General features: G+C 48.1%; 57 protein-coding genes, 2 tRNA genes and 1 pseudogene (1 of these 60 running past the window's edge). 28 read left to right on the top strand and 32 right to left on the bottom strand.

Features of this window, described 5'->3' with window-relative positions; all coding sequences use genetic code 11:
- Positions 1-172: 172 nt before the first annotated feature.
- Positions 173-274, bottom strand: coding sequence for a hypothetical protein (locus EIZ37_RS26775; RefSeq protein ID WP_407921159.1), 102 nt, complete (start codon positions 272-274; stop codon positions 173-175).
- 19 nt (positions 275-293) lie between these two features.
- A complete protein-coding gene (locus EIZ37_RS26770) occupies positions 294-524 on the bottom strand; it encodes a recombinase family protein (protein WP_407921157.1) in 231 nt (76 codons plus the stop codon).
- On the opposite strand from EIZ37_RS26770, the pseudogene EIZ37_RS26765 reads away from it, so the two are divergent.
- Positions 505-627: pseudogene (locus EIZ37_RS26765) on the top strand (site-specific integrase); the annotation flags it as partial. The gene EIZ37_RS26770 and the pseudogene EIZ37_RS26765 sit on opposite strands and share 20 nt — an antisense overlap.
- Before the next feature lie 427 nt (positions 628-1,054).
- Here the strand turns inward: EIZ37_RS26765 and EIZ37_RS19800 are convergent.
- Genes EIZ37_RS19800 through EIZ37_RS19785 form a run of 4 tightly spaced genes read right to left on the bottom strand, consistent with a single transcriptional unit; the run spans position 1,055 to position 9,970 of the window.
- Positions 1,055-4,108, bottom strand: a complete 3,054-nt coding sequence (locus EIZ37_RS19800; protein ID WP_134686500.1) for a type III restriction-modification system endonuclease — start codon at positions 4,106-4,108, stop codon at positions 1,055-1,057.
- 15 nt (positions 4,109-4,123) lie between these two features.
- Complete coding sequence (locus EIZ37_RS19795) at positions 4,124-6,046, bottom strand: site-specific DNA-methyltransferase (protein WP_134686499.1); 1,923 nt, start codon at positions 6,044-6,046, stop codon at positions 4,124-4,126.
- A gap of 13 nt (positions 6,047-6,059) precedes the next feature.
- Positions 6,060-6,716, bottom strand: a complete 657-nt coding sequence (locus EIZ37_RS19790; protein ID WP_134686498.1) for a DUF4391 domain-containing protein — start codon at positions 6,714-6,716, stop codon at positions 6,060-6,062.
- Positions 6,716-9,970 carry a helicase-related protein gene (locus EIZ37_RS19785; protein WP_134686497.1) on the bottom strand — a complete coding sequence of 1,085 codons (3,255 nt, stop codon included), beginning with the start codon at positions 9,968-9,970 and terminating at the stop codon, positions 6,716-6,718. Before EIZ37_RS19785 ends, EIZ37_RS19790 begins: the two co-directional genes overlap by 1 nt.
- 914 nt (positions 9,971-10,884) lie before the next feature.
- Here EIZ37_RS19785 and EIZ37_RS19780 point away from each other — a divergent pair.
- The 5 genes from EIZ37_RS19780 (at position 10,885) to EIZ37_RS19755 (ending at position 13,544) form a co-directional block, all read left to right on the top strand.
- Positions 10,885-11,379 (top strand): antirestriction protein ArdA, encoded by a 495-nt coding sequence (locus EIZ37_RS19780; protein ID WP_134686496.1) that lies wholly within the window; start codon positions 10,885-10,887, stop codon positions 11,377-11,379.
- Between the two features lie 353 nt (positions 11,380-11,732).
- Complete coding sequence (locus tag EIZ37_RS19770) at positions 11,733-11,948, top strand: hypothetical protein (protein ID WP_134686495.1); 216 nt, start codon at positions 11,733-11,735, stop codon at positions 11,946-11,948.
- A 62-nt stretch (positions 11,949-12,010) separates the two neighbouring features.
- On the top strand, positions 12,011-12,193 hold the full coding sequence (locus tag EIZ37_RS19765) for a hypothetical protein (RefSeq protein ID WP_134686494.1): 183 nt from the start codon (positions 12,011-12,013) through the stop codon (positions 12,191-12,193).
- A gap of 107 nt (positions 12,194-12,300) precedes the next feature.
- The gene (gene radC, locus EIZ37_RS19760; RefSeq protein WP_134686493.1) at positions 12,301-12,915 is read left to right on the top strand and encodes a RadC family protein; all 615 of its coding nucleotides are present in this window, start codon (positions 12,301-12,303) and stop codon (positions 12,913-12,915) included.
- A gap of 20 nt (positions 12,916-12,935) precedes the next feature.
- A complete protein-coding gene (locus tag EIZ37_RS19755; RefSeq protein ID WP_134686492.1) occupies positions 12,936-13,544 on the top strand; it encodes a JAB domain-containing protein in 609 nt (202 codons plus the stop codon).
- Between the two features lie 81 nt (positions 13,545-13,625).
- Here EIZ37_RS19755 and EIZ37_RS19750 read toward each other — a convergent pair whose 3' ends face one another.
- Positions 13,626-14,678: a phage/plasmid replication domain-containing protein gene (locus EIZ37_RS19750; protein WP_167569034.1), complete on the bottom strand. Its 1,053-nt coding sequence runs from the start codon at positions 14,676-14,678 to the stop codon at positions 13,626-13,628.
- Positions 14,679-14,889: 211 nt separating this feature from the next.
- Here EIZ37_RS19750 and EIZ37_RS19745 point away from each other — a divergent pair, with 211 nt between their 5' ends.
- The 3 genes from EIZ37_RS19745 (at position 14,890) to EIZ37_RS19735 (ending at position 17,233) form a co-directional block, all read left to right on the top strand.
- On the top strand, positions 14,890-15,720 hold the full coding sequence (locus EIZ37_RS19745; protein WP_134686490.1) for a helix-turn-helix domain-containing protein: 831 nt from the start codon (positions 14,890-14,892) through the stop codon (positions 15,718-15,720).
- A gap of 3 nt (positions 15,721-15,723) precedes the next feature.
- Complete coding sequence (locus tag EIZ37_RS19740; protein ID WP_134686489.1) at positions 15,724-15,927, top strand: helix-turn-helix domain-containing protein; 204 nt, start codon at positions 15,724-15,726, stop codon at positions 15,925-15,927.
- Positions 15,928-16,045: 118 nt separating this feature from the next.
- The gene (locus tag EIZ37_RS19735; protein ID WP_134686488.1) at positions 16,046-17,233 is read left to right on the top strand and encodes a site-specific integrase; all 1,188 of its coding nucleotides are present in this window, start codon (positions 16,046-16,048) and stop codon (positions 17,231-17,233) included.
- 276 nt (positions 17,234-17,509) lie between these two features.
- Here the strand turns inward: EIZ37_RS19735 and EIZ37_RS19730 are convergent.
- The 3 genes from EIZ37_RS19730 to EIZ37_RS19720 form a co-directional block, all read right to left on the bottom strand.
- Positions 17,510-17,585, bottom strand: a tRNA-Val gene (locus tag EIZ37_RS19730).
- A gap of 50 nt (positions 17,586-17,635) precedes the next feature.
- Positions 17,636-17,712 (bottom strand) — tRNA-Ile (locus EIZ37_RS19725).
- A gap of 242 nt (positions 17,713-17,954) precedes the next feature.
- Positions 17,955-18,479, bottom strand: coding sequence for a phosphatidylglycerophosphatase A family protein (locus tag EIZ37_RS19720; protein ID WP_134686504.1), 525 nt, complete (start codon positions 18,477-18,479; stop codon positions 17,955-17,957).
- Positions 18,480-18,687: 208 nt separating this feature from the next.
- Here EIZ37_RS19720 and EIZ37_RS19715 point away from each other — a divergent pair, with 208 nt between their 5' ends.
- Positions 18,688-19,416, top strand: a complete 729-nt coding sequence (locus EIZ37_RS19715; protein WP_235828113.1) for an alpha/beta hydrolase — start codon at positions 18,688-18,690, stop codon at positions 19,414-19,416.
- Positions 19,417-19,434: 18 nt separating this feature from the next.
- Here the strand turns inward: EIZ37_RS19715 and EIZ37_RS26090 are convergent, their stop codons facing one another.
- On the bottom strand, positions 19,435-19,581 hold the full coding sequence (locus EIZ37_RS26090) for a hypothetical protein (RefSeq protein WP_167569031.1): 147 nt from the start codon (positions 19,579-19,581) through the stop codon (positions 19,435-19,437).
- A 150-nt stretch (positions 19,582-19,731) separates the two neighbouring features.
- Between EIZ37_RS26090 and EIZ37_RS19710 the strand changes: the two genes are divergently transcribed.
- Together EIZ37_RS19710 and EIZ37_RS19705 are read left to right on the top strand one after the other, a co-directional pair.
- The gene (locus EIZ37_RS19710) at positions 19,732-20,241 is read left to right on the top strand and encodes a 2'-5' RNA ligase family protein (RefSeq protein ID WP_134686486.1); all 510 of its coding nucleotides are present in this window, start codon (positions 19,732-19,734) and stop codon (positions 20,239-20,241) included.
- A gap of 76 nt (positions 20,242-20,317) precedes the next feature.
- A complete protein-coding gene (locus EIZ37_RS19705; protein WP_134686485.1) occupies positions 20,318-20,770 on the top strand; it encodes a GNAT family N-acetyltransferase in 453 nt (150 codons plus the stop codon).
- Between the two features lie 119 nt (positions 20,771-20,889).
- Here EIZ37_RS19705 and EIZ37_RS19700 read toward each other — a convergent pair whose 3' ends face one another.
- On the bottom strand, positions 20,890-21,735 hold the full coding sequence (locus EIZ37_RS19700; protein WP_134686484.1) for a PHP domain-containing protein: 846 nt from the start codon (positions 21,733-21,735) through the stop codon (positions 20,890-20,892).
- A 93-nt stretch (positions 21,736-21,828) separates the two neighbouring features.
- Here EIZ37_RS19700 and EIZ37_RS19695 point away from each other — a divergent pair, with 93 nt between their 5' ends.
- On the top strand, positions 21,829-22,191 hold the full coding sequence (locus EIZ37_RS19695; protein ID WP_134686483.1) for a hypothetical protein: 363 nt from the start codon (positions 21,829-21,831) through the stop codon (positions 22,189-22,191).
- Here EIZ37_RS19695 and EIZ37_RS19690 read toward each other — a convergent pair.
- The gene (locus tag EIZ37_RS19690) at positions 22,188-23,096 is read right to left on the bottom strand and encodes an MBL fold metallo-hydrolase (RefSeq protein WP_235828112.1); all 909 of its coding nucleotides are present in this window, start codon (positions 23,094-23,096) and stop codon (positions 22,188-22,190) included. The two genes, EIZ37_RS19695 and EIZ37_RS19690, sit on opposite strands and share 4 nt — an antisense overlap.
- Before the next feature lie 58 nt (positions 23,097-23,154).
- Positions 23,155-23,763: a YitT family protein gene (locus tag EIZ37_RS19685; protein WP_235828110.1), complete on the bottom strand. Its 609-nt coding sequence runs from the start codon at positions 23,761-23,763 to the stop codon at positions 23,155-23,157.
- Between the two features lie 293 nt (positions 23,764-24,056).
- On the opposite strand from EIZ37_RS19685, the gene EIZ37_RS19680 reads away from it, so the two are divergent.
- Positions 24,057-25,412 (top strand): hemolysin family protein, encoded by a 1,356-nt coding sequence (locus EIZ37_RS19680; RefSeq protein ID WP_407921156.1) that lies wholly within the window; start codon positions 24,057-24,059, stop codon positions 25,410-25,412.
- 204 nt (positions 25,413-25,616) lie between these two features.
- Positions 25,617-27,914, top strand: a complete 2,298-nt coding sequence (locus tag EIZ37_RS19675; protein WP_134686480.1) for a UvrD-helicase domain-containing protein — start codon at positions 25,617-25,619, stop codon at positions 27,912-27,914.
- Positions 27,915-28,077: 163 nt separating this feature from the next.
- On the opposite strand, the gene fabI is transcribed toward EIZ37_RS19675, so the two are convergent.
- The 3 genes from fabI to EIZ37_RS19660 all read right to left on the bottom strand — a co-directional run bounded on the left by fabI (position 28,078) and on the right by EIZ37_RS19660 (position 29,950).
- The gene (gene fabI, locus EIZ37_RS19670) at positions 28,078-28,854 is read right to left on the bottom strand and encodes an enoyl-ACP reductase FabI (protein ID WP_134686479.1); all 777 of its coding nucleotides are present in this window, start codon (positions 28,852-28,854) and stop codon (positions 28,078-28,080) included.
- Positions 28,855-28,968: 114 nt separating this feature from the next.
- Positions 28,969-29,148, bottom strand: coding sequence for a hypothetical protein (locus EIZ37_RS19665; RefSeq protein ID WP_134686478.1), 180 nt, complete (start codon positions 29,146-29,148; stop codon positions 28,969-28,971).
- A gap of 64 nt (positions 29,149-29,212) precedes the next feature.
- Positions 29,213-29,950, bottom strand: a complete 738-nt coding sequence (locus EIZ37_RS19660) for a ZIP family metal transporter (RefSeq protein WP_235828108.1) — start codon at positions 29,948-29,950, stop codon at positions 29,213-29,215.
- A gap of 283 nt (positions 29,951-30,233) precedes the next feature.
- Between EIZ37_RS19660 and EIZ37_RS19655 the strand changes: the two genes are divergently transcribed.
- The 10 genes from EIZ37_RS19655 (at position 30,234) to EIZ37_RS19610 (ending at position 39,515) form a co-directional block, all read left to right on the top strand.
- Positions 30,234-30,857, top strand: coding sequence for a MerR family transcriptional regulator (locus EIZ37_RS19655; RefSeq protein ID WP_134686477.1), 624 nt, complete (start codon positions 30,234-30,236; stop codon positions 30,855-30,857).
- A 90-nt stretch (positions 30,858-30,947) separates the two neighbouring features.
- Entirely contained in the window at positions 30,948-32,036 is a 1,089-nt protein-coding gene (locus EIZ37_RS19650) for an HD-GYP domain-containing protein (protein WP_134686476.1), read from the top strand.
- A gap of 113 nt (positions 32,037-32,149) precedes the next feature.
- A complete protein-coding gene (coaA, locus tag EIZ37_RS19645) occupies positions 32,150-33,100 on the top strand; it encodes a type I pantothenate kinase (protein ID WP_134686475.1) in 951 nt (316 codons plus the stop codon).
- 74 nt (positions 33,101-33,174) lie between these two features.
- A complete protein-coding gene (locus tag EIZ37_RS19640) occupies positions 33,175-33,696 on the top strand; it encodes an ADP-heptose synthase (RefSeq protein ID WP_134686474.1) in 522 nt (173 codons plus the stop codon).
- Between the two features lie 813 nt (positions 33,697-34,509).
- The gene (locus tag EIZ37_RS19635) at positions 34,510-35,565 is read left to right on the top strand and encodes a DUF4855 domain-containing protein (RefSeq protein ID WP_134686473.1); all 1,056 of its coding nucleotides are present in this window, start codon (positions 34,510-34,512) and stop codon (positions 35,563-35,565) included.
- A 127-nt stretch (positions 35,566-35,692) separates the two neighbouring features.
- A complete protein-coding gene (pdxR, locus tag EIZ37_RS19630) occupies positions 35,693-37,114 on the top strand; it encodes a MocR-like pyridoxine biosynthesis transcription factor PdxR (protein ID WP_134686472.1) in 1,422 nt (473 codons plus the stop codon).
- Entirely contained in the window at positions 37,111-37,845 is a 735-nt protein-coding gene (locus EIZ37_RS19625) for an AzlC family ABC transporter permease (protein ID WP_134686471.1), read from the top strand. The genes pdxR and EIZ37_RS19625 overlap by 4 nt, the downstream gene beginning before the upstream one ends.
- A complete protein-coding gene (locus tag EIZ37_RS19620) occupies positions 37,842-38,156 on the top strand; it encodes an AzlD domain-containing protein (protein ID WP_134686470.1) in 315 nt (104 codons plus the stop codon). The genes EIZ37_RS19625 and EIZ37_RS19620 overlap by 4 nt, the downstream gene beginning before the upstream one ends.
- A 40-nt stretch (positions 38,157-38,196) precedes the next feature.
- Complete coding sequence (locus EIZ37_RS19615) at positions 38,197-38,949, top strand: SAM-dependent methyltransferase (RefSeq protein WP_134686469.1); 753 nt, start codon at positions 38,197-38,199, stop codon at positions 38,947-38,949.
- A 98-nt stretch (positions 38,950-39,047) separates the two neighbouring features.
- On the top strand, positions 39,048-39,515 hold the full coding sequence (locus tag EIZ37_RS19610) for a chemotaxis protein CheW (protein WP_134686468.1): 468 nt from the start codon (positions 39,048-39,050) through the stop codon (positions 39,513-39,515).
- A gap of 81 nt (positions 39,516-39,596) precedes the next feature.
- On the opposite strand, the gene EIZ37_RS19605 is transcribed toward EIZ37_RS19610, so the two are convergent.
- From EIZ37_RS19605 to nirB, 13 genes are all read right to left on the bottom strand, one after another.
- A complete protein-coding gene (locus EIZ37_RS19605) occupies positions 39,597-40,364 on the bottom strand; it encodes a MerR family transcriptional regulator (protein WP_134686467.1) in 768 nt (255 codons plus the stop codon).
- Positions 40,365-40,722: 358 nt separating this feature from the next.
- Complete coding sequence (locus EIZ37_RS19600; protein WP_134686466.1) at positions 40,723-41,010, bottom strand: hypothetical protein; 288 nt, start codon at positions 41,008-41,010, stop codon at positions 40,723-40,725.
- 98 nt (positions 41,011-41,108) lie between these two features.
- Complete coding sequence (locus EIZ37_RS19595) at positions 41,109-41,777, bottom strand: hypothetical protein (protein ID WP_134686465.1); 669 nt, start codon at positions 41,775-41,777, stop codon at positions 41,109-41,111.
- A 116-nt stretch (positions 41,778-41,893) separates the two neighbouring features.
- The gene (thpR, locus tag EIZ37_RS19590) at positions 41,894-42,475 is read right to left on the bottom strand and encodes an RNA 2',3'-cyclic phosphodiesterase (RefSeq protein ID WP_134686464.1); all 582 of its coding nucleotides are present in this window, start codon (positions 42,473-42,475) and stop codon (positions 41,894-41,896) included.
- 113 nt (positions 42,476-42,588) lie between these two features.
- Complete coding sequence (locus tag EIZ37_RS19585; RefSeq protein ID WP_134686463.1) at positions 42,589-43,077, bottom strand: hypothetical protein; 489 nt, start codon at positions 43,075-43,077, stop codon at positions 42,589-42,591.
- A gap of 122 nt (positions 43,078-43,199) precedes the next feature.
- Positions 43,200-44,249, bottom strand: a complete 1,050-nt coding sequence (locus tag EIZ37_RS19580) for a hypothetical protein (protein ID WP_134686462.1) — start codon at positions 44,247-44,249, stop codon at positions 43,200-43,202.
- Complete coding sequence (surE, locus tag EIZ37_RS19575; protein WP_134686461.1) at positions 44,246-45,034, bottom strand: 5'/3'-nucleotidase SurE; 789 nt, start codon at positions 45,032-45,034, stop codon at positions 44,246-44,248. The genes EIZ37_RS19580 and surE overlap by 4 nt, the downstream gene beginning before the upstream one ends.
- A gap of 115 nt (positions 45,035-45,149) precedes the next feature.
- Complete coding sequence (locus EIZ37_RS19570) at positions 45,150-46,112, bottom strand: S8 family peptidase (RefSeq protein WP_134686460.1); 963 nt, start codon at positions 46,110-46,112, stop codon at positions 45,150-45,152.
- Between the two features lie 75 nt (positions 46,113-46,187).
- A complete protein-coding gene (locus tag EIZ37_RS19565) occupies positions 46,188-46,610 on the bottom strand; it encodes a tellurite resistance TerB family protein (protein WP_134686459.1) in 423 nt (140 codons plus the stop codon).
- A gap of 94 nt (positions 46,611-46,704) precedes the next feature.
- The gene (locus EIZ37_RS19560; RefSeq protein WP_134686458.1) at positions 46,705-47,739 is read right to left on the bottom strand and encodes an FUSC family protein; all 1,035 of its coding nucleotides are present in this window, start codon (positions 47,737-47,739) and stop codon (positions 46,705-46,707) included.
- Positions 47,740-47,872: 133 nt separating this feature from the next.
- On the bottom strand, positions 47,873-49,183 hold the full coding sequence (locus EIZ37_RS19555; RefSeq protein WP_134686501.1) for a hemolysin family protein: 1,311 nt from the start codon (positions 49,181-49,183) through the stop codon (positions 47,873-47,875).
- Positions 49,184-49,324: 141 nt separating this feature from the next.
- Positions 49,325-49,678: a nitrite reductase (NAD(P)H) small subunit gene (locus tag EIZ37_RS19550; protein WP_328591369.1), complete on the bottom strand. Its 354-nt coding sequence runs from the start codon at positions 49,676-49,678 to the stop codon at positions 49,325-49,327.
- 26 nt (positions 49,679-49,704) lie between these two features.
- Complete coding sequence (nirB, locus tag EIZ37_RS19545; protein WP_134686457.1) at positions 49,705-52,146, bottom strand: nitrite reductase large subunit NirB; 2,442 nt, start codon at positions 52,144-52,146, stop codon at positions 49,705-49,707.
- 477 nt (positions 52,147-52,623) lie between these two features.
- Between nirB and EIZ37_RS19540 the strand changes: the two genes are divergently transcribed.
- The 3 genes from EIZ37_RS19540 to EIZ37_RS19530 all read left to right on the top strand — a co-directional run bounded on the left by EIZ37_RS19540 (position 52,624) and on the right by EIZ37_RS19530 (position 56,290).
- Positions 52,624-54,306 (top strand): DNA repair helicase XPB, encoded by a 1,683-nt coding sequence (locus EIZ37_RS19540; protein ID WP_134686456.1) that lies wholly within the window; start codon positions 52,624-52,626, stop codon positions 54,304-54,306.
- A gap of 60 nt (positions 54,307-54,366) precedes the next feature.
- Entirely contained in the window at positions 54,367-54,936 is a 570-nt protein-coding gene (locus EIZ37_RS19535) for an RNA polymerase sigma factor (RefSeq protein ID WP_134686455.1), read from the top strand.
- A gap of 109 nt (positions 54,937-55,045) precedes the next feature.
- Positions 55,046-56,290: a hypothetical protein gene (locus tag EIZ37_RS19530; RefSeq protein WP_134686454.1), complete on the top strand. Its 1,245-nt coding sequence runs from the start codon at positions 55,046-55,048 to the stop codon at positions 56,288-56,290.
- A 68-nt stretch (positions 56,291-56,358) separates the two neighbouring features.
- Here EIZ37_RS19530 and EIZ37_RS19525 read toward each other — a convergent pair whose 3' ends face one another.
- Positions 56,359-57,342: an ABC transporter permease subunit gene (locus tag EIZ37_RS19525; protein WP_407921158.1), complete on the bottom strand. Its 984-nt coding sequence runs from the start codon at positions 57,340-57,342 to the stop codon at positions 56,359-56,361.
- On the bottom strand, positions 57,335-57,496 hold the end of the coding sequence (locus EIZ37_RS19520) for an ABC transporter ATP-binding protein (protein ID WP_134686452.1). 780 nt of this gene lie beyond the right edge of the window; only the last 162 of its 942 coding nucleotides appear in the window; the start codon falls outside the window, past its right edge; its stop codon occupies positions 57,335-57,337. Before EIZ37_RS19520 ends, EIZ37_RS19525 begins: the two co-directional genes overlap by 8 nt.

The following is a 57,496-nucleotide window of genomic DNA, read 5'->3' as shown; positions in this document are numbered from 1 at the left end:
TTCAATTGATGATTTTGAGGAATTTTAGATTGATGTTGACACTAGGGAGAAGATACGAGCTGGAAGTGGCCATACGAGCTTGGGCCTCAGGGGCATTTTTTCCTTTTTTCAAATCAGAAGCATACCCCTAATTATATCCAACAAAAAAACCCTTTGCATTAAGCATTGGGCTTTACTTCAATCCCCTTGCTGCTAACTCACGATACAAAGAGGATTTACCTACATGCGTTATTGCTTCAATCTGTTTAACGGTCTTATCACCAGCTAAATACAGTTCTATAGCGTGGTTAATGCTAGGGTTTATTATTGGTATATTGCTTTGCTCTACCCATATACTTACCCTTCTGCTTTGCTATCTGTACGCCTTCCTTTTGACGTTGCTTTGTTAAGTCTCTTTCTAACTGAGCAACACCAGCCATCACAGTACGCAAAAACTCAGAGTATGGATTATTAGAGGATGTATCAAGCCATGTATCCTTTAATGATTTAATTGAAGCACCTTTACGGTTGGGACATGCCACCATCAAAATTACACTTGATACTTACACACACGTTTTACCGAGTCTACAAAAAGATGTTGCTGAAGAGTTTAGGAGGAGTTTTTTCAAGTCAATAGTTAATGAATAGTTTTGCCACCCACTCATTAAATATGCCACCCAAAAACGTATCCCACCCATTTGCCACCCAAATCGTAGAAATTGGAGGATATGGGCTGTGGCTAATCAGAGCATAAAATAACAAAAACCCTTATGGGGTAAGGGCTTTCACGTTAACTATTATGGTGATCCGGACTGGGTTCGAACCAGCGACCCCCACCCTGTCAAGTTTGACGGGTGTATAAACCGTAGTATCCTGAGATAACCGGAATTCCATGTATATCAAGGGTTTTCGGCTTCTCTTCCTGATTGTGTGAACTATTGTTACCTTTAGTTTTTTAGAGTTCGTGACCAATCTGTGACCAAGGTTTTTTATGTTCATCTGGTTTTTCTCTGTTGAATTAAACACTTATATCAAACCCCATTGATGGATGAGATCATGGGGTTTGATCATATTATTATGCCTTCACAATCTCTAGTAATTTTTCATAGTTATTGACAACATCATATTTAAGGTCTCCTTTATTAAGCTTAGCAAAATGTTTCCTTGCACACTCAATCTTAGCCTTCTCAACCTCACGTAACTCCATCGAGTCCATTGAACCTTTTGTCTCGGCAATAAAGTAAATGTGCTTCACTTGACCTTCTTTGAACACAATGGCCCAGTCCGGATTGTAGTTACCTACTGGAGTGGGGATAAAGAAGCCACGTGGAAGCTTAGCGTAAATTTGAACTTCCTGACTAGCATCCAATTCTTTTGCGAAAGCCCGTTCAATTTTGGAATCAGTAACGACATAATCGTATATGTGCTTTTCTACCGCAATCGTATTCTGACCCAGTTGCCCTTTTAATGTGTTCTTTGTAAACACATCTGTATGGAACGTATCATTAATGACATCATAGGTAATTGATTCGATGATCGTTGTCGCCTTTTGTTCATTAATCAGTTTCGAAGCACGTATAATGAACTCTTCAGGATTTTTTTGATACTGCAAAAAAGTGGCCTGTTTGATTCCCTTTAGGATGGCGACAATCGTTTTGCGTGTGAGTTTTGTTTCATCCATCAATTTCCCGATAAGGTCATACTTGATTTTTGATGACGCAGACCCTTGTATACTCTCCATTTGTGTATCACGAACAACAAAGGCCTCTCCTTGCATTAGATGACCTCTAGACTGAATATCAACCATCTCTCCATGCTTAATGGCATAGCTTATGGATGGGACATGCAGGTTTAAATCGAGTGAACTAACACATTTTTGGATTAGTTCGTTAGAATCAAACTGGACAGTGTACACCGTCTTCTTGTTGATTCGTTCCCATAATTCCTTGAACTCCTGTTTATGGAAGTTGTTGTTTACTGTAATTGATGGAATGTTGCGTTCACGTTCATTATCCATCATGTCTGATTTGCCTTCGACGTAAATTGATTTGACCAGCTCAACAAGTGATTCCTGATGAGTATTAAGTTCTTCTGGCAACTTTATGTTCTGTTGTTCCACCGCAGTAAAATATTCATCAGTCAAGTTAAATTGATCATCGACATAGCCATTCCGAATAAATGTAAACTGCAATTTATTTGCTAGCTTATCGTCAATTTTCAACTGCTCGCCTCTGTCATTCGTTAGTACCTTGTCCATGAAGAAATCGACATCGGCCTTACGAGGTCGATCAGACAATGTAGAAGCGATTTCGTTTTGAAGTTGCTTAGCAAACTGTTCATAAGATTCACTAGCTATGACAGTCAATGAATTGATCTCATGTACATCAATGCCTGGAATGCTTGAGTCCATTCGATCGCCATTTTGATTTACACATAAACGCAGACCACGCCCGACTTCTTGCCGTTTTTTGATCGTGGAGTCGCTATGTTTCAGCGTACAAATCTGGAATACATTCGGGTTATCCCAACCCTCTTTTAACGCTGAGTGAGAGAAAATAAATCGTGTAGGTTCCTCAAAGCTAAGCAGACGTTCTTTATCTCGCATTATCAAATCATAGGCATCAGCATCGTCTGAATCCGTTTCTCTTGCAGATACCTTTGGATCTACCAACCGATTAGTCTTCTTGTCTATGGAGAAGTATCCTTTATGCGTATCCTGCACTTGAATTCTATTAAGATATTGAATATACGGATCTTCCTTAAACAAAGATAGATATTCATTCAAAATAGCCATATATTCCTCTTGGAACATATCAGCGTATATTCCATTTTCCCCATCGTTATCTTTGTTATATTGACGATATCTAGCAACCTCATCAATAAAGAATAGTGAAAGTACCTTGATCCCTTTATGGAAAAGTACCCTCTCCTTCTCAAAATGAGATTTTATTGTCTCTCTGATCTGTATGCGTCGGAAGTGGAGTTCACTTACATCGCCTTGTACATCTCCAGCGTACAACGTAACACCATTAATAAAGCTGATGGTATTGTTTTGACCATTGATCTCTGATACCTTGTAACCTTTATATTGCTCAAGTTGGCCGGAAAGTTGGTACAGATCGTCACCTGTTCGGATTTTTTGCGATCTCTTGCTCAAACCAGATTTTGAGCGGATTTCAAATTCCAATCTGGCCACCGGAGCGTGTTTGTCGCTAACATCGATTCCTTCGAGATAAATATAGCTTTCAGAGCCTGTTGTCCCTTTTACAGATATACCTTTGACGCTGATTTTTTTGACCAGCTTCATGTTGTATGCATCTAGAGCATCTAGTCTATATACCTTGTTATAATCTTCACGATGTGTTGCAGAATAACGTAGCGTGAGCAAAGGTTTAAATAGCTTGAGGGATTCCTTTGTTTTCTTACCTTCAACCGATTGAGGCTCATCGATAATTAGGATCGGATTCGTACTTGCGATTACATCAATCGGTCTGCGTGAGTTGAAATCGTCAAGCTCCATATAGATACGTCTTGCATCCTGACCCCTTGCATTAAATGCCTGAGAGTTAATAATCATGACGTTTATTCCTGCGTCACTTGCAAACTTCTCAATGTGATGCAATTGCTTTGAGTTATAGACAAAATAGCGAGCCTTTGAGCCGTACTCCGACATGAAGTGGTCTTCTGTGATTTGAAATGTTTTTAGTACACCTTCTCTAATAGCAATAGAAGGAACAACGATAATGAACTTGCTCCAGCCGTACTTTTTATAGAGTTCAAACATTGTTCGAATGTAGGTGTAAGTTTTTCCGGTACCTGTTTCCATTTCAACCGTCAAGTTGTACTTACCTTCAAGTCGCTCTGACAGCTTGAGTCCGTTCCGTCTTTGTATCGATTGAATGTTCTCAATTACTTCTTGATCGAGTAGTTTAATGGGATTGTTCTTAAAACCATACTCGGAATCGGAACCGTAATTCGGAACAGTCAAATCTCCTACTGTTTCAACCTTCTGTCTTCTGCCCTTATCCAAAGTAAAGCGTGAAGACTCATTTGGCTGTCCATGAAAAACGTCCACAATGCTTTTTACAGCATCCAATTGAAATTGCTGGTGTTTGAATTTTATCCTCATGATTGCTCACCTACCTTACAGCACTTGGATTTCTGTGCTCGGGGAGAGCATTTTAAACAGTTCTTCAACATTGATACGGGCAGAATCGTCAGAGAAAGCACTGTCACGGAATACTACACGCAACGGTTTTTCCTCAGCGATCTTCTTTATGAGAGATTCAGATACATCCTCATCGAAACATGCAATCAAAGAGTTACCAGCTACACAGTAAATCGTTTTACCTTCGATCTGTTTTGATTCCATAGGTAGAGATAATTCTAGCCCAGTTTCCAACATGACTTGGATAAGCAAATCTTCTCCAGTTCGATCTTCTTTAATATTCGATGTCAAATCTTCAAGATTCATCTGCCCCAGTTCGTCCGGTGTGTAATACACATCCTTCATGTTACTAGAATCCACACGGTATACCCTGAAACCATAATCAATATCGGCCCCTGTTTCTTCTTTTATTTTCTTTGCGGCACGGCGGATACGTTCTTTGCCGATTTCGCATATAGTCTTATACCCTGCTTTATTTGCTTCTGAATTGGCATTAGTTTCCTCAGGAAGTTGTACCATCATATATTTACGCTTTCCGCCATCCTCAGCATTAAGTTGCATTACTGCATGGGCAGATGTCGCAGAACCTGAATAGAAATCGAGAATAATATCATCGTTTTTTGTTGCTTGGGACAATATATATTTTATTAGCCCTAATGGTTTTGGATTCTGAAATATATTTCTTCCAAACAATTGCTTAAATGCTAATGTACCTGAATCGCTAGAGAATTCATTTCCTAACCAGAACGATTTAGGTTTGACAGTCTTAATATTATCCCCGTCATTCATATAATCTTTCTGAAATATATCGTATTCATTTCTTCCAGAAACTAGACGTGCTGTAAGCAAATCCATATTTTTTTCTGCTGTATCTTTTCCCCATCTCCATCGGCCATCTGAACCATCAGAGAGTTTTGGTAAAATTTCAATACACTCTTCTGACGTTTTACTCAAACTAATAGTGTCAGAATTACTGTCGTAATAAAACGGATAGTACATCTGTGGTCTATCTTCTCTTCTGGAGCTATCCCCTCTCTTTCGTAATCCTTGAAGTCGATACCTCCCTTTTTCATCCTCTAATTTGTATTCTTCAAGATATTCTTCCGGCAAAGGTACACCGTAAGTTTCAAAATTTCCTTTTTGATATATTAATAAGGACTCATGCGCAGTTGCTATATATTTCTCATCACTTCTGCCTTTGAGATTATTAACAACTGCTACATTTGCAATGAAGTTTTTTTCTCCAAATATCTCATTACATATCTTCGACAAATTAGTTACTTCGTTATCATCTATACTTATAAAAATTACTCCATCTTCCTTCAACAAATTTCTAGCGATCTTCAACCTTGAATACATCATGGTCAACCAGTCACTATGGAAACGACCGTTTGACTCTGTATTTAGAAAAAGTCGATTATTTTCATTGTCTATCTGGCCAGACTCTTCAAGGTATTCTTCTAGTGGCTCTTTGAAGTCATCTTTATAGATGAAATCCTTGCCAGTATTATAGGGAGGGTCAATATAAATACACTTTATTTTATTTAGATACGATTCCTGCAACAGTTTCAAAACTTCGAGATTGTCACCTTCAATGTAAATGTTTTGTGTATTATCCCAGTCAACACTATCATTTTTGATAGGTCGAAGGGTTTTTTCAATTGGAGTATTAGCATTAAGAATTGCTTCTTTCTTACCCGGCCATGTCAGTTGATATCTTTCTTTTTCCCCTTCTACAAGAACATCAGACAATTCTTGTTTCAATAAATCAAAATCGATTGCTCTTGTAATTTTTCCGTTTTCATCTCTTGCCTCTGTAATTACATTGGGGAAAAATACAGCAATTTTATCTATATTTTCTTGTGTTAGATCTTTTGATCTCATTGATAGTTTATTCATGGTTTTCCTCCCATTAGTATTCAAGAAGGTGGTTCAGTTCTTTCCGTTTGCGTTGTAATTCCATATTCAGATCCACTTTACGGTTAAACTGTTTCTCACTGCGAATTTTTGCCTCTAGCCGTTGACACTCCAAAGACAACTTATTTATTTGTTCTTGGCGTTCTAGAATAGCTGTAAGCTCCATTTCCGGCTTCGCCTTAGTTTGGAGTAGGTTACGGATGATGTTCTCGTAAACGGCCTTTAAATCAAACCCTTGAATTACCTCAAATCGAAAATCATCTACTGGTTGCCATTCAGATTCATAATAAGAACGTATCACAGAACGATTATCATCTACCTGATTCCGCTCCTTATAGGCAATAGCAAGCTTAACCTGCTCATCAAATAACAAGACATGCAATATTGGATATGGTATAGCCTTATCAATATTCCGTAATAACTCGTTTGAATAAACCTTTTCCTTTAGATGGATTTCAAAGACCTGAAGCTCTTCAATATCCTCTTTCGGTTCCAAGCGAATTGTTTCTTTGGACAGCTTATGTTTCCATATAACGGACTCAACTTGGTTAGTGAACAACTCTTTCAGATGATGATTTGCTTGTAATTTCTCATAGAACTTGTTTTTAGGAATTTTTCGATTTACCAACGTACTTGATGGCAAATTAAACATCAATCAATCACCTGCTTAATCACAACAAAAGTTATCAGTTCGAAATCTTCCAATCCCTTGATCGTATCGATTAATGCAGAAGTGCCTCCCGAACTGAACAAGCTATCCAAATCACTTTCTTCCTTGACTAATACAATAGAGCGAATCGTTTCTTCTAGCAACATGGAGTAATGATCCATCTTTTTGCCGTCCTTGGTTTCCTGATTAAAACTGCGGCACGCTTCCATTATCGGCTCAGATTGACCTCTGCAAAGTGATCGGAGGATATCCAGTGTTTTCTTAACATCCATGTGATTCGAAATGACTTCACTCTCTTCGCTCATATATACCAGATAGAAAGGATGAAGTCGGTTCTGCTGGTTGGGATTTATTTCTTCATTCAAGTTACGAAGAACAAAGATGACACCGGGTTTTACACCCTTGTCCTCATCTGCGGACACGACAGTATGAAGTCCGCTTGGAACGGTATCCATCTCGCCATTTTCCTTTACATAATTCACGAGATCCATTCTGAAATCATTGAGACCAAGATCAGTGATAGAAACGCCTGTATTCATATCATCTAGATCCACAACTTCCTCCTGTAATCGGTGAAGTTGCTGTTTTCGGTACTCCAAATCGCTGGATTGGTTAAACAATACGTTGTCATCGCCTGTCGCAGTCATATCCATGATGACCATGCGATTCTCAACTCTTTGCTTCAATTGAATATACTCATCAAGTGTCATGTTCGGCCAGAAGTTCACCAACTGAATCGACTTATTCTTCGAGCCGATACGGTCAATACGTCCAAATCGTTGGATAATGCGAACAGGATTCCAGTGGATGTCGTAGTTGATAAGATAATCACTATCCTGCAAGTTCTGTCCCTCGGAAATACAATCGGAAGCAATTAGCAAATCAATTTCACCTTTTACATCAGGCATTGTCAGATGCTTTTCTTTCGAGCGAGGCGAAAAACAAGTCAACAAGGTATGAATGTCATTCCTTAGTCCAGCAGTATTCTTGTTTTCGTCACTACCGACGATTTTAGCAGTATCAATATTGTATTTTGCTTTCATATATTCAGACAGATGGGTATATAAATACGCCGCAGTATCCGTGAATGCACTAAAAATGATGACTTTACGATTGCCTGGATTTATCGGGTTCTTAATCTTATTGTCAATAATTTGTTTAAGGGCATTGAGCTTCTCATCATGTTCTGGTGTTACTTTCTGCATTTCTTGCAATAGGGAATACAGAATATCCCTGTCACTAGTCAAATCTTCTTTCCAGCGTAGAATATCCATATCGGACAGATTAATTTTAATCGTATCTCCGATGCTGAATTCATCATCCAACCAGTCATTATCGTCTAAATTGGTTTCTTCGATTTCTGTGTATCCAATAGAGTCAGACTTCCCATTGCATTCAAAGGATTCAATGCGATCAAGGGTTTGATTGAGTTTAAACAGGATCTTGGAAAGCGTCAACCTGAATGATTCTACGGAGCTCTCCAATCGCTTGAGTAGATTGACCCGCATGAGCAATTGCAAGCTTCCCTCTCGATCCATCTGTTTGAAACTACCAGTTCCACCTTTTACACTCGTATCATAAATCTCTTCGTAAAACCGTAATCTGCTCGGTTGAATGTATTTGAATGGTGCATAAATACCAAGGTTGATTCTGGACAATTCTAAGAAGATGTCGTTATACCCAATCACATCGCTTCTATCGGTCAGATTACAATATTCAGAGATAGGTTGTAACCGTTTTGGAAACTCACCAATTTCCTCCGCTTTGTAATATTTCTGTATATGTTTTCTTGATCGAGCAATGGTCAGACTATCCAGCAATTCAAAGAAATCAAAATCCAGCATGGCAAGTAGGGTTTCCGTAGTACGTTCGGTAACCTCCAACTTAGACCATTGGTTAAATGCCGACTGAGCACGCTTGAAGATATCATTAATACCTCGTTCTGTACCGAGCTTCTTATTGATTTCATCTGCGTTACCTTCATATGCAAGAGCAAGCTGGTTCCGTAGATCCATAAACTTGTTATTGACTGGGGTTGCAGATAGCATCAATACTCTCGTTTTGACGCCGCTTTTTAATACTTTCCGCATGAGCATCTGGTATCTATTTTCTTTATCCTTCTTAGCTTCATTATTACGGAAGTTGTGCGACTCATCGATAACGAGTAAATCATAGTTACCCCAATTTAGACGATCAAGAGGGATATCGTTGGATTTACCTCTCTCACGGGAAATATCCGTATGATAAAGAACATCGTATCTCAATCGGTCAGCATACAGGATGTTGTTTGTCACATTTTGTTTGTAGGTCAGCCAGTTATCCCCGAGCTTCTTAGGACAGAGTACCAGCACAGACTTATTTCGAAGCTCATAGTATTTGATTATACCTAGGGCAGTGAATGTTTTTCCAAGACCAACACTATCTGCAAGGATACAACCATTGTATTTCTCCAGTTTATTGATTGCACCGATTACTGCATCTTTTTGGAAGTGGTACAAACGATTCCAAATCACTGTCTCCTTGAAACCCGTTGCTTCATTTGGAAATATATCCTCACTAATATCTGATAGAAATTCATTAAAGATATTGTAGAGAATGACGTAGTATATGAATTCAGGTGAGTTTTCTTTGTATACAGACGAGATATGCTCTGCTACTTGCCCCGTCACATCTTCCAATTTGCTTTTATCGTTCCATAGCTGATCAAACAGATCAAAATACATTTTGGTAAACGGGGCCTCGTTGAACTTGTTTACCATTTTGGACAATGCATTCCCTTTCTCGTAGCCAAGATCGACAGTTGTAAAACCATCAATAGGCATATAAGAAATCTCTTCATCAGCAGATCTTACATTAATCAATCCTTGCATTGAGCCAGAAGTTCGGTTGGATTTGAAGGTAACTTTCTTCCTAATCCAATCACTGCATTCCTTAGCGATTGCTTTAAGTGTCATCTCGTTTTTGAGTCGTATTTCAAATTCCGTTCCGTACAAGCTTTTTTCTCGATTGAGTTTTGGAATAAAGAACTCTCGTTTTTCTTTCTTAACGCTATCAGCAATAAAAGTCGGAGAAGTAAAGATGAACCGGACTTCTTCTACCTGATTTAACTCTTTTAATAACGCTTCATAAGCATAGATAGAAAAACAGGATGCCGCTATTGACACCTTTGTTCCTTTTTTGAGCGTATGCTTTAAATCCTCACCGAGAAGCTTTTCGATGTTATTGATTATTTCCATGATCCACCCCTGGCTCGCCTATTTGTTCAGTCAATTTAACGTTCCCAACGGTAAATTATCATTATCATAAAGCCATTGCGATATTTTCAACAGGTTTACTTCTATATTTGAACCTGTTATTCCTCTTTGACATGGGTATTTGGTCTGATAAGATGAACTCATATTTGAACTGAAACTGCAAGTTGGACTTCTAAGCTAACAAAAATCTTCGAATAGACCATATCCCGCCTATCGGCGTGTAAACTGAGTAGTTATACTCTATTGGGCGTTATTTTCCTTTTTTTATTTGTTTCTCTTCCGGCTCCTCAAGCAATCGTGAAAAAAAGAAGGCAAATCAGCATAGTACTCAAAAACTGATTCGATTACGCATTGCTGGGTACGAACCTACTTATATTACCGAGGAAAATGCAAAATTGTAACACTGCAACTGAAACAGATTTAATTTTAGAAACTATCCTTAACCCATGAAATTTCTGTTGCTTATTGAAGTGCACAAGGATTTGTTGATTGGTCTGACGATGGATGAACCCAATTTGATTCTTAGGAACGCAAAGAACATCTTTGTACTCCCCATTAGCTCACATAAAAATCCGTTGTAAAACACCATATAGTGTAAAAAACTGCATATATTTTCTGGAGGCTCCACCCATCAAATATGAAAAGGGGGCCTTCCGTTTCATGCCCCACCGGGTTCCATATTGACTGTGGTCTACTGTTTGAAGGTAGATTGCAGTCTTTTTTTGTTTCTTCACATGCATGACAGCGAATATAGGAAGGTGAGAGGCTTCCAATACAGAAGGGAGGTGTTTTCAGATCAGCCTAAGCATTATTGTTACGAATGAAATAGCTGTTTCCGTGTATGGTTGTCGTCATTCATTGGCTTAAACTAATCACCTAAATCGAAGGGAATCTGTATGAAAGTAAAACTCTATGTTGCAAACCTGGCGAAGTACAATGAGGGAAAACTTGCAGGTGAATGGCTGACACTGCCATTGAGCAATGAAGAAATCGCAGAACAAATACAAGCAATACTAGGGGATGATAAGGAATACGCCATCCATGATTACGAAGCACCATTTCGCATAAACGAGTATGACAATGTGTATTCAATCAACGAAACTGCCGCTGTCATGGCTCGCTACGATAGCAGAATCGTTATTGCCTTGTGTGAATGCATGGACAATGTTGGCGAGGTTGTCCGTCTGTTGGAGAACGGTGATTACAGCGTGTATTTGAACGTGGATAATTTATGCGATGTTGCGGCAGAAATGGTTGACGAAGGTTATTTCGGTTCCGTTCCCCCATCTCTAAGCCAGTACATTGATTATGAAAAGATTGCAAGAGATTTGAAGTTCGACGGATGGTACATGCATTATGAATTGCAAGTTGCTGTACGCCCACATTCATAAGCTAAGATAATAAATTTGCTCAAGGTATTTGTGTGATCGAATATTTACAACCTACCCTGCTTGAATCAAAGTGGGTTATTTGTCGTTGTCATTTTAGTAAACATACCGTGTGATTCTGGATCAATGAAAGGAGGTGAATCGACCATGAGAGAGTTGTTAATATCCCTGGAATTAAAACATGCTGATTTGCTAGTCCGTGAACGGATGTTAAGAAATAGCAATATCAGCCACCCATTCAATGAACGTAATCTGAGGCAGATACAACGCAAAATCAGTACATTGGAAACAGATCGACATGATTGACGTTCTACAATCCGTTGAGAATGAAATCAAAAAGAGAAGGAGTGCTGAAGATGCAACAGAACAAAACGGTTCTATCAGATGAGTTGGTAATATTGTTGAATCGTCTGGCACTCAATGGGGATATTCGTATGGCAGGTCACGTACTCTATGCTTACTTCATTCGCTTTTGGAAGATTGACGATACTGCTCGCTTCTACGTTTCCAAGTATTTTGAGAAGCATTATCCTAAGCAGTTGCATCCGCAAATAAGTAAGCAAGTGAAATAAGCCTTTCTACACCTGAACGGATGTAGGAGGGCTTTTTTATGGCATGAAGGGAGGTGTATTTGATGAAGAAACGTATCGGGCTTGAGGAAAAGAGGATGTGGCTTTTAGCGACTGTTAGACAGCTACGATATGTGAAAAGACATACCAATGCTACATCCAGGCTGTATGTCCGTACACTAGCAAAGTTGGCAATGATTGAACTGAAGATTGAACATATAGAAAAACAAAAAGAGGTGCGTCCATAAAGGATCACACCAGAAAGGTAACGTTGATTTTATTGTATCGAATTGTACTTAACGACACAAGGAGGGCCTACCGCTCTCCTTATTTCATTTTTATGGAGGAATCAATCATGAACGATAGATTTGAATACAAGTCAACGCTTGCAACCATCTTTGCCCAAGTTCTCAGTGAAAAACCAGATAGCCTTACGATCAATACCTTGTTGACCAGATTCCCAACCTTGCATGACCTGCTGGATGCGACGGAAGAAGAACTACAATCCGTACACGGCATTGGCACTGTCAAAGCACAGCAAATCATATCTGCACTGGATTTGGCTCGTTGTATCAGCACAAAGATGTCTCGCCCATCTATTGTCCGGTCTGCAAGAGATATTTTTGAGCATCTCAAAATAGAGATGCAATATCTTCCCAAAGAGTATTTTGTTGTCGTTGGATTAAGTAGCAAAATGCGTATTCTCTTCAAGGAAGTTACCGCTATCGGATCACTGGATGCGGCAATAGTCCATCCAAGGGAGGTTTTCCGCCCAATGTTGAAGAGGAATGCAGATGCAGTTGCCCTCGTCCACAACCATCCATCTGGCGATTCCACTCCATCCCGAGAAGATATAGAAATAACCCGGCGACTGAAGCAGGCAGGTGAGATTCTGGGGATCAGGGTTGTCGATCACATTGTTGTCGGATTCGAGACATACTGCTCATTAGCCGAACAAGGCTATCTATAACATATAGGAGGTAGATAACTATGAGAAAGCAACCTTTCACGGGCAAGTCGCTCCATCATCACATTCTAAAAGAAGCTCAGCTTGTAGATACCTTGGATACTCTGATGACGACGGTTACACATCCTCAACAACTTACTGACCTCACCGAAGAAGATATACAACGTATCGCAGGCAATGACGCTACTGCGACGAAACAATTGCGTGCTACCCTGCAATTGGCTCATCTGTTTGCTGTTCCGCAAAGACGGCCACATTTTACTGTTCGTCTCCCCAAGGATGTTGTCCGGTATTGCCGGGAGAACATTACAAGTTGCGGCGAGAGAAACACGTTCCTGATCGGGTTAAATACCAAGAACATGATCACGACAACAGAGTGTATCCCCGAAGAGACGATGCAGAGCCTTACCACCTATCAGCGTGCCGTATTCCGTCATCTGGTCATCCATAAGTGTGCATCAGGTATCTTGGTACACCGGTATGATGATGGTGATATCCATCCGAGCCAGGAGCAGATTGGCTTGTCCAAGCAAATCGCTGAGACAGGGGATGTTGTGGGGATATCCATTTTGGATGTGCTCCATCTGACAGATTCAGACTATATCAGCTACAAAGAGCATAATTGGTTATAGGGCACAAAAATATGAGGGGATGGTGAATGTAGCTGTCCCCCCATTCAAAATGTTATGATAGTTGCATCAGATATTTACTCTTTATGCTGTCAAGTCCTTCTCCGCAAAGGATGGCGACAGTCTTTTTTTATCTACGCTTCTTTTTTCGATTTTTAAGGCAGGCAAATCGATATCGCTAAATACGATTTTATTAACCTTGAACAACTTCTTGAGGGCATTGTAATTAGCGTGATAAGCACTGCGAGAGTATTTTTTTCTGCAATGCCCTTCTCCCTCGATATAAAGCTGTGTAATGAATGCAATCAGTGAGTTTTTTTTCCGAGTATCCCAGGATTGCTGATTGATACAGTTAATCATGTTATCGAATGCTGAAGCTTTCGTTGACTTATCGACACCCAATTTTGATAGATTCTTTCTCAGCATTTGTGCAATTAGCCTCGGATTAAGCAACTCGCCTGCAATACGTGACGGACTCAGCTTTTTCATCTCGTATGATGTAAGCTCATATTCAAATCTGAGAACCCCTTGGGAGTCGGCCAAAAGCTGTTGCTTATCGTGGTAAGTTTTGTTCTGTCGAATCTCTTCGTGCTTATCATAGACCTTCATGGCTCTTTTGCCTTTTGCCCCCTTTCTCCATTCCACACCTTCGAATCGACGCCGTCCCGAATAATAGTGTGGAACCATCTTGTGACCATGTAACTCAACCTCAGACAAGACCCGAAGATAATCTGGCAACAATTTGCCAACCTTAAAGTTCTTACAAAGATGCAGTTTCTCCATCTCACTTTGTTCGATCAAGGGAACTTTGGAGAGAGGAATCTGCAATCTATCTGCAACGCAACGGCGTAATTCTTTGAAAAAACGCTTGATGTCAGCTGAAGTTACTTCGTAGACATTACTACCATAGAGGAAGCGTGGCATCGATACCTCTACCTTTAACCATGCTTCGCCCGATTTTGAAGATTCCGCATAAGTAATTCGTGGGATGGAAGCATCTTTGGAGTCGAACAACCTGTAATAGGTCATTTTGCTTTGTGGTCGTTTCTCGATCTTTGACCAAGGAATACGCCCAATCTCCTTCTTACTCAACAGAATACGCAAATCGAATTTAACTGTGTCTACCAAGGATTTCACACCTTTCTGTCCTGTTAAACTTACACTTTTACCTCTTAGAGTGTGAGTAATATGATTCACCTGTTTTTATACCAAGGCTTACTCACTGCTCGCTTGGAAAATAGAATAACACCATTTAAAACTAATATTCAAGTTTTTTGTTGCATAAAATAGAATTTTAGTTTATTGTAGGGTACAGTAAGTGCAGATTAGTGTATGGGAGGTAACTACGATGCAAACTTCTATTCAAGTGTCCGAAGAGCAATTTCATTTATTGGCTATAAGTGACGTCGGCCCACGAATTCGTGTATTAAGAGAAGTGCTGTATTCACAATTTGGAGATGCCTACACTTCAAAAAATGTTGCCATCAGAATCGGCATTTCTCCACCTACCCTTTCAGCGATTGAACGAGGTGAAACCAAAGATTGTCCATCAAAGGTACTTCATTCAATTTCAAAAGACTTTCACGTGGACATAGACGTTTTCTTTGACGATTTTTACACGCTTGGTTATAGAAAAATACTTCTAGGGACAGAAATTGAGGCTGATAGCGATACATATCTGCCTAGTGGAGTCAATCCTCTACAAGAAACGGAATTTACGTGTATCGTTGGTGTAGCTCTTCAGGCAAGTAATGGTGACAGGCGTTTTATGTATGAAAGGCGGACTAGTGTAAAGCTGACTATTGAGCAATACACTGTTTTAATTGCCGACATTGAGAACAGCGTTACAACCTTGGAAATGCTAGTTTCACCAGACATATTTTCTTCACCATCAAAGATGTCTGCGCTAGAAAAAGTTATGATGCAACTGAATCTTCGTTATAACGCTCCTTCCTTAATTGGCTGGATTCCGAAAGCCGTGTATGATCGTCAGATGATTAAATTGCATGAGATTGGCGAGAAATACACCAATCATCTGTTAGAGGGAGACATTTTGAGCCAAGAAGAAACAAATTCTCTTATCAACATCAAAGAAGATGCGGCAAGTAATATATCCGTCGATCCAAGCAAGCGTAAAAAGCATGTCAAGATGCCCAAATTCACAAAGGAGGAAAAATAGTATATGAATTTGACCCAGAAGAAATTAAAAGAGTATCCGTCGGTGTTGAGTGTAGCTGACATCCAAACCATTCTCGGGATTGGCAGGAGACAAGCATATGAACTTGTCAATTCAGGTAGTTTCCATGTAGCCCGTGTAGGCAGAAGAATCATGGTATCCAAGTCTGTATTCCTGAAGTGGTTAAAAGGAGCGAATACTGCCGTCTGAGAATAATGCTTCATTGTGAAAGGAGGTGGTCGCCTTGAGCGATTAACCAACGGTGTGCTCATGTGGCTCACCGATTTTTTTATCTATTTTTACGATTAGTTTCAGGAGGATGAGATCAATGGCAGGTTCGATCAAGAAGGATTCCAAAACGAATACATGGTATTTCGTAGTTGATGTAGGCAAAAGGCCTGACGGCAAACGGAATCAGAAGAAGATGCGTGGATTCAAAACGAAGAAGGAAGCAGAAAAAGCACTCACTGAATTACTCAATCAAGTGCATACTGGAATCTATGTGGAGCCGACTAAAATGCTCTACAAGGAATATTTGAAGCAGTGGCTTGAGGACAAACAGACCAAGGTTAAAAAGTCCTCTTTGCAAACTTACACATGGCTCGTTGAATACCACATTATTCCCGCTCTGGGTGAAATCGAGCTGTCCAAAATAACACCAATGATGATACAGCAGACGTATACCCGGTTGATGAAAGGTGGCAAATTAAGTGCTGAAAACATTCAGAAAGTCCATACGCTGATCAGAGACTCCCTTAAACGTGCCGAACGATGGGGACTTATACCAAGGAATGTTGCCTCTCTAGTAGATCGTCCGAGAGCAGACAAAAAGGAGCTTGAGGTCTGGGATCGTGATGAACTGAATAAATTTCTCTGGACAGCAAGAGACAGCCGCTACTACATTGCTTTCCTGCTTGCGGCATGGACAGGGATGCGTCAGGCAGAGATACTGGGCTTGCGATGGAAAGATATTGACTTTGATAAAGGTACACTTCGTATCGTACAGACCTTGCGTCATAACACAACCGAGATTCAACAAACGACGAAAACAAAATCAAGCAACCGAAGTATCTCACTATCTACACATACTCTTGCCGCTCTGAGAAAACAGCGCAGTCGTGTTGCCAAGGAAAAACTGCAAGCTGGAGAGCATTATAAAAATCATGATCTTGTCGTATGCACTTCTCTGGGAACGCCAGTTAACTCACGCAACCTTAACCGTACTTTCTACGACCTGATGAAGAAAGCAGGAGTTAAACGGATTCGCTTTCATGACCTCAGACATACTCATGCATCGTTAATGCTGCTGATGGGCGAGAATGTCAAAGTCGTATCAGAAAGGCTTGGACACGCCAACAGTCGCATTACATTAGACACTTACAGTCATCTGTTACCGAATATGCAAAGGGATGCCGCACAAAACTTCGATAAGCTCATGATGTCAGGTGAAGATTTAATGAAGGTACTGAACGACGGACAGACGTCGGATGACGAGGTGGCTGTATGTGGGGAATAACGACGTGGATTAAATCAGTCTACGGTGGCCGCAGATGGCGCAAAGTTAATAACAGATTCAAAGTATGATCGATCTTCCGTATCCGTGGAGATCGATTTTTTGTTTTTAATAAGGATCTTCAACTACAAATACAAGATTGTAGTGACCATGTGTGACCGCAAAAGATTTGTGACCAATCCGTGACCACAGAGGATACAGAGCTACTTTTTGAAACCGTCAACAGGTTGATAAAAAAGAAAAAACCCTTATGTATCAAGGGTTTTGGCTTGTTATGTATGGTGATCCGGACTGGGTTCGAACCAGCGACCCCCACCCTGTCAAGATGGTGCTCTCCCAACTGAGCTACCGGATCATAAGTTGTATTCTATCATACTATTTCCTATTTGTCACCCAAACATCTAATGGTGGGCCCTGTAGGACTCGAACCTACGACCAATCGGTTATGAGCCGACCGCTCTAACCAACTGAGCTAAGGGCCCTTGTGCCGTATCCGCATCGGCGACGTGACAAAAATAAATATACATCATCGAAAAATAAAAATCAAGAGTAATTTATAGAAAAATGAATTGAGCCGTTTCCCGCCCTTTTCATCAGCGGGAAACGACCGCATACACGCTATCTTTTGACTATATATCCGCTTCATTCACGCTATATTCAGCCTTCCACAGGAACCTGTGTCCAAAAGAAACGAAACAAAGCTAACTTAACCGAGACCCTTCCCTCAGCCAGCCTGCTCCTCCGCCGCTTCTTCTTCATCCCGCAGACGGTGAGCCATGCGGCTGGACGCATTCGCCGCAATACTGCAAACCAGATCATCCAGGAACGTATTCACCTTCCCGCCAGCTTTCGTATCCAAGCGCTTGATCACGCCGATTTTCTGCTTATCCAAATGGCCAAAGGTCGTAACCGCGATGCTTCCATACCCAAACACGGACCCCAAAGCCAATGTCTCATCGCAGCCAAACAAGCCTTCATCAGTAGCCACAATGGACTGCAGCGGCTCTGAGAGCATCCCTTTTTCAGCCAGCATATCGAGTTCGACCCCCACCAGGATGGCGTGCTGGATTTCTCGTTTTTCCAATACCGCTTCCACGCTTTCAACGCATTTTTGCATTGTCAGGTTTGGGTGGTATGGCGATTGCATCAGATATACGATCTCGGCGATGTCCGTAATTGTGACACCCCGATCGGCAAGGCGTTGGCGGGCAGCGTTTTGAACATCTTTGCTGTGCACCTGTTTTTTCATCATCGATACAACCCCTTCCGCAGATAAGGTAAATCGTCAATCGTGTTCTTCTATAGTACCATACGAAAGTTACATAAAGCGTAATTTTTACACTTTCCCCAAAATTCCCACATGAAAGCGTGCCCAGTATCGCTGCTCATAGCTGTTCATGTATAATGGAAACCATATGGGTAAGCGCTTTAATGCGCATGAACAGGAGGGAACTTCGTTGTCAACCGTCGATACCGAAAAAGGACAGCTTCACGAGCTCACCATCGAGAGCCGCCATCTGGGTGTCCGTGAACGCATCCTCGTCTATACACCGCCGCGCTATTCTTTACTTTATTCCTATCCCGTGCTCTATGTGCAGGACGGCGAGGATTACTTGTCTCTCGGGCGTTTGGCCTCGCAAATCGATCAGCTCGTGGAGCAAAAACAAATGCAACCCGCGATCGTGGTGTTTTTGCCGGTCGACAAGGCAAAGCGCTCCGACCGCTACCATCCAAACGGATCCGAACATACGACATACAAACGTTTTGTCGCGGAGGAAGTCGTGTCTTACATCGATGCCCACTATGCGACGCATCCGCTGGGCAGTGCACGGACGCTGTTGGGAGAATCGCTGGGCGGGGTCGCCTCCCTGTCGATCGCGCTGACCTACCCGCATACGTTCGGGCAAGTCGCCAGCCAGTCCGGGGCATTTGATGCGCAGCAGTTGGAAGCCGTGCAAGACTCTTCAGCGGTTGGGCAGCTGTCGATCTATCTGGAGATCGGCACGGAGGAGACGGCTGTCGAGACAAGTCGAGGGACGCTGAATCTCGTGGCGGCGAATGAACAAATGCGCGATCTGCTGCAAAAAAAAGCGGCCACCCTGCGTTATGAGACGTTCGCGGGTGACCACACATGGGGGTATTGGCAGGCGAACCTGCCGCGCATTCTCCACCATTTTTTCAGCTGACCAAGCACTCGGCTTGTGTCATTCTTCTTGCTTTGGCTTTTTGTTCACAGGGGCGAGTGCTTCCTCGAACTCTGCCCTCCTGATAGCGGTAAGCAAGGAGAATGTGAAAAAAGAGAGAAGTAATAAGACCAGGAAAATGACAGTGATCAATATTGCGATCTTCATCTTTTCACCTCCGTCTCTTCATTCTCTCCTTTCGAGGAGGGAATATACGGGGCGGTGCATAAGATTACACAGATGGAGAATTTTCTGTTAAAATAAAAAGGTGCTTGGTTTCATACTGGATAGGCGATACTTATGAAGGAGGGATTCACAATGAAGTACAGTGTAGTCATTTTCCCATCGAGCAAAGTACAAGAGGTAGCGAACTCGTACCGGAAGCGTTACGACTCTGCCTACGCACTCATACCTCCGTATATCCGACTGAAAGAAGCGTTTGATGTAAATGAAGCGGATCTGCCAAAACTGGTCGCTCATCTTGAGCAAGTGGCAAGCGAAACCGAGAGTTTCTCCACACGCTTTCATCGCGTATCCAGCTTTCATCCCACGAACAACGTGATCTATTTGGCCATCCAAAACAAGGAGCCATTTGAAAATCTGCATCACAAAATCTTGAAGAACGATCTCAGCCAGAAAGAAACGTATGCGTTCGTTCCTCACCTGACCATCGGCCGCGATCTGACCGACGATGAGCTGCGCGATGTCACCGGACAGCTCAGCATGGTGAAATTCGATCTGACCAGCGACATCGATCGCTTCCATCTGATTTATGAGCTGGAAGATGGCATGTGGAGCGTGTACCAAACCTTTTTGCTCAAAAAATAAACAGCTTTGCATCCCCGATCCTTCCTGATCAAAGGAAGGGTCGTTGCTTATTCAATGCGGAAAGAAGGAACTGCCAATGAACCATACACTGCAAATTCGTGTCGTAAGCAAGGACGAAGAATTACAAGACGCCCTCACCGTACGCCGCCTCGTATTTATTGAAGAACAAGAAGTGCCGGAGGATTTGGAGATTGATGAGCATGATACGCTCTCTTCCCCGACCATCCACTTTGTCGCTTATCAAGGAGATACTCCGGTCGGAGCGAGCAGGCTGCGCACGTACCAACCGGGCGTCGGCAAAATTGAACGCGTTGCAGTACTCGGCAGCACACGCGGGACAGGCCTCGGCCGCGCCATCATGGAGTTTATGGAAGAGACCGCTCGCGCCAATGGCTACGCCAAGGTCAAGCTGAATGCCCAATGCCATGCCCAAGGCTTTTATGAAAAGCTGGGCTATGTGCCGTATGGCGACATATTTGACGATGCAGGCATCCCGCATATCGCGATGGAGAAAGTATTTTCCGAATAAACTTGAGAAAACCTTGCTTCGCCAAGCCTTTGGCGGAGCCTTCGTTGCACTTGTGCAGATAACCATTTTTATATACGGAAAAAGGATCGGCCCTTAGCAGGTCGATCCTTTTGTTTATCTTACGCTTTTCTCGTTTCTGCAATCTTCCGCAATTGATTCAGTGCGTCTACCTCTGCTGTCGATGAGCCGAGCATCGCGTGATAAGGCTCTTCGCCCCGCCAGCCATGAAAATCCGAGCCGCCGGTCACGACCAAGCCATAGTCGCTTGCCAGCTGGAGATAGTGCTTCCGCTGCTCTTCGCTGTTGTCCGGATGGTACACTTCAATGCCATCCAGGCCATAGACGATGATCTCCTCCACCAGATCGTCATCGTCATACAAACCGGGATGCGCGAGCACCGCTGCCCCACCGAAGCGCTTGATGAGCTTGATCGCTTCCAATGGAGAGATGCGAGGCGGATTCACGTATGCCGCAGCGCCTTTTCCCAGATATTTGTCGAAAGCCTCCTGCATGCTCGAGACCACGCCTAGCTCCATCAATTCCTCCGCAATATGCGGGCGGCCGATGTTTTTATCTGTGCCGCTCTTTCGGGCATACACCTTTTCCAGCGAAATGTCGATCCCGAGCTCTTGCAAGCGGGCGATGAGCAGCTTGTTGCGTTCATGACGCGTGTCCCGCAGCTTGCTTAGCTCCTCATCGAACTGCGTATCTTCATAAGGAACGAAATACCCGAGCACATGGATATCCTGTCCGTTGGCGACGGTGCTGATCTCCACTCCGGGAACGACCTCCATCCCGATGTCCTCGCCTGCTTTCATCGCCTCGGCGATACCAGCAACCGTGTCATGATCCGTGATCGCTACTGCTGCAAGTCCAGCTTCTTTCGCGTAGCGGACGTTTTCCGTCGGTGTGCAAGTCCCGTCGGAAGCGACTGTATGCGTATGTAAATCGGCGCGTTGTGCCATATTTTCCCCTCCAAAAGGTTCACGCTGAGCGTCTGAATATTTATGCTGCCACATATATATCTACCATACTACCTTAGATCAAGGAGGACACCTATGCAACTCAAAAGCAAATCGCTTCGCGGCGTCGTGCAGCCCCTCTCCTACGTGGACAGCATGTTGAGGCAACAAGGGTTCACCCGATCTGCCGGAAAGAGTTCTCCCGCCTATGATGTGGTCATTTTCGATTCGTCGACCAGCACCTCTTATTTCCTGCGCATCCCGACCCGTTACCAGATCCCCTATTCGTCCAATGGAGAGCTGAAAGTCAAGTTCGGGCAGCCTTACCTGGAAGCGAAAGAAAAATTGAAAGCCCTTTCCAGGCAAGTCACCTTCATCCCGACCCCGGTTCGCGAAGCGGCTGAGCATAAGCTGGCGGAAATTGCAGATTACCTCCAAAGTCCTCCGAAGGAATCTTAGCGTTTCTTCCATAATAACTGATTGTCGTGGAAGCGGTACGAGATCCGCTCTTCACGGGAAAGTCCGACCAGGTATCCCATATACGCCGTACGGTAAAGGACATAGCTCGTCATGTTATCGATCTGTATCTCCAATTGTGCGCATAGCGCCGCGAGTCCCTGCTCCAGCGTCAGTTCGTCATGAGCCAGCAGCGCCTCGATCCGGTCCATGATCCGGCGGTGACAATGGATATTGTGGGTAATCGTCCGCTCGATGGACTGCTCAAATGGCCCGTGACCCGGCAAATATCCCTCATAGTTGGATTCCAGCAATTTGACCAGCGACAGCAACGTGTCATGCGCGTCGACGAGAAACGGCAGCTTATGCTTGGCAAGGGTGTCGACCCCAAAATACCCGTCAGCGGCAAAGCAGATTTGATCGACCACAATCCCTACCTGCTGCCAGCTGTGTCCAGGCAGGGAGATCGTGCGAAGCAAGATGCCGTCAATCTCCACTTCCCCATCTATGGGTAAAAGCGTGTCTACCCTAGAGCTTTCCGCCATCAAGAACTTGTTCGTCAACTCCGCCATCGGAGCTGCTCCCATTCCCAGATAGATCGGCTCCAGCACCGGATAGCGGATGACCGCTTCCTCCAATGGCGGCGCATACACTTGAGCCTCGGGAAAAACGGACAGCAGATGAGCATTTCCCCCAAAATGATCGGCATGTGCATGCGTCTGCACAATAGCTTTCAGCGGTTGGGCCAGCTCGTCCAACCCTTTTTTTATTTTTTTGGCAGTCTGCGTATCCAGCCCCGAGTCGATAATGATCGCTCCGCTTTTCCCGAGAACCAGGCCGATATTGACGCTGCCGGGAAAATACCCGATACCCGGTTTGACCATCACCGGTGCATGCTTTGACGACATACGGACCTCCCCTTTTCCTCGCGTAATGCTTGGCATTATTTTCTACTTTACTGACTGTTTACTTTCTCCGCAAGGGTACAATCTCGTAGGGGACCGGTTTTTCGCGGATTTGGCTAAACCAGTGGGTGGCGACCGCTCCACTCAAGATCGTGAGGATGGAAAAAGCCACGCGATAGCTTCCAATGGCCTCCCAGGAGCTGAAAATGATCAGACCGTCGATGAAAAAGATCAGCAGGGCGACAGGAATCCCCGTGCGGATCGCGAGAAACTGGGCGAGCAAATCCGTCCCCCCTGTATTGGTTTCATAGGCAAGCATCAACCCGATACCTGTGCCAATCATCATGCCGCCCAGGACGGATGCCACCTCGATCGGCGGGATCGTCCATTGGCGCATGCCGGACAATATATCGATAAAAAAAGAGGATAGCAGCATGCCGTGAAAGCTGTTGAAAAAAAGCCAGCGGTTGTAGAGAAACACGATCGCGTAGACGGGAATACTGACGAAGATGATGATCAAACCCGGGGAAAGCTGGAAGTAGTAATTGGCGAGTAACCCGATTCCGATCATGCCGCCATCCATCAATTTATGCGGCACGATCAACCAATTGACGCCCAACCCGACAAGTATGCTGCCAACCAGTACGGCCATCACCTTTTGCAGCAGCATAAGCCTCCCCCCCTTTCCCGCTCCCTTCATTTGATACCTGTACCTATCCTATGCAGGCAAACAGGCGGTATGTCCCGTTCCGGCGCGTTTCCATGTCCGCCTGGCCTATACCTGTTTTTTATTAAAAATTTGTGAAGAAAACCGTTTTCTTACAGTTCTTACGCTTTTGACTCTTTGCTTTTCTTCTTGGTATACTATTGGGTAACAATGAAGGAACATGATCCTTCTGAAAAAAACTGAAAAGATGTGGGAGGTGAATTCTCCTCCTTTCCGCTGAAAGGTTGGAGACTTACTTGGAGAGTATTCCGATAGGGGAGACCATGTTCAAACTGCTGCTTGTTGGTTTTTTAGTGCTCCTCAACGGTTTCTTTGTCGCAGCAGAGTTCGCTTTGGTGAAGGTCCGTCAGACTCGCTTAATGCAATTGGTGAGTGAAGGCAACACCCGGGCGAAATACGCACAAAAGGTCACGCAAAAGCTTGATGCCTACCTGTCTGCCTGCCAGCTGGGAATCACGCTGGCATCGCTCGGATTAGGTTGGGTGGGGGAAGAGACAATCGCCCATTTCGTACATCCGGTACTCGCTTGGCTGCATATGCCGGGGTATCTGGTGACACCGATCTCGGTCGCCATTGCCTTTATCTTCATCACGTTTTTGCACATCATCTTTGGTGAACTGATGCCCAAATCGCTGGCGATACAAAAAGCAGAAACCACTTCACTATGGACAGCAGCACCGCTCATGTTCTTCTACAAGCTCAGCTATCCGCTTATCTGGATGCTGAACGGTACGGCCAACTTCTTCCTGCGTCGCATCGGTATCGAGCCGGCCACCGAAAATGAGTCCGCTCATACAGAAGAAGAAATCCGACTACTGGTAAGTGAAAGTCATAAAAGCGGTCATATAGACCAGACGGAATTGGCCTTGATGGACAACGTTTTCGAATTTTCCGAGCGTTTGGCCCGTGAAATCATGATTCCGCGCATCGATATGATCTGCTTGTATGACGACAATACGTATGAAGAGAATCTGGAGATCATGCGCGAATCGAGGCACTCCCGCCTGCCGGTCGCCCACGAGGATAAGGACCGCATTATCGGCTTCGTGCATACCACCGATTTTTATCTGTCCGCCTTGACCAAAGGCGAGGCAAATCTGCATGATTTCATCCGCCCGGTCGTCACCGTTCCGGAATCGATGGAGATCAGCCATGTGCTGCGACTGTTGCAAAAACGCCGCTCGCAATTGGCCATTGTCATTGATGAATACGGCGGCACCGCAGGCTTGATCACCATGGAAGATATCCTGGAAGAGATCGTCGGCGATATTCAAGACGAGTTCGATGAACATGAACGTCCCGAGGTGGAATCCTCCAATAATGTATTATCCGTTTCCGGGAAAACCTTGTTATCCGAGCTGAGCGATTATATCCCGATTGAAATATATTCAGATGACGTCGATACGATTGCTGGCTGGCTCTACAGCCAACTGAATGAGGAAGTAGCCGCCGGAAAGTCCGTCCAATACGAAAATTATGTATTCACCATCAGCGAGCTGGAAAACCACCGGATCACACGCGTGGAAATCAGCCAAACCGAAGAAAATGATGATTTGGAGAAAGATTCCAATTTTTTGATGCAAGCCCAATAATCTTGCATGAAACATAAGCGGAGCCCCTCTTTTCACAGAGCGGCTCCGTTTTCCATGTGCGGCCCATACCGAAATCATGCCGTCAAGCCCTTACATCTGCCGGGGTATCTGGTACGATGAGAGAGGCTTTTCTTTACGAACGGTTAGGAAACAAAGGACTCTGTATGCGCCAAAACACGTAAGAGTCTTGTAAGAGGTGTAGCAATGAAAGTAGCCATCACTGATGGGGAAACCATCATCATCCAAGAACATACATACGAGCGAATCCCTGATTGGCGTACGCTCAGTGCACAGGGCAAGCTCCGTTGTCCACGATGCGCACAGCCACTGCGTCTGCTCGCGGGGATCAGCGTCGACCCGCATTTCGTCCATGTGTCCGCCTCCGATTGTCACGGGCTGTCGCCCGAAGAGGTGCCTGTACCGGCTGTTGTATCGGAGGCGAAACAGGAAACAGCGGCAGCAAGCGAGGTACGGATTGGCTCTTTTCGCCTCCCCAAAAGCCGTGCGATTACCAGCCAGGACGAACAGATGCAGACACCCGCGAAGCCGCAGGAATTTCGCGAGCGTCTCACTCCGCGGTTCGCGATCCCTGCCTGGTCCAGAGACGAGGAAGAGAGCCTACATCCTCATCAGCTGCGCGCGGTGCATAAAACGGACGGGCCTCTGCTCATTTTGGCCGGCGCAGGTAGCGGCAAGACAAGGGTCATGACGGAGCGGACAAGCCACCTGATCGCGGAAAAAGGCGTGGATCCACGCCATATCATGGTGGTCACCTTTACCACCAAAGCAGCTGAGGAGCTGAAGGTGCGGCTGGCTGCCCGCCTGTCCCGACAGCAAGCGGCCAGCTTGGTCACCGGAACCTTTCACTCGATCTTTTATCGCATGCTTCAGCACCACAGGCCGCAGCAGTGGGACCAGAAGAAGCTTCTGAAACAAAATTGGCAAAAACGGCGCTTGCTCCAGGAATCCGGCTTGCTCCAGCATACAGAGCTTTCTTTTCAAAAAGAGAGTGAATTTGATGAAGCATTGGATCTGGTCAGCCGCTGGAAAAATGAATCCCTCTCCCCTTCGCAGGCGGCCGCCCTTGCTCCGGACAGCGAGGAAATCAGGCGCGCACAGCTCCTCTTTCCGCTCTATGAAGAAGCGAAACGCAGAAGCGGTTGGTTTGATTTCGATGATATGCTCAGCGGCTGCTATCAGCTGCTGACCGAGGATCCGGATGTGCTGCGCCGTTATCAAGAGCGCATCCACTACCTCATGATCGATGAGTTCCAGGATATTAACCGAATCCAGTATGAAACAATCAAGCTGCTGGCCGCACCGCAAAACAATCTGTGCGTGGTCGGCGATGACGATCAGTCCATCTACGGCTTTCGCGGCAGCGACCCGCAATACATCCTGGGCTTTACCAAGGATTATCCGGCAGCGGAGACGATTACGCTGGAGGTCAATTTCCGGTCGCGTTCCTCGATCGTCAGTCTCGGCTATTCCTTGATCGGCAATAATCGCTCGCGGTGGAAAAAGGATATCAAGTCCTTTCATCCAGAAGAAGGAGACACGTATCTTTTTTACCCTGCAGACGAAGAGGAGCAGGCTTCCCGCATCGTCGATGAAATCTGTGTGCAGAAGGAAAAAGGAGCGTCATTGCGGCAGTTCGCCATCTTGCTGCGGACCAACGAATCTGCAAGGCCGATTTTGGAACGGATGATGGAGGCCAATCTGCCTTTTCGCTTTGTACAGGAGGAAGAACCCTTCTATGAAAAGCAAGCCGTACGCTGGGCCTTGAATTACCTGAAGCTCGCTTTGAATCGCGATGATGCGAGCGCCATGCGGGAGATCCTTTCCACCTTGTATCTTTCGCAGGAGCAGTGGAATGTGCTGCGCAGCCAGTCGATTCTCGATGATGCGCCGCTGGTGGATGTATTGCCCCGTCTCCCCCATTTGAAGGGATATCAGCGCAGCCATCTGCAAAAGATCGCCGACCTGCTCAAGGATCTTCCTGGATGTACGCCCGCCCAGGCGCTGGAGCTTATTTTCGAGGACGGCAAGCTGCGTGAGTATGTGAAAAAGCGGAACAAAGAAAAGTCCGGACCGGCGAAAAATCGGGCCAGCGACGAATTGCAGCAACTGCTGGTCACCGCAAGACGGCATGCGACGCTGCCAGAATTTCTCGCCCATATCGAGGAAATGAATCAAAAGGAAAAAGCGTGGCGAAAACTGGCTCCCACGCTAGATGATAGTGTGCAGATTTTAAGTATCCATCGAGCAAAAGGACTCGAGTTTGATACGGTCTTCCTCCCTGATCTCGTCGAGGGTGCACTGCCACATGAGTATGCACTCGATGAATCGCGCAAGGGGAATTCCCTCGCCCTCGAGGAAGAAAGACGCTTGATGTACGTCGCGATTACGCGCGCAAAGCGCCAGTTATGTATTGGAATTCCCCAGAATCGGTTCAGCAGAAAAACCCGTGTCTCCCGCTTCATTTCCGAGATGGGGCGCTGATTCCTCCGGTGCTCCTGAATCTGGGGGAATCAAATAATCAAAGCGTCCCAAGTAATGCAGCATTTCTTCATAGGAAGTAATAATCGGATACAGCATGAGAAAAGCTCCTTCCTGCCTCTTTTTTCTAAGATGCCGCAGGAAGGAGCTTTTTATGCCATTTCTTTTATCGACCCATAATGCTGTAGCCAGCATCGACGTGAATGATTTCCCCGGTAATACCGCGGGACAAATGACTGAACAGGAAAAGCGCGGAATCTCCCACTTCGCTTTGGTCAATCATGCGGCGAAGCGGCGCTTTTTCCTCGATTTCCTTGGTGATCGCGTTGAAGTTGCTGATCCCTTTTGCCGCCAACGTGCGGATCGGTCCTGCGGAGATCGCGTTGACGCGGATGTTTTCTTTGCCCAGATCTGCTGCCAGATAACGCATGCTGGCATCCAATGCTGCTTTGGCGACACCCATGACATTGTAGTTCGTCACCACGCGCTCGCCACCGAGGTAGGTCAGGGTCACGATGCTGCCGCCTTCTGTCATCAGCGGACGAGCTTCTCTCGCAACCGCTACCAGGGAATAAGCGCTGATGTCTTGTGCCAATGCATAGCCATCGCGGGAGGTGTTCACAAACTCCCCTTCGAGCTCTTCTTTTTTGGCAAACGCGATGCAATGGGCTACTCCGTGCAGCACGCCTACCTTTTCCTTGATTTGTGCAAACGCAGCAGCGACTTCTTCATCCTTTGTGACATCGCAGTCAATCAGGATCATTTCCGGTTGATCCAAGGTTTCCGCCAATTTTGCCACGTTGTCACGCAGTCGCTCGCCTTGGTAGGTAAAGATCAGGTTCGCTCCTGCTTTTGAAAGTGACTGCGCGATCCCCCACGCGATACTGCGGTGGTTGGCAACACCCATGATGAGAATATTTTTTCCTTTTAACAAGGTATCCATCTGTTTCGACCCCTTTTCCATTTTTCTCCCTTGCCATTATAACCGATATTGCCCGCAGTGACGAGGACAAGTATGGGGAAAAAGCGAATGGGGGGAAACCGTTACTGGATCCTGCTATTCTCCCTGCTGCATGCTGCTGGCCAATTGATCTACCGGAGCTGCGCCCGCATTCTGATCAAAGGCCCATGCCTCTTCAACCGGATTGAGCGGTGTTCCTACCGTTGGCAGTTCAGCTTGCATATGAACCTGCCCCTCCGCTTGGTTTTGCTCGGGAAATTGACCGGTTTCCATCATGCATACACTCCTCTTTTTAACAAGATTCACAGTTTGCTTTTAGCATGGAATCATAGGAGTGCTTCTATGCATGCGAATGTGAGCCGCCATCCGTCAACAACATGACCAGCATATAGACGAGAATCGCGGCAAAAAAACTAAAGCCTGCCTGCAGTCCACCGCTCCTGCGCACCATGGGCACGAGATGACTGGTCGACACATATAAGAAAATCCCTGCCGTCAACGCAAGGATGGCATGCGACCAACGTGCGGACAGCCAAGCTTCCGCGACTGCCATCAGTATCATTCCGAGCAGCGTGGCGATCCCTAATGAAGCCGATGCCAAAAACGCAATGAATCGTCTGCGTGTGGCCGCCAAAAATAACGAGGCAACAGTAACCCCATCCGGAATTTTATGAATCATCATGGCCGCCAGCAAGGATACGCCAAGCTGCACATCCACCCGGTAACTCGCCATGAGGGACATCCCTTCCATGCATGCATGTACGAACATTCCTGCATAGACGCCATAAACCCCGTTTACCCCGTCCCGCTCTTCTTTCCCTCTGATCAAATCAAACACCAGCAAGGAGGAAAATCCCAGCAGCACCAGCGGAATGAATGCTTCCCCCTTTCCGCTGATGCTATGGGGCAGCAGATCCAAGAGGGTAATGGCTAACAGCAACCCTCCTCCTGTACTGATCATCATCGTCAACGCTCCATGCGACCAGCTGCGGCGCAGGAGGATCAATAATCCGCCCAAGCCGCTTGCCGCAAGAACAGCAATCATCAGAGCCAGTGTTGGTGCTTGCAGCCACTCCACCGATTTCCCCTCATTCCTACCTGATCTTTGGACATCTTTTCCCATTGTACGCGTGTCCAACCGGCATTATGTGGAAAACAGCCAACCATCACGCGGAGGGCGAAATGCCGGGAAGACTGTCGGCTTTCCCTATGTTTTGACAAAAACGCCGAGAGCCTGTCCATTTTGCGCGAATCGACACTACTTTTTAGAACCTTTGTCGATTTTCGATTGCCCGGAAAAAATGGTGCTATAATGTCGCTAGCTAGTAATCTCTCAGATTCTCTCGTGAGGAGTGATTGGGATGGATGTACAAGTATGGATGGCTTCCAAAGAGGTGGCGGACCGCCTCGATGTTCACGTACGCACTTTGCGCAACTGGCTGGAGATGTTCGTGCCCGAGCATGAGCGGCAAAAGAATCCACAAGGTCACTATTTGATCAGCGAGCACGGCTTCGCCCTCTTGAAGGAGGTAAAGGAGCGGAAAGATGCGGGAAATGCTTCCCTGCGTGATATTCAGCGACAATTGATCGAGGAAGGAAAGCTTCCCGAGGAAATCGCGACAGCAGGCGAATTGACCGCAGCTGATGAAGCGGCCATAACCATTGCGGCAGACCGCTCTGTTCAATCAGTCTCTCTTCACGAACTGGAGTTTACGGTGCAGGAAACGCTTTTACAGTTCCAAAAAGAAATGGCAGCCCTCTCTACCTTCCAACAGATGCAATCTACTATCCTGCAAAAAATAGCAGACATTGAAGAGATGCAAGAATCGCTGCGTCTGGAGATGCGCCGCGTTACTTTTGAAATGGACCTGATGCAGCAACGCTTGACCCGGCGCAAACAGCGTTATGAAAAACATCAGCCTCGTCTGTCGTTAAACCCGCTGCGCTGGTTTACGCGGGCAGATCGTAGTATCTCTGCGGAATAAGAAACTGCCAATTTTCCAAATACATGGTATACTCTACCTATTCCGTATGAAAACGCATTCACGAACCGACGCAAAGGTAGGGAAATCAGCATGAAAAAACTGCATATCCAATCCGTGAAGCCGGGTGATGTCATTGCCAAAACGATTTTCCTGGAAAACGGAAACGTCCTTTTGGGAAGCGGCATGGAGCTTACAGCCCGGTACATCGATCGCTTGATGAACCTGGGGATTGACACGGTATATATCGAGGACAAGCATACCGAGGATATCATTCCGGAGGACGTGATCCGCGATGAGACCCGGAAGCGTGCGGTGGACAGCGTGTATCGCACCATGACGGGATTAATCGATCAGCCTGTTTTGGAAAGACGCACTTCCCTCCCGAATCTGGGCAGCACGTTTCGCAAAGTGTTCGGTGAAATTCTTGGGGACCTGAGCAATCGCAAGGATATTCTGGTCAGCTTGAGCCATCTGCATGTCGCAGACGGTTATTTTTTTCACCACGCCGTCAATGTCTCGATTCTGTCCGGACTGATCGGCCTGGCAAAAGGCTATAACCAGAACCAGCTCCTCGAGCTCGGGGTTGGGGCGCTCCTGTTTGACATCGGGATGACCCAAATCCCCAAAGAGCTCTGGAATAAAAAGTCCCCGCTTACGGAAGAAGAACGCAAACGTGTACATAGCCACACCGAAGACGGATTTAATCTGCTGCGTGCCCAGCACGACATTTCCTTGCTATCGGCTCATTGTGCGCTTCAGCACCATGAGCGTTTTGATGGCACGGGGTACCCGCGGCAATTATCAGCAAGTGCTATCCATGAATACGCGCAAATCGTGGCCATCGCGGACGTGTATGACGCCCTTACGTCTCCGCGACCATTCCGCCATGGCTACTCGCCCAATGAAGCGACAGAGTTCCTGTTTGCTTCCGGAAACAGCCAATTTGATCATGAATTGGTCAAAATATTCTTGAATCATGTGGCTGTTTACCCGATTGCTTCAACCGTTCTGTTAAGTACGGGACAAATAGGCGTCGTATCGTCGATTGATTCTTTGGCTCCACATCGCCCTACGATCCGCGTCATTTCAGAACCGGACGGCACATCTGTCCGTTCCCCCTATGAGATTGATTTGCGGGCGAAAGAACATATCAAACTCACAATTACAAAAACGTTGTAAGCAGCACTTCTTCATTTTTTCATGAAGCAAAAAACCCGTGCAATATGCTATGATGTGAGTAACCAGTCATGCCCCTTATCTGGGGGCTTTTTTATGTGGAGGCTATTTATCTAATGACGACAAACAGCTTTTCGCCTTATATTCATTTTACTCGCGAAGAATGGAGACAGCTTCGTGCCTCTACTCCATTGTCGCTCTCCGAAGCTGAAGTGAAGCAGCTGCAGGGGATCAATGAACATCTGTCTCTCGATGAGATTTCCGATATTTATTTGCCATTATCCCGTTTATTGAATTTATATGTGGAGGCTACCCAGGAATTGTACAAGGCCACCTCTACGTTTTTAGGGAGCAAAGCCGGAAAGGTGCCGTATGTCATCGGGATTGCCGGCAGTGTCGCAGTGGGCAAGAGTACGACTGCACGGATCCTGCAAGCGCTGCTTTCCCAATGGCCCAATACACCCAAGGTTGACCTGGTCACCACCGATGGCTTCCTTTATCCGAACCGAATCCTGGAGCAGCGCGGTTTGATGAAACGCAAAGGTTTCCCGGAAAGCTACGATATCCGTAAGCTGATTCGCTTTTTAGCCGATGTGAAATCCGGGCGTACGAAGGCGGTCGCACCGGTCTACTCTCACCTGGCATATGACATCGTGCCGGATGAATTTCAAGTCGTGGAGCAGCCGGACATTGTCATTGTGGAAGGGCTGAATGTCCTGCAGACCGCTTCGGCCGACGCTTCTTCTGCAAAAGGGCCGCGTGTCTATGTCTCGGACTTTTTTGATTTCTCGCTGTACGTGGATGCCAAAGAATCGGACATTACCCAATGGTACGTGGATCGTTTCAAAATTTTGCGCAATACGGCATTCAAGAATCCGCTATCCTATTTTCACCGGTATTCCTCGTTGACCGACGAAGAATCCAGCCAAACGGCTCTGCAGATCTGGTTTGACATCAACGCGGTCAACCTGCGCGAAAATATTCTTCCTACCAAAACACGGGCGCAGCTCATTCTGGAGAAGGGCTCCAATCACCTCGTCTCCTCCATCAAGCTGCGCAAAATATAAACGATGCAGTAGGCGGACAAAGGTTGTTGCCATGAACGGATTTCAGTATGATGGTAACGAGGAGGGGTGTCGATATGGCGAAACAATTCGTTATCGAAGCCGTCATGCTGGCGATATATGGGGAATTAATGACCCCCGCTCATCCTGTGGAGTATCTCATTCCCATCACTACGGTCTATGAATTAGAGGAATTAATCCACTTGCCCGAGCCGATCATGCTCGATCCGGATGATGATAAGCATGTACGAAATATCATGAAAGAAATGGTTCAGTTTTTCCAGGATCCGTTCACCCGCAAAAAATGCGAGAAGCATCTCATCGCGCCGATGTCTACGGTTTCCCTGCCCTTTCAGAACGGGGTAACCTTGACGCTGATCCGTGCTGATGACAACGCGATGTGGGGAGAGCTGTTTGACCCGATCGAAACGGAACAAATGCTGTCCGCGATTCACTTTGAAGCTCCCATTTTGACCGATCAGCCGGATTGGCAGGATCGTTTGCTGGAATACTTGATTCCGGTTCAGTTTTACGATATTGAGGACTTCGAGTTTGCACTGGAGCAAGGGATATCTGCGCAGGATCTGCGTGATTTGTAAAACAAATGGCTTCGCTAAGCTTTTGGCGGAGCCTTTTTGTTTTGNTGGAGCAAGGGATATCTGCGCAGGATCTGCGTGATTTGTAAAACAAATGGCTTCGCTAAGCTTTTGGCGGAGCCTTTTTGTTTTGTTTGTGCAAACATAGTGGTGGGGGAAGGGAAGAACGGGCGGTGCTGCGTTCTTGCCACACCCACAAGGGAGTGATTACTGTCCGGTTCCGCTTGCAAAAACGGGACGTCGCGCAAAAATTTCGAGGAAGCGTATTCATACGTAGAGGTTGCGCAACAAGCGTGTCCCGTTTTTGCAAGCTCCACCTTGGAAGGTGTGACAAAGACTCCGCCCCGTCCCGTTCTTCCCTTCCTCGTGGGGTTTCTGAATAATGTAAGCCAAAGCATGGAAGCTTCTTGAAAAATATGGTTTTTCCTACTTCCGGTGTAATGCTTTCAAAAAGAAATTCATCTACTACGCTGGGGAGCATGTTCCGAAACGGAGCGCCTGCGGAACCCGCCCCAGCGGAGCAGGAAATCGCGGGTAAAGGGGGGCAAACTTGGCTAAGCTCCGAAGCGATACCACTTTTTGCACTCCCCCGCGATTTGCTGCGGAGCGGACAGTCCCCACCCACAGCGGGGTGTAGAATGAAGCGGAGTTTCGAAACATGCTCCCCCCACCACAGCTTCTATCGAAGCCTTATCAGAAAAAAAGGGAAACCCGAGACGCTTGCTTGGAAATGACGCATTCATAATGACCATCGTCTCGACATAGATGGTAGCAGTGTATGAATGACATTTCCGGACGAAAAGTGGTGGGAGACTTTTGAGCCCTTATCCTTCAATCGCGAAGAGCGGTGTCGATCAATTATTTCTGGCCTACACGGGCTATAGCCTGAACCCCGATGCAGCCCCCCAGTACCAGTTTTGGGAGCCCCATGAATTTATTCCCTTGCTCGCGCATATCGACCGAAGCACCGGACGGTTCGATGGGCAGATGTGGACCGATTTTTTATTTCTTGCTTTGGGCATCCTCGATGAGCGCGGTGATGGGAAATATTTGACGAGAAGTGAAACGGCACCGGCTACCCGTTCGGATTGGGAACGGTACACAGCAGAGCTGTTCGCCTGCGACCGCAATCTGGATGCCCTTTATCAAGCAGTCGCTGCCGTTCCATATCCTCGCGCCAATGTCTGGATTGCTCTCCCCTATCCCAATCCCTCGGTCTTCCCCGATGACGCGCTCCGGCTGGACGCCGTTTTGGATTGGATGCAATCGTTCCTTGCAAGATGGCGGGAAACTCCCTATGAACACCGTTTATGCCTGCAAGGCTTTTATTGGCTACAGGAAAGCATATATTACCAAGGCCCGAAATATGATGACCGGCTGCTGATCCGATCGGTGAACCGGGCGATCCATCGGCTGAGCTTCGGCGGCAGACGATATCGGTCCCTGTGGATTCCGTACCAGCTGGCGAATGCCCGTGAGGAATGGGCACAGCTTGGATTTGACCTGGCTCTGCTGCAGCCGAATTATTATTTCAATCCGGAAAGGAAGCTTCAGACGGCGGCCGCTGAGGCTTACGCCAACGGCCAGGGGTTTGAAATGGAAATGGACTTAGGGGTTACGTACGATGAAGCTAAGCGGGCGCGTTTCATCGAATACATGAATCTGGGCGCTACCGGTGGGCATGAAGCTGCTGGACAGTACTTTGGTCCATACATGCTGGAATCCCCCTTGGGCTGGTATACGGGCGGCTGGTACCTCGGCAAAAACGGCAGGAAGCAAGCCATCATCAGCCTTTATCAAAACAATGACCCGCTTTATGATCAAATCTTTTCATTTTTAAATGGCAGGTACCCGAAAAATGTATCGCCATGATGCCAGCGGCTGGTTCTCCCTACATGAACCAGCCGCTGGCTTTTTTTTGACGGCAAATTGGCTCTTTTAAAAATGTTCCGTCAATCGTATAGTGTATAGAAATATATATGCACAAAGAGGCGATACGATGGGGAGGAAACCGATTTACCACAAAGTATATCAACAATTACGCTATCAAATATTAAGTGGCGAACGTCCGATTGGCTCCCAAATGCCGCCTGAGCGAAAGCTTGCCGAGGAAATGGGAGTAAGCCGCAATACCATCGTCAGAGCCTACAGCGAGCTGGAAGCGGAAGGCTTTATCGCCGGACGTGTTGGCAGCGGCCGTTACGTGCTGCCTCTTCCTCCCGCTACATCCTTGCCCAGGATCGACTGGCAAAGTCTGCAGCAAATGGACAGCGTGCTCGCCTATCCTTCGCACATGGCAGACCTGTTAGCCGTCTCGGTTGCCCGTCCGGATTCGATCAATCTTGCCCATGGGACCGGTGGAACGCATACCCTCCATTCCTCAGGCTTTCTGGAGCACCTGCAGTCTGCTGCCCGCCAGCTCGATGTGTTTTCGTTTACTTCCGTACAAGGACTGCCGACGTTGCGCGAACAAATTGTCCGCTGGATGAACATGGATAACATCGCTTCCCCCGAGCAAATCCTCATCACAAGCGGCTCACAGGAAGCACTCTATACGATCGCCAGACTGCTTGCCAAGCCAGGGGATGCCGTGGTAACGGAAATGCCGACCTATTTCGGTTCCTTGCAGCTGTTTCAGTCATTGGGCATGCGCGTGATACCGATTCCCATCGATGAGCATGGCATGGATGTCGATATTCTGGATTCCGTGCTGGCTCGCTATCGGCCACGCTTTCTCTACACCGTCCCCACTTTTCACAATCCGACCGGGGTAACTCTCTCATTGGCACGCAGAAAGCAGCTGTTAGCGTTGAGTGAGAAGCATCAGATTCCGATTGTCGAGGATGATGCTTATCGCCATCTGCATCGCGAGCACGAACCGCCTCCATCCCTACTCGAGCTGGATCACACTGGACATGTCATCTACATCAACACCTTTTCCAAGCTGCTGCTCCCCGGCCTTCGTGTTGGTTGGATTGCCGCTCCTCGTCCCATCATCAGCCTGTTGACGCGTTTAAAGGAACTTTCCATCACGACGAATACACTGGGGCAATCTGCATTAGCATCGTTTCTGCAAGCAGGCGCACTTGCCCCCCATCTGCAGCATGCGCGAAGCCTTTACCTTTCACAGGCAAAAATGATGGAAAGCGAATTGGAAAAGTGGACCTCGCTTGGGTGTACGTACCGCAAGCCGTCCGGCGGTTTTTACCATTGGGTTTCTCTGCCCGAAAAAATCAATGCCCGCGCCCTGATGCTTGCTTGTCGTGAGCATGGGGTATCGATCACGTGTGGCGATATGTTCCTGCTGCGGGAAACAGACCAGCGCTATATCCGGCTCTGCTTTACCCATGAGCCTATCGAGCAAATTGAAAAAGGCATGGCGATTCTTACCGAGGTTTTACGAAAGGAGCTTTCCTCATGAACAAGCAATCACGGCATTCATTTCGTCAAGGCGTGATCGACGCTTTACCCATATCGGTCAGCATCATCCTATTTGGCGCTATTTTTGGCCTATTGTCCATGCAAACCGGGTTAACCGTCTGGGAAAGCCTGGCGATGTCACTGATCGTCTATGCCGGCTCTGCCCAATTCACCGCCCTGTCCATGCTCGCAGATCAAGCCAATCTGTTCGCCATTATTCTCGCGACCTTTTTGTTGAACTCGCGGCACTTTCTGATGGGGCTTTCCATGGCTCCGCAGTATCAATCGTTCAGTCCGCTGCAGGTCAATATCATGGCCTTTTTTCTAACCGATGAACAATATGCGATCACGCTCAATCGGTTTCGCAATCATCCTAGCGATCTGTCTTACATTGTCGCCGTCAGCCTCTCTCTCTATGTCGCCTGGTGCGGCGGGACACTGTTGGGCACTGCTGCCGGTCAATGGATTCCTGATCCAGAAGCGCTCGGCCTTGGCTTCAGCTTTACCGCGATGTTTCTGGCATTGGCCTACTATCAGCTTTTTTCACCGTTGCGGATTTTGGTCTTTTTGCTGAGCGGAGCAGTTGCTACCGGTCTGGTGCTCGTCCTGCCAACCGGGCTGCATCTCCTTGCCGCGGGCCTGCTCGCATTTTTAGTCGGATATTTTTTGCCTGAGAAAGGAAAACAGCAGGCTGACGGGGAAAATGTTGTACAGGAGGTAGAAAGCGCATGAGTGGAACAACCATCCTTCTTTTATATCTGGGTATGGCCGCGGTCACCTACTTAGCACGGCGGGCCTTCCTGCGCTTACCGGGTAATTTCTTCTCTCCCCGTCTGAAAAACGGGCTGGCGTTTATCCCGATTGGCATTTTTGCCGGTCTGATCTTCCCCTCGCTTTTTGTACAGGAGGGATCACTCGTCTGGCAGCCTGTTTTTTTGATGGCAAGCGTCGTCTGCCTGGCAGCCATGGCCTGGACACGCAATGTGTTTGTAAGCTTTGGTTCCGGTCTCGCCCTTGTGGTTGTGATTTCTCTCTTCTCTTAAACTCTTAGATGCTCATCCAGCGAAAAGAAAGGGGTACGCCATGGATCGAAATAAATTTTCCGCCATCGCCCACCGCGATCATGTTTTCAGCAATCCGATCAATGAGGCCAAATTGATGAGAACCCTGCAGTTTTTGAACCTCCAGGAGGGTGACCGGGTGTTGGATATCGGTGCCGGCAAAGGAGAACTGCTCATCCGCGTCGCCGAACAATTCAAGGCAAAGGCTACCGCGATTGAGCTGTACGAAGGCGCCATCGAGGAAGCGAAGCGCAAAGCGGAGGGACGACTGGCTCCTGACCAGATCACGTTCCTGAATCAGGATGCCAAGGAAGTGGTCGAATCGCTTGAGCAAGCGGAATTTGCCCTTGGTATTTGCATTGGTTCCACCCATGCGCTTGGCGGTCTTGCAGAAACACTGCAGGCATTAAAGCAGTGCGTGAAAAAGGGTGGGTACATCCTGATTGGAGAAGGCTACTGGAAGCAAAAACCAAGCCCTGATTACTTGCAGGCTTTGGGCGCGAATGAACATGAATTAAAGACCCATGAGGAAAATGTCAAGACAGGCGAAGATCTCGGACTCATTCCCCTGTGGGCTGTGGTTTCCAGCGATGACGATTGGGACGAGTATGAGTGGCTTTATTCGATGTCGATCGAAAACTACTGCTACGAGCATCCGGATGACCCTGACTGCATCGCGATGCTGGCCCGCATTCGCACGTGGCGCCGCACTTATTTGAAATGGGGACGCGATACGCTTGGCTTTGCCTTGTATTTGTTCCGCCATCAGGGCTGAGCGATTTCATTTCTTGACGTTTTTAGGTTTTCTCCTGGCCAGCAACGGGTAGTTATCTAACAAAGCGTGTGTTTACCATAGAAGGGGGGAAAGACCCGATGAATGTTACGGATAAAAATCTGGAGGGCGACTCCATTCAGTGCATATTGTTCAAAATGGGCAGCGAATTTTACGGCCTGTCGATCGCGATCGTAAAAGAGATCATCAAACCTCTGCCGGTAACCAAAGTGCCGAAATCACCGCTATTTGTGGAAGGCGTGATCGATTTGCGCGGACGCATTCTCCCGATCGTCAATATTCGCTCTATGTTCGGGCTTGATCCGGTGCCGCTGACCGAAGACAGTCGCTTTGTCGATATTCAGCTGGACGGCCTGAACATCGGGATTGTGGTAGAAGCAGTCTCCGAGGTTGTGCGAATTGGCGCGAAGCAGATCGAGGCAGCACCGTCGATGATCGCTGGCGTGGATGGCAAGTTTTTGAATGGGATTGCCCGTGTGGAGGACAAGCTTGTTCTCCTGTTGGATGTGGATGAAGTTTTCGCCCGTTGGATTACAAAAGAAGCGTAATGCAGGAAAGCAAAAAGGAACGCGAATCTCTAATACGGAGATCCGCGTTCCTTTTTCTGCTATTCAGCTATTCCCCTGCTGTTACTCAGTATTTCCGGCATACACATGAATGGCATCCCGCAGAAATTCCGCTGCACCCGGTTGCAACGCATCGTCATAATACGCTTTGAACCGTTCATCATCGATGTACATTTGGGCAAGGCCGGCATGCGCTTCTTTGCTGTAGTCGTTCCAGTAAAAGCATAACCACTGACGGTGCAGAGCGGCTGCCTTCTGAGCCATGTCGCTGGCAGGGTCCCCTGTTTTCATCGCTTCCGCTAACGCTTCGAACATGTCATTTTCGAGGCGCTTCACGGCTTCGAATTCTTCTTTGCTCATCTGCTTCAGCTTCTCATTCGATTGATTGACAACCTCTTCCCCGTATTTTTCACGTATCTCGCGGCCATATTTCTTTTCGTTTTCCTCAATCAGTGCTTGCTTGAACCCTACAAATTTCTCTTGATCCGTCATCGTCATTCTCCCCTCTGTAAAGGCAATTGTTTTTTCCACGTTCGCGATCAGCAATTCCAATTGCAATCGCTTGTCAAGAAGCTGTTCACGATGCTCTCTTAGCGCTTTGGCTCGATCAAAGGTTGGCGCTTCCAAGATCTGTTTGATATTTTCCAGGGTGATGCCCAGTTCCCTGTAAAACAGGATGTGCTGCAATCGGTCCACCTCTGTTTGCCCATATATCCGGTATCCGGAAGAGTTGATTCTGGCCGGCTTCAATATCCCGATCTCATCATAATACCGAAGCGTCCGGGTGCTGATGCCCGCCAATTGACCGAGCTTTTGAATCGTGTATTCCATGTGCTCACCCCCTGACATCCTTACTGTACACCTTTACGCATGCGTCAAGGTCAATGCCTTTTTTTGGTTTGTGCAATCATCGTGGTGGGGGAAGGGAAGAACGGGCGGAGCTGCGTACTTGCCACACCCGCTTAGGAGTCTTGACTGTCCGGTTCCGCCTGCAAAAACGGTACGTCGCGCAAAAGTTTCGGGGAAGCGTATTCAAACGAAGGGGTTGCGCAACAGGCGTGTACCGTTTTTGCAAGCTCCACCTCTGCAGGTGTGGCAAAAACTCCGCTCCGTCCCGTTCTCCCCTTCCTTTCGTGGCGATTGGATAATATCGAACGGATGAGAGAGCATACTCTTGTCGTGCTCATCTTTACAATCGTGATGCGTAGGATGAATTCAATGTATTGGATGTACCGCATTGTTTTTTCCGGTCATTTAAGCATTTTTCTTTTAAAGCTTCTGCTACGCTGGAGAGCATGTTTCGGAACGGAGCGCCTGCGAAGCCCTTCCAAGCGGAGCAGCCAATCGTGGGAAAAAGGGCTGCAACCTGCACGGTCTGCGTAGCGGCTACTACTTTTGCAGACCCCCGCGATTGGCTGTGGAGCGGACAGTCCAAGCTTCCCTGCAGGGCGTAGAATGAAGCGTAGTTGCGAAACATGCTCTCCTCACCGCAGTCATGGGGATCTCCACTCTTTTAAGAAAAAGAAATCCTCCGTTTCTTTAACAGATACGGAGGATTTTTCCATGCTCTTACAATTAGTCCCGTCCGCCACTCTCCAAGTAAGAGTAGTTGACCCAGATCATTTCTTCGATGCCCAATATCTCTTTAAACAGCTCAACCGAATCATACAGCATGGAGCTTCCCGAATCCTCATCAAAATCGGTTAGCAGGTGGAGATCAAACAGCGAGCGCAGCTGGGCGGCCTGCTTATTGCTGACAAGTCTGTTGAACGCTTGCGGACGAAAACGGGCGATGCCTTTGGCAATCTCCTGGCGAAAGCGTTCGGAGCGAACCACCTGCTCCAGGATTTCCTCGTAAACGACGCGCAATGCTTCATTTTCCGCAATCTCTTCCACACTTTCCACATGGGGGTGACGACGAAGAAACTCTTCTTCGGCCATCTCAATATCCAGATTATACGGGATGGACGCAGAGGAGACCTCACAGGCGCCGTCAAACAAGCGGAAGCCCCATCCATTTTCTTCTGCGTCATGAAACCAGAGAAGCGGCACATTCTGCCCGGACAGCTCCAGCAAAAAGCGCAGCGTCTTCGCTCGTTCCAGCCACTCGTCCTGCAAAAAGAAGGCATTCCAATCATCGTTGACATTCTTGTGAAAATACGGTTGCCGCGACTTGGGCAGCGAGCCTAACACTTTCGCTTCATGCTTTCGTGGATACAAGACCCCGGTAGTAAACTCACTCATTGAATTCCCACCGCTTTCTCGCAAAGTGACATCATACCATTTGTTTACCCGCACATGGGCCGTTATGAAACCTCGCTCATGTTACAGTTTATTCACGTGCGCGTAATTATTGCTTATTACGTGGCAGATTGCACAAGCGAGAACGAACTCGTGTGGATAATGGTATGAATGGCACCTTGTGGGCGTAGTTCGGATTGGTACAGATGCACCTTGTTTACTTCAAAACGCGGTCCGGAGTTGGTATGGATACGGTGACCCCACTGCTCCAGCGGCAGGGGGCTGCCGTTGGTCTGCGGACCGCGTGCCAAGGTGATATGAGGCCGGTACGGCTTGCGATCAAAATGAAGGCCCTGATGCATTTTGAATCGTTTTCCCAAGAGCAGATGCAGCTGTTTTAATGAATCGACACCGCCATGCAGCCCCATCCACAAGACACGGGGCTTCTCGGGACTGGGGAAGGCGCCCAGATAGCCGGTATTCAACCAAAAGGGAGCCATGATTTGACTGACCATGTCCATATCTTGGCGAATCGCAGGCAGCAGCTCCTCCTTGACCTCTCCTAAAAAATGCAGCGTCAAATGCAGATTGTGGGTAGGTTGCCAGCGATCCGCACGAATTTCCTGCTTTAATTGAGATTGCACCTCTGTCACATAGCTTGCTACTTCCTGTGGCAAATCCAGGGCTACGAATAGACGCATTGTCCAGGTTCACTCTCCTTATGTCTCCATCGTAAAAGGACAAAGGAAACGCCTCCGTTTGCCAGAAACGGAAGCGTTTTGCTGTGCCTCTTCAATTTAGGCCCGATAAACGGTCAGGCAGCCAACACTTTACCAGTAATCATGCCCAACACACACGCACAATATGCATGGAGCTGTCCCGTGTTGGGAGCATAGGCAAAACTGAGCGTCACCTCGACATGATCGGAATGTCCCACGGGCGGTACGCTCCAGAACAGATCGACCTCCGTATCCATGATCTCCTCGATGCGCCTTTTTTTGTCCTCCACCTCTTCCCCGAGCTCATGGGAGAGCGAAAACCGCATCGTGACCGGAAACGAGGTACTTGCTTCACCACTGTCCTTGACGTTTGGCAGCTTGCCACGCAATACGATTAACCCTGCTTCCCCCCATAGAATATATTCCACCGTCGCTTGATGGGGGAAGGACACCTGCAATTCAATGGCAGGCGTTTCTGCCTGTGGGGTAAGGGAAAATTGACTGGCCAACTCATTTATTTCATCCTGCAGCGGCTCGATCTGGGAAATGATCTGCTCAAAAATGTCAGCATGCGCAAATGGCATGGGGCTCACCTCTTTTTCCGTTTTCTTCAGCCCTTTTACCATTCGCACTTTTGCTTGTCGTATCCTTGCTCGAAAAATGTCTTGTTTTCGCTTCTCGCTGACAACGTTCGCACCATGGACCTTTATCGATACGGATTCGCCGACACATCCTGCCAACCAGCCTCTTCTGCCAGGCGAAGCAGTCTCTCCTGAAACGTTTCCTCCAATTCCAGATGGTACAATTGCCCCGCATCATAGCGAAGGATCGGATAAGCTCCCCGCTTCAGCGGCGTATCCGGCTTACTTTCCTCAAAGGACGGGATTCCGCGTAAAAAGCGGGTAAAGGGATTGGCTTCACCATCCGCGGTATGGATGTCCTCAAATAAGGAATGCAGCTCCGGGGTGATATAGAGGGAGACATGCTCCGGCTCCTGTCCGGCCCAAACCGTGCACGCACTCTCCCTGACTTCGCTCCGCGCATGACGACGCACCACCAAGAGCGACTGCTGGAGGGTATTCATCAAGAGCGCCTCTGCTTCCTCCCGCTCCTCTTGTCCCATGCTGCGGGGATGACGGAAACGGTACACGGTTCCGCTTTGCAGCAAGATCTCGTCAGACAAGACGGACGCCGGTATCGACAAGAGCTCTCCTTCTTTCACTTCCTCTTCAGCAGGCGCCTGATCAGTCGAATCTTGCTCGTACAAGCGGCGAACATAGCCTGTGGCACGCGTTTTTTCCTCCTGCGAAAAAGTGATCGTTTCCGAAAAAATATGGAGTATACGCTGATCCATGTAGGCCAGGTAATGAATCGGGGTCCCAGCCTGCTCGATCAACGTAAGAGCCATGAAGCGATCTTCCTCCTTGCTGATATCGAAGGACAGCGGAAACCCGAGCGGATTTTGCGGATCCGTGAGCGTCCAGATGATTGCCAGCAGTTTTTGCTGATAGGTCTTGAATTCGATGGAAACCGCATCGCTCGTCGCTTCGCTGAATGCTTCTATGTTTTCAAATACAAGATAGAGCTCGGCCACTCCCTCGCCATTCAGCCGCACAAAATAAGGAAGGCCTTCGTCACCTGCCAACCGATACAAATCCGCAAAGCCCGTTTCCTCCAGAAACTGCCCGACGGTGTCCGGGCCAGGTGATTGAATGTTTGGATCGGGAATGATCACGGGGCGAAACGGCCCATTCATGATGGATCCGCCTCTACAAACCATTGGTCTACCTTTGCCAGCAAACTCCGATCTGTCGCATCAATATGAACAGGCGTAACCGCGATATATCCTTCGTTCACCAGGCGATAATCATCTTCCTCCCGATGCTCCCCATCCTGCGGATACGTCCGACCAAGCCAATATCCCTCTTCCGCTTTTTGATATTGGTCATGATAGTGATACAGCGACAAGACCGCCGGAGCCACTCCCTTGATCTCCTCTGCCGGCAAATGCGGGATATTCACGTTCCAAAACACCTCTTGCGGCAGGTTTTTGTCCGCAGCTTGCTTGATAAACCGTTGAAGCAGCGGCTGTATGATGGTGCCGACCACGCCAAAGCTGTCCTGCTCCTCCCAGTTGCCGTAGGACAGCGCCACGCCGGGTATGCCGTGAATCACCGCTTCACGCGCTCCGCTACAGGTTCCCGAGTAATAAATATCGCGGCCGAGATTGTAGCCCACATTGATCCCGGAAAAAACGATATCGGGCTGTTTTTCCCCCGCAAACAGCAAATGATAGGCCGCCTTGACACAGTCGGCCGGGTTTCCGTTGATCGCCCATGCTTTTACCGGCAACCCGTAAAATGCGTGTGGCTGCGGGGATAAGGCTTCGCGAAACGTTACCCCGTGCCCTACTCCGCTCCGCTCTTCCGCAGGTGCCACGACAAAAATCTCCAGATCCGGCAGCGGTACCAGCGCTTCCGCCAGTCGGCGAATGCCTTGCGCATCTATCCCATCATCATTTGTCAGCAAGATTCGTAGCATAGTTGGACTCCTCCTCGTCTTCTTCCATCTATTGTAACATAGAAAAACAGCCACAAAAATAAAACCGCCTTTCAGCTCAAAGAGAGGCGGTTTTGAATATTTGGCAATCGTTTCCTCAGTTCACAGCTTTCAAGTTCCTGCGCATGCCTCTCAGCAGCTTGCGGTTCCTGCCAGCCATCGCCAGCGCATACATGCCGGAGACATGGGCTGCTGCCATCGAAGTGCCGTCCAGCACACGGTAGCTGTTGTTCAACCAGGTTGATTTGATCCCGACTCCTGGTGCCGTTACATCGAGGCCTCTGCCCCGGGAGCTGAATGAGGCCAGCTTGTTATCCGGGGTCAACGCACCGACCGCTACGACTTCTGGATATGCCGCAGGATATTCCAGATCTCCTCCGTTATTACCTGCCGAAGCGACCAGGACAATGCCTGCCTTCGCTGCACGTCGTACGGCATTGCGCATCGCCAGATTATCTTCACTGGTCCCAAAGCTCATATTGATCACATTCATCCTGTTCTCAATCGACCAGTTAATCCCTTCGACAATATCGGCAATCGCGGCAGTACCATCCGGACCGAATGCTCTCACGTCATAGAGTTCCACCTCAGGGGCAACGCCGACGATCCCTTTCTGATTCGCTACTGCAGCGATCGTTCCCGCGACATGTGTCCCATGTCCATCCATACCGGAAAATCCAAGCCCTCCATTGGCAGTGATGACGCGTCCTTTGACTTGCCCCCTCAGATCCGAATGGCTGCTGGCGATACCCGTATCGATGACAGCAACCTTGATGCCTTTCCCTCTTGTATCGGGCCACAGCTGTGGAGCGCCTATTTTCTCAACTCCCCATGGAATTTCATCCGCGGCAGCGTGCAGTCGTACGGTGACATTTTCCGATACATGATGCTTGCGGTTGCCGATCATTTGGCAAAACGATTCATAATCTTCATCAGGCACCAAAAACATTTCCAATGCTTGCAGATGCTTGGCCCGTTTTTTAAACGACTCCTCTTTCTCCATACAACCTACGCAAAAATGAAAGGCTTTCTTGTTCGGAAAGGTGATCAATTTGTACACGTACGTATCCCTCCAGAGAATTTCGACTCTCTTCATGGTATGTACGTGACAAAAGCGGAGAAACAAGGCGACTGCCTATTCTCCGATGATTTCTTCCCAACGACTGCGCCATGCGATCCCATGATGAATCCATTCTTCCACTTCACGCTGCTTCTCTGGGGAAATACCTAGCAAGCACGCGATTTTTTTGATCTCCTGCTCTTCCACCGGCTTCATTTTCCGGTCCACCAAAGCAAAATGATACAATTGCCGCAAAAGCGTCAGCTTCTCCGTCTGATTCATCAATATCATTTCCGAGACGATCGACTCCGGTGATTTCGGATGGTCGATATCGTTCATAAGAATTTGTCGCTCGCGGAGAGTAAAATGCTTGCCCTCCACCAATTGATAAATATGATTGACTTCTTTTTCCCCCATATATCCGTCCGCGTGTCCTACGCAGATCATTAAACGAATCGAAGCAAACAGGCTCCGCTTCTCTTTTTCTGTAATCGTCATGCTGAACTCCTCCCACCGTTGTCCTTGTACTATTATTATACGTACAAAAAAGAAAGCGGTTGCATTTTTTATTCATTCGACGCAGATTGTCTGTTTAACCCGCGTCGACAGCGTGCATAGGGCTTGTCGCTTTGCCCTTTGCGAGTATGACTTCACCGTCGTGATCAACAAGCTTGATAAGCTCCCGTACGTACTCCCGCAAATGGCCATATGCATTATAGATGGCAAGCCGTGTCTCGAAATCATCCAACCCTCCCTGCTGGTTCCACAGGCGATTGCGGGTTTCCTCCAGCATGACTTCCAGCCCCGCCATATCGGAAGGTTGCCGGGAAGCGACTGCCTCTTGGGTTTGAATAATCGCAAACAGAAGCTCTTTTGCTTCTCCCACCGCTGGATGCGACAGATCGACCTTTTGCAGTTCCTTGCTGACATCGCGAAACCGCTCAACCATGGCTTCCAGCCCGCTGAAGAGCTGGATCGGGTTTTTCCGCGGATTGACCCTGTATTTTTCGTCTTCCCTAATATATCCACATATTTCTTTACCCCGTTCAATATACACGCGAACCTCATTTATTTGCTCACGCATTTTTGGGTAAGGAGTGACTCTGCCCTCACTCAACTCGATATGCGTATAATGCAGGAGCACCCGGATCATCCCCTCGGCTTGTGTCAGGAGGTGGCCGGCCCGTTCTTGATGAAACGGCTTGGGAAGCAGGTTGATCAATGTCCCATATCCGACACCGATGATCACCAAAGCGATTTGATTGATCGCAGATTCACCAAAGTAATGGGGAATGGTTCCCATCGTATTGACAGCGACCACGACGGAAATGAGCAATGAATTCGTGGTTTTCAATTTAACATGTATCGTCATCAAAAATAAAGCCACCAGACCAATGACGAAAAAAGAATTACCTACCTCAAACATGACAAAAGCACCAAGCACTGCTCCGATGATGGCACTGATCGTATGCTGGATCCCATAGCGCAGCGAACGATAAAAAGATGGCTGCACGGCAAGAATCGCCACGATGCCCGCGAATTGCGGGGTCTGCAGTTCAAAAAATCTCGCTGTGAGGATCGATAGCATCACTGCAATTGCCGTTTTCAATACACGCGCGCCAATCATCCGATCTGCCCCCTTTAATCATGTAAGAAAAACTAACACAATGAACCGAATCCATTTATATTATGTTAGAATATCTTACACGACCACCATTTTCAAGCAGAAAAAACCTCCCTTCGCAAAAAAGTGAGGTTTTTTACTTCTCGACTGGTTGTAATGCCCGCTTTTTTACACGGACACGGGTGATCCGAAAATGATCGACTTCGTCCACGATAAATTCATACGCATCTGTTCTGACCGCATCTCCCACTTTGGGTGGATGATCGATTTGCATGTAGATCCATCCCGCGAGCGTGTCGACTTCCCGATCGTCCAACGATAAACCGAGATACTCATTGACCTCCTCCAGCAGCACGCGCCCATCAAAAGAATAGGTATCATCCTGCTGTTCGACCTCGGGACGCTCATCATCGAATTCATCCTGGATGTCGCCCACGATCTCTTCCATGATGTCTTCCAGCGTGATCAACCCAGCCGTCCCTCCGTATTCGTCGATGAGGATCGCCATCTGGTTCCGCCTTTTTTGCAGCATGGTGAGCAGCCGGCTGATCGAGATCGTCTCCGGAACAGTCACTACCGGGCGCATGATCCGCGCGAGGTCGCCTCCGGTATTTTGCAGGACATTGGTCAACAGATCTTTGATATGCAGACTCCCGACGACGTGATCTTTATCTCCATCTACTACCGGATAGCGTGTATACCTGCCATTTTTGACCAAATTAACACTGTCTTCGAAGGAATCCCGCAAATTCAGGACGACCATGTCCGTACGCGGCACCATGATTTCCCGAGCCATCGTTTCACTAAAATCAAAAATATTATCCACGAGCATCAGTTCCGTCTGGTCAATCAATCCGCTTTTATGGCTTTCATTCACCAGGATGCGGATTTCTTCCTCCGTATGCGCCTCTTCGTGACTGGTCGTATCGACTCCAAACCACCCTAGAAACTTGGAAGCCGACCAGTTCAAAAACGCGATGAACGGATACATCACTTTATAGAAGAAACGGATCGGGCCTGCCACATGCAGGGAAATGATTTCGGTTCGCTGAATGGCAAGTGATTTGGGCGCGAGTTCTCCCAAGACGATATGCAAAAAAGTGATAATAGAAAACGCAATAATAAAGGAAAGCGTCTCCTGCCATGGCCCGGGCAATCCCACAAATCCGAACAAGGGATGAAAAAGATGTGCGACCGCCGGCTCCCCCACCCACCCCAGGCCAAGCGAAGCCAGGGTAATTCCCAGCTGACAAGCCGATAAGTAAGCATCCAGATTATGAATCACATGCTCCACTGCTTGCGCCTTTTGATTCCCTTCCGCAACAAGCTGTGTGATGCGCGACTCCCGCACCTTGACGAGGGCAAATTCCGTAGCAACGAAAAAAGCATTTAAAAAGACGAGGAACACCACGAGGATCAGATTGAGGGAGGTCCCCATAATCGTCATGTTCGTCAAACCAATCCCTCCTGTGCGCCAAACTGTTCTCTTAGTCTTGCCCATCTGCTAGTGATTTATGGATGAATCGAAAAAGGGAAAGAGAGCAGCTTCGAAACGGCTGCCTTCTTTCCCTTTTCCTTTTCATGGCGTTCACTCTAATTTGCTTGCGGGATGCCGATCAGCACCCGATCTCCTTCGAGTCGGACTGGAAAGGTCAAGACTTTTCCCTCGTCCGGGTTCCTGCACCAGACCGTCGATCAAGTTGATTTTCAAGTCACGCAGGGGGCAGTATACGTAATGGCTGCTGACCATCCCTTCCGTGAGAGGCCCTCCTTTTGGATGCGGCGTGTGATTGTCCAGTGCATAAAACCTGTCGTCCGATGTATGAAACAAGGCGATGTCGTACTGGCCAATGACGATTTGCCGGCCGAGCTGGCTGGGGAAGTCGTCGCGCTGTCCGACTTCCACGTACAAGAACGGATGCTCATAACGATGGCGGTACATAAAATTCCCTCCCTCTCCTTGGCTCTTTATGCTTGTGGCTTTTGAATTGCCTCGTACAAGCTTTCACGAAGCTCTTGATTGTGCAGTACCTCTTTCCAAGGATCAGACATTTGCGCGATAGCCAATTCCACACGCTCATTCAACGCTTGGCGGTTTGCATGATCCTCGACCACCGCTCGCCGTATGGCTTCCACCCCCGTACGCTCGACCCACTCGGATGTCCGCTCGCCATATTTCCCGTTCTCCCGATACAGCTGAATGAAGGCACCCGCAATCTCCATCAGCTCTTCCTCTGTCTTCACCTTGCACAGCAGATCGGCCATCCGCGCCTTGATTCCTCCGTTGCCACCTACGTAGATCTCCCAGCCGCCATCATTGCCGACGACTCCCAGATCCTTCGTACACGATTCCGCACAGTTGCGCGGGCAGCCATTGACCGCCATTTTGAACTTGGCCGGCATGCTGATGCGTTCAAATTTTTGCTCCAACGTAATCCCCATGCCGATCGAATCCTGCGTTCCAAATCGGCAGAAGCGCGAGCCTACACAGGTTTTCACCGTCCGCAGCGACTTGGCATAGCCATAGCCAGAAGGCATATCCAGCTCAGCCCAGATCTTCGGCAGGTCCTCTTTTTTCACGCCAAGCAGATCGAGGCGCTGGCCGCCAGTGACCTTCACCAGCTTCACGTCGTATTTCTCGGAGACATCTGCAATTTTGCGCAGCTCGGATGGTGTCGTGACCCCACCGTACATCCGCGGAATGACGCCAAACGTGCCATCCTTTTGGATATTGGCATGCAGGCGCTCGTTGACGAATCGCGACTCCCGTTCGTCCTCATGCTCGGTTGGCCACATCATACCCAAGTAGTAATTGATGGCCGGACGGCATTTGGAGCAGCCCTCCTGCTGTGTCCACTCCAGTACATGCATGACTTCTCTTACATGCGTGAGATGCTTTTCCTTGATCGCCGCTACGATTTCCTCGCGGCTCAGGGGCGTACAACCGCAAATCCCCTGTTTTTGAGCCGCAGTCTCTGTGAATTCATCACCGAGCACTGCCTGCAGAATTTGCTCGACCAACGGCTTGCACCCTCCGCAGGAACGTGTGGCACCCGTGCAAGCCTTGATTTCTTCTACCGTTGTGAAACCTCGCTCGCGTATGACGTTCACGATCGTTCCCTTGGTCACGCCGTTACAGCCGCAGACGATTTCGTCATCCTCCATCTCTTCGACTGCGGATGTTTTTTTGCCACCGCCGCAGCAGCCGCCGCCAAACAAGCGTTCATGGATCTCCGCTGTCATTTCTGCCTGCTGGTTCACCCATTTGGTCAGCTGGGGCGCGACCTCCACATCGCCGAACAAAATGCCGCCGACGATTCGGTTCCCTTTCAGCAATATTTTTTTATAGGTCTGTTTCCAATCATCATGGATCCTCAGCACGCGGTGCTCAGCGCTTTCCATGAACTCTCCGGCAGAAAAGACATCGACACCCGATATTTTCAATTTGGTCGAGACAGTAGAGCCTTCATATGGCGATGTTTCAAGGCCAGCCAAATGTTTGGCCAAAACGGCACCTTGCTCAAAGAGGGGCGCGACCAATCCGTAGCATTCTCCGCGATGCTCGACACATTCACCGATCGCGTAGACATTTGGCGCACTCGTCCGCAGGTCGTCATCCACCACGATTCCGCGATTCACCGTCAGACCGCTCGCTGCCGCCACCTCGATGTTCGGCCGGATTCCCGCCGCCATCACGACCAGCTGTGCTGCCAGCTCACTGCCATCGCTGAAGCGCAGCCCTGCCACATGATTTTCGCCATACAGCTCTACCGTGCATGCATTCATCAGAAACCGTATGCCCTGGGATTCGAGCTCTTTTCGCAGCATGGCACCTGCAGTAGGATCCAGCTGCTTTTCCATAAGCGTATCGGACAGATGCACGACCGTTACCTGCATTCCCAGACTGACCAGCCCTTTCGCTGCTTCCAGTCCGAGCAGCCCTCCCCCGATGACGGCTGCTTGTCTGACCGATTGGGCTGCCGAGATCATCTGCTCGCAATCGCGAATATCCCGAAAGCCCACGACTCCTGCAAGATCTGCCCCAGGGATCGGCAGCACATAGGGCTTCGAGCCTGTGGCAATGATCACTTTGTCATAGGGGACATCCATCCCGTTCGCTGTGATCGCCCGCTGGCGAACCGTATCAATCCGTGTGACAGTCGTATCGGTGTAGAGCGTAATGCCGTTCGCCGCATACCATTCGCGCGGGTTGAGGATAATCTCGTCAATGGACTTGCTTCCTTCCAGCACGTAGGAAAGCTGAATCCGATTATAGTTTGGGAAGGGTTCGTTTCCGAAAACGGTTATGTCATATCGCTGGGTGTATGTAAGCAATTGTTCGATTGCATGGATACCGGCCATGCCGTTGCCGACCAGGACCAGTTTCTGTCTCTCAGGTTGGGTTTTCATATGGTTGTTCCCTCCATATTTCCAATCAATCTTTTTCTCTTTGAAACCATGATAACCTGAGAGCCGATGAATGTATGTGATTTTTTTCACATATTACTCCCAAAAACAAAAGCCCCGATCCGCTCTTCCATGAAGACCGTTCAGGACTTGTTTTGGTTTAACCAGCTATTCACTTTTCACTGACTTCCTTTCTTTCCATTCCGTTCAGGCTATCAAGTCGATGAGGAGAATCGATCACTCCTTTTTTTCTTGATGATGATGCTTCCTGCTGATTGCCTCCCCTTCCTGGTAGATGAGCGATTGCCTCGCTGTGGTTTCATTATACCTAGTTTTCTGAATATTGTAAATACATTAACCTGAAATTATTTTCTCTCCTGCTTCTATGATTTACCAACCTGTTTTCTTTTCGCCATTTTTCATCATAGATATAAATATGTTACCATGTTACTATTATTTCTTTTGTCGAGGTGTTCCCAGTTGACATACAATCCGGAGCTGCCCCTTATCGTGCAAAGCGATCGAACCATCCTCCTGGAGGTTCATAACCCGCTCTTTTCGGAAGCCAGACAGGCACTATCCGGCTTTGCCGAGCTGCTGAAAAGTCCGGAGTATATCCATACGTATCGGATTACCCCGCTCTCGCTGTGGAATGCGTCTGCTAGCGGCTATTCGGCGGAGTCGATCATTCAGTCACTCCTTGCCTACAGCAAATTCGGCGTCCCGCCCGCGATCGTAGGGGAGATTCAGGAACAGATGTCGCGCTATGGAATGATTCGCCTCGAACAATGGGACGATGCTCTCGTCTTGGTCAGCGAGAATGAGCTGCTTTTGACAGAGCTTACCCGCTATAAACAATTGGAACGTTACATTCAGGAGAAGCTCTCCTCTCATGCATATCGCATCCCGCTGCATACTCGCGGGGTGATCAAGCAAGAACTGATTAAGCTCGGCTATCCGGTCCAGGATGTCGCCGGATATACGGAAGGAGAACCCTTGGCCCTGCAGCTGCGTTCGCAGACAGCAACCGGAAAACCGTTTTCGCTTCGTTCCTATCAACAGGATGCTGTCGATACCTTTTACGCAGGCGGCTCGGCGATGGGCGGCAGCGGCGTGCTCGTCCTTCCCTGCGGTGCCGGCAAAACGATCATCGGCATCGGCGCGATTGAGAAGCTGCAGACCGCTACGTTGATCTTGACGACCAATGCGACTTCGGTTCGGCAATGGATCGATGAATTGTTGGATAAAACGACCCTCACTGCCGATCAGGTAGGAGAATATACCGGCCAGCGAAAAGAAGTAAAGCCGATCACTGTGGCTACTTACCAGATTCTCACCTACCGTCCGAAAGGCGAAGACGAGGAATACCCCCATCTCAAACTGTTCACCGAACGTGACTGGGGGTTGATCATCTATGACGAGGTCCATCTCCTGCCTGCTCCCATCTTCCGCATGACCACCGGGATCCAGGCCAAGCGCCGCCTCGGGCTGACAGCCACCCTCGTGCGCGAGGATCAGCGGGAAGATGATGTCTTTACATTGATAGGGCCTAAGAAGTATGATCTCCCTTGGAAGGATCTGGAGGGGAAAGGATGGATTGCGCAGGCGGTCTGCAAGGAAATTCGCTTGCCGATCGAGCCCAGACTGCGCGAAAAATACGCGTTTGCAACCCCGCAGCAAAAATATCGGATTGCGGCCGAAAATCCGAATAAAGCTATGGCCGTCAAAAAGCTGTTAGAGCGCCATGCAAACGACCGCGTGCTCATCATTGGCCAATACCTGGATCAGCTGCAAGAATTGGCCGACACCCTGCACATCCCGCTCATTACGGGCAAGGTGCCGGAAAAGGAACGCGCTCTTCTCTACCAGCAATTTAAAAACGGTTCCTGCAAACAGCTGATCGTTTCCAAAGTCGCCAATTTTGCCGTCGATCTTCCCGATGCCAATGTCGCCATCCAAATCTCCGGCACGTTTGGCTCGCGTCAGGAGGAAGCCCAGCGGCTCGGGCGCATTTTGCGCCCAAAAGCTGCGGACAACACGGCTCACTTTTATACCTTGGTGACAAGAGACACGCGCGAGCAGGATTTCGCCTTGCATCGCCAGTTGTTTTTGATTGAACAAGGCTACCGCTATGAAGTTTTGGAAATGAATGATCTTTTTTGATTCAAGTGAAACGCCAGAAAAAGAAGAACGTCAGATAAAGGGAAGGGAGGCCGGAGATCGATGCATTCCGATGCCGAAATCATCCAGCGGATCTTAGGTGGTGACATCGAAGCATACCGCGAATTGATTCAACGCTATCAACGAATGATCTTTGTTTTTATTTACAAAATGGTAAACAATCACTCCGATGCCGAAGATTTGACCCAGGAGGTATTTGTCAAAGCGTACGAAAAGCTTTCTTCCTATCGGGGAGACAGCCAATTTTCGACTTGGCTGCACACGATGGCTCGCAATCGTACCATTGACTTTTTGCGACGGCAAAAATATACCGAATCCGATGAACAGTTAGCCTATGTTCCCTCGCAAAATCGGGAGGAATCTCCGCAGGAATCTCTCATGGGCAAGGAACAGCGCCGGGAAATCGAAGAAGCGTTTGCCATGCTTTCCGATACCTATCGGGAAGTGATCGTCCTGCGTTGCACACATGAATATCCTTTTGAACAAATCGCTGCCTTGCTGGGTGTGGCCGAATCGACCGCCCGCGTCCGATACCTTCGTGCACGTCAAGAATTAGCGAAAATTTTAAGTCGAAAGGAAGGAGGGCTCATTCATGAACTGCCAGGAATTTAGACGACATTGGATGCACGATGCAGACAGCATGGACGTAACGCACATTGAAACGTGTGATGATTGTCTGAATTGGGTAGAAGCGAACTTCACAAGCGAGGAGGCCTTGTTCATGAAAGAGTTTCCGCAACCTTCTGCGCAATTGGAAGATCGAATCATGCAAGCCGTTTATCAGCTTTCGGGGCCTCATGCCATTCCGCCAGTCACGGCAGCAGCGGAAACTATCCTGCCGCCTCCTGCGAGTAAGCAAGTCCCATGGCGTTTACAGCAATGGGGCTGGGCGGGCGCTGCCGCAGCGGTATTGGCAATCGGCCTGATCAGCATGCAAATGATGAACGGAAAGCAGTTGGATATGGCAGCAATCCAGGCACCTGCAAGTAGTTCCGAACAGGCTGAAGTGGCTACGACAACCACTGCACCCGGCAGCAATCCGGAAAGCTCGGCTCCGAGCATCGCCTCGAACCATTCAGGGCAGCCTGCGGGAGCGGCCGAGCCTGTTATCAAACAATCCGATAGCGGCCAAGTCATTGCGCAGATAACACCCGGGGAAACGGCTCCTTCAACCACTTCCCCTGCAGCCAGCCAATCGCCAGAAATAGCGACCAAACAGGAGCAACCAGCGAGCACTGCGGCTATCAGTCAGCCTCCAGCTGTTCTATCCGCTCCGACAGGCACTGCAGACCACATGCTGGCCGCTCGCAGTAAACAGTCAAACGCTGCCGCAAAAGAAGCACCTGCTGCAGCCGAACAGCAACCTACGTTTCAAGGCCCTGCTCCTGTTACGGGCGAAGAGCATGCATTGGCGGATCAAGTGGAGCAGGCCAAGACGGGCTCCATCGCCAGCATTGCCGGAATCGCGGCTGAACCAAACGCTCCGACTTCTGTCGCTGAAGCACCGGAAGCAGGTGCTCAGGAAGCGCAAATCACGCTTTCTACCTTTACGGATGTAGAAACCGCCAGCCATGCCTCGGATGTGTCCATTCCGTCCGTCGCCAAGCTGCCGGAAGGATTCTCTCTTTCATCCGTCTCGCTCCGCTATGAATCGGAAACAAGCAAAAAGGTAAGCAATGTGTCGATTATGTACCATCGCAATTCCGATCCGATCAAGATCGAAGTGACTCGTCAATCCGCTGGCGAGCATAGCTTGTCGGTTCCCGGCACGTTTACCGAAACCCAAGTCTTCCAGATCGGTACGGAGCGTGCGATCGGGGTGACCTACCAAGGAACTTCCGAGCATGCTGTCCACTTCTACACGACAAAAGGAGACGACACCTTGTATGTCGTTCTCACGGCGAACGGAATCAGCTTGCAGGAATTGATCCAGTTAGCCAAAGAGCTGACGTGGACCGCCAAATAAAGCACGAAAAAAGAGAGCATCCCGACATTGTACAGCCAGGGTGCTCTCTTTTTCATGCTAAGCAATCTTCAGGACGTGACATCCTTTCGAATAAATACCGTATACGCGACAATCAAGGCAGCTGCTCCCCACACACTCAGCACGGTTAACGAGAAGGGCAGCGTCATGCCGCTTATCGGCGGCAAGGTTCCCGCCAAATAGTCCGTAAGCTGCATGTTCACCATGAACAAATATTTGGCCTGCTCCCAGGAGGAGGCCATTTGCGTGAGAATCGAACCGCTGATCAAGGCTGCCATCATGATGCCCATCCCTGCAGCTGCACTGCGTACCAGGACAGACACCATCAAGGAGATCGCCCCGACAATCAGGCACACAAACCATCCCAGTCCGTATTGCATCACTAAATACTGCCACTGCGGAATCATGAAGACACGGGATGTATCCAGCTCGCTGCCGACGATTTCAAAACCAGTCAAGACGGGTAAATTCCAGCCGCCATAACCGAAAATCACGCCCGATATCAGATAAGCCATGATCAAGGCCACCAGGATAGTCAGAGAGATGAACAGGATCAAGGTCAACAGTTTGCTGGTCAATACCTTCCACCTTCGCACCGGTCGGGTCAACAGCAGCTTGATGGTGCCTTCGCTGTATTCCGCTGAGACCAGATCCACCGCCAGCACGACGATCATCAACGGAAGAAACAAAGCGATCGCTTGATCCATGAACCCTCTGGCAAACGAAGGTCCTCCCGGCGCATTCGGGTTGATGTCATGATCCAGATAGTATTGCTGCTGCTCGATGCGGATCTTCAGGTATTGGCGCCATTCCTCCGGCAACCGGCTGGAAGCGAGCCGGTTTTGCGTATCCACGATTTGCTGGGTCAAAAGCGCCCGCCAGTCCGAGGTCCCCATCCGTTCCTGGGCAGTCTGCACTTGCCGATATTGGGCATACGTGAAAATCGGAATCAAGACGGCCAGGATGAGTACAATCACCAAAAATCGGCGGCGGCGCAGCAGTTTGATCGTTTCATTTTGGACCAGATCAAGCATCGTGCTCTTCATGTCCGTCACCTCCTCCGACCAGCGACAAGAAGAGATCCTCCAGTGTCACCGTTTTCGCAGCGATCCCTTCCACGCGTATCCCTGCCTGGACCAATGCCTGGTTGGCCGTGGAAATGTGATCCGTGTCCATCCTGCACTTTAC

Origin of the sequence: Brevibacillus migulae, from assembly GCF_004521915.1 — a bacterium.
Lineage (GTDB): Bacteria > Bacillota > Bacilli > Brevibacillales > Brevibacillaceae > Brevibacillus_F > Brevibacillus_F migulae.
The sequence above is the reverse complement of the archived record's forward strand: the minus strand, read 5'-3'. Positions and strand labels throughout refer to the sequence as shown.

Coding starts and splice junctions, on each gene's coding strand:
- EIZ37_RS19795 (WP_134686499.1), bottom strand. CDS start 6,046: ATGAATAAACTATCAATGAGATCAAAAGATCTAACACAAGAAAATATA.
- EIZ37_RS19685 (WP_235828110.1), bottom strand. CDS start 23,763: ATGCTGCTGCAAAAGGTGATGGCCGTACTGGTTGGCAGCATACTTGTC.
- EIZ37_RS19785 (WP_134686497.1), bottom strand. CDS start 9,970: ATGGAAATAATCAATAACATCGAAAAGCTTCTCGGTGAGGATTTAAAG.
- thpR (WP_134686464.1), bottom strand. CDS start 42,475: ATGCGTCTATTCGTAGCCCTGGATTTGCCACAGGAAGTAGCAAGCTAT.
- EIZ37_RS19585 (WP_134686463.1), bottom strand. CDS start 43,077: ATGCCATTTGCGCATGCTGACATTTTTGAGCAGATCATTTCCCAGATC.
- EIZ37_RS26090 (WP_167569031.1), bottom strand. CDS start 19,581: ATGAAGATCGCAATATTGATCACTGTCATTTTCCTGGTCTTATTACTT.
- EIZ37_RS19740 (WP_134686489.1), top strand. CDS start 15,724: ATGAATTTGACCCAGAAGAAATTAAAAGAGTATCCGTCGGTGTTGAGT.
- EIZ37_RS19550 (WP_328591369.1), bottom strand. CDS start 49,678: ATGTACCGCCATCGTTATGAGCATCCGTTCTTGTACGTGGAAGTCGGA.
- EIZ37_RS19770 (WP_134686495.1), top strand. CDS start 11,733: ATGCAACAGAACAAAACGGTTCTATCAGATGAGTTGGTAATATTGTTG.
- nirB (WP_134686457.1), bottom strand. CDS start 52,146: ATGAAAACCCAACCTGAGAGACAGAAACTGGTCCTGGTCGGCAACGGC.
- EIZ37_RS19720 (WP_134686504.1), bottom strand. CDS start 18,479: ATGAAAAAACAGGTGCACAGCAAAGATGTTCAAAACGCTGCCCGCCAA.
- EIZ37_RS19625 (WP_134686471.1), top strand. CDS start 37,111: ATGAACAAGCAATCACGGCATTCATTTCGTCAAGGCGTGATCGACGCT.
- EIZ37_RS19755 (WP_134686492.1), top strand. CDS start 12,936: ATGAGAAAGCAACCTTTCACGGGCAAGTCGCTCCATCATCACATTCTA.
- EIZ37_RS19605 (WP_134686467.1), bottom strand. CDS start 40,364: ATGGAATACACGATTCAAAAGCTCGGTCAATTGGCGGGCATCAGCACC.
- radC (WP_134686493.1), top strand. CDS start 12,301: ATGAACGATAGATTTGAATACAAGTCAACGCTTGCAACCATCTTTGCC.
- EIZ37_RS19790 (WP_134686498.1), bottom strand. CDS start 6,716: ATGTTTAATTTGCCATCAAGTACGTTGGTAAATCGAAAAATTCCTAAA.
- EIZ37_RS19640 (WP_134686474.1), top strand. CDS start 33,175: ATGGCGAAACAATTCGTTATCGAAGCCGTCATGCTGGCGATATATGGG.
- EIZ37_RS19655 (WP_134686477.1), top strand. CDS start 30,234: ATGGATGTACAAGTATGGATGGCTTCCAAAGAGGTGGCGGACCGCCTC.
- EIZ37_RS19600 (WP_134686466.1), bottom strand. CDS start 41,010: ATGTTTCGCAACTACGCTTCATTCTACGCCCTGCAGGGAAGCTTGGAC.
- EIZ37_RS19580 (WP_134686462.1), bottom strand. CDS start 44,249: ATGAATGGGCCGTTTCGCCCCGTGATCATTCCCGATCCAAACATTCAA.
- EIZ37_RS19565 (WP_134686459.1), bottom strand. CDS start 46,610: ATGACGATTACAGAAAAAGAGAAGCGGAGCCTGTTTGCTTCGATTCGT.
- EIZ37_RS19735 (WP_134686488.1), top strand. CDS start 16,046: ATGGCAGGTTCGATCAAGAAGGATTCCAAAACGAATACATGGTATTTC.
- EIZ37_RS19525 (WP_407921158.1), bottom strand. CDS start 57,342: ATGCTTGATCTGGTCCAAAATGAAACGATCAAACTGCTGCGCCGCCGC.
- EIZ37_RS19665 (WP_134686478.1), bottom strand. CDS start 29,148: ATGATGGAAACCGGTCAATTTCCCGAGCAAAACCAAGCGGAGGGGCAG.
- EIZ37_RS19690 (WP_235828112.1), bottom strand. CDS start 23,096: ATGTCGTCAAAGCATGCACCGGTGATGGTCAAACCGGGTATCGGGTAT.
- EIZ37_RS19695 (WP_134686483.1), top strand. CDS start 21,829: ATGCAACTCAAAAGCAAATCGCTTCGCGGCGTCGTGCAGCCCCTCTCC.
- pdxR (WP_134686472.1), top strand. CDS start 35,693: ATGGGGAGGAAACCGATTTACCACAAAGTATATCAACAATTACGCTAT.
- EIZ37_RS19535 (WP_134686455.1), top strand. CDS start 54,367: ATGCATTCCGATGCCGAAATCATCCAGCGGATCTTAGGTGGTGACATC.
- fabI (WP_134686479.1), bottom strand. CDS start 28,854: ATGGATACCTTGTTAAAAGGAAAAAATATTCTCATCATGGGTGTTGCC.
- surE (WP_134686461.1), bottom strand. CDS start 45,034: ATGCTACGAATCTTGCTGACAAATGATGATGGGATAGATGCGCAAGGC.
- EIZ37_RS19745 (WP_134686490.1), top strand. CDS start 14,890: ATGCAAACTTCTATTCAAGTGTCCGAAGAGCAATTTCATTTATTGGCT.
- EIZ37_RS19710 (WP_134686486.1), top strand. CDS start 19,732: ATGAAGTACAGTGTAGTCATTTTCCCATCGAGCAAAGTACAAGAGGTA.
- EIZ37_RS19610 (WP_134686468.1), top strand. CDS start 39,048: ATGAATGTTACGGATAAAAATCTGGAGGGCGACTCCATTCAGTGCATA.
- EIZ37_RS19765 (WP_134686494.1), top strand. CDS start 12,011: ATGAAGAAACGTATCGGGCTTGAGGAAAAGAGGATGTGGCTTTTAGCG.
- coaA (WP_134686475.1), top strand. CDS start 32,150: ATGACGACAAACAGCTTTTCGCCTTATATTCATTTTACTCGCGAAGAA.
- EIZ37_RS19560 (WP_134686458.1), bottom strand. CDS start 47,739: ATGATTGGCGCGCGTGTATTGAAAACGGCAATTGCAGTGATGCTATCG.
- EIZ37_RS19530 (WP_134686454.1), top strand. CDS start 55,046: ATGAAAGAGTTTCCGCAACCTTCTGCGCAATTGGAAGATCGAATCATG.
- EIZ37_RS19780 (WP_134686496.1), top strand. CDS start 10,885: ATGAAAGTAAAACTCTATGTTGCAAACCTGGCGAAGTACAATGAGGGA.
- EIZ37_RS19595 (WP_134686465.1), bottom strand. CDS start 41,777: ATGAGTGAGTTTACTACCGGGGTCTTGTATCCACGAAAGCATGAAGCG.
- EIZ37_RS19620 (WP_134686470.1), top strand. CDS start 37,842: ATGAGTGGAACAACCATCCTTCTTTTATATCTGGGTATGGCCGCGGTC.
- EIZ37_RS26770 (WP_407921157.1), bottom strand. CDS start 524: ATGGTGGCATGTCCCAACCGTAAAGGTGCTTCAATTAAATCATTAAAG.
- EIZ37_RS19555 (WP_134686501.1), bottom strand. CDS start 49,183: ATGACGATTATGGGGACCTCCCTCAATCTGATCCTCGTGGTGTTCCTC.
- EIZ37_RS19800 (WP_134686500.1), bottom strand. CDS start 4,108: ATGAGGATAAAATTCAAACACCAGCAATTTCAATTGGATGCTGTAAAA.
- EIZ37_RS19650 (WP_134686476.1), top strand. CDS start 30,948: ATGAAAAAACTGCATATCCAATCCGTGAAGCCGGGTGATGTCATTGCC.
- EIZ37_RS19700 (WP_134686484.1), bottom strand. CDS start 21,735: ATGGCACAACGCGCCGATTTACATACGCATACAGTCGCTTCCGACGGG.
- EIZ37_RS19705 (WP_134686485.1), top strand. CDS start 20,318: ATGAACCATACACTGCAAATTCGTGTCGTAAGCAAGGACGAAGAATTA.
- EIZ37_RS19615 (WP_134686469.1), top strand. CDS start 38,197: ATGGATCGAAATAAATTTTCCGCCATCGCCCACCGCGATCATGTTTTC.
- EIZ37_RS19675 (WP_134686480.1), top strand. CDS start 25,617: ATGAAAGTAGCCATCACTGATGGGGAAACCATCATCATCCAAGAACAT.